Raw genomic sequence first — 53,279 nt, forward strand, 5'->3', positions numbered from 1 at the left:
GAGGTGCCGGTCACCGATGGCGTCAATCATACGAACGACACCGGCAAGCCAACGCGTCGCGCCGGCACGCTCCGTTTCATCCCGGCTGATCGGGAGTCGTAGCCCGGGCGAGCGAAGCGACCCCGGGGACTGCCCCCGCATATCGCTAACGCTCATGCGGGCTACGAAATAACGTTCGCATCAATCCGCAATGCTGATCTTTGCGTCCGTAATCACCTTGGTCCATCGATCGACATCGCCCGCAACAAGGTTCCTAAGATAGGCCCGCGACTGCTGCTCGGGCGCGGGCGCCACGGCGCCAAGCTTCTCGAGCCGGCTGATCGTGTCCGGGTCAGCCATCGCTTTCGCATAGGCAGCATGGATCTTCGTCATGATGTCGTCTGGCAATCCCTTCGGCGAGAACAACGCCGTCCATGCATCGGCCTGATAGGCTTTCAGGCCGCTTTCTTCTGACGTGGCGGTGTCCGGAAGCACCTTCGAGCGCTGCGGAGAGGCGACGACGAACGCCTTGATCGTGCCGGACGAGACTTGCGGGGCGACGGTAATCACCTGGTCGCACGAATAGTCGATGGCTCCGCCGAGCAGATCGTTCATGAGCGGGCCGTTGCCACGGTAGGGGATTTCGGTGGGCTTGGTTCCGACCAGCGCATTCAGCAGGGTGCAGGTGAGGTGAGCGTTGGATCCGATGCCGGAATGGCCGACCTTGAAATCAGGGCCCTTCTCCTTCATCAGCCCGATGAATTCCTGGAATGTCGTCGCCGGCAGATCCTTGCGGCCGAACACCACGATCGGCGCCGAGGCCATCAGGCCGACCGGCTCGAAATCGGTTCGGGGATCGTATTTCCGTTTCTCATACAGCGCGTAGGACGACGCATGGGTTCCCATGTGGCCGGTAAGCAGCGTGTAACCGTCGGGCGCGGCTCTCATGACGCGGATCGAGCCGATGGTGCCGCCGGCGCCGGCCACGTTTTCGATGATGATCGGCTTGCCCAGCTGCCTGGACATGCCTTCCGCGACAATCCTTCCGATAACGTCGGTAGCGCCGCCTGCCGCAAATGGCACGACCATGGTGATGGCCCGGTTCGGGTAGTCTGTCTGTGCTGATGCCAACGGGGCCGTCAACAGGCTGAATGCCGATGCAACCAGCGTCAGAGCCGTCACCCTTCTCATTCCAGTTCCTCCCTTTTATTGTTGGTCGATAGACACGACCGCTTGTTTGCAGGCGAATGCGCTTGGGGCCACCGGGTCATACTATGTTCGTGGCGATTTTGGCAGGCTTATTGTATCGAGATGGTTGAGATCGTCGGCGGCGATGAAACCATCTTTGTGCGAACACCGGCGGACCAGGAGAGATATCGTGAACCTCTACGCAAAACTCCTCGCGCGCGAAGCAGAGCGGCGCCCCATCAGAGTCGGATTGATCGGCGCTGGCAAGTTCGGCGCGATGTACCTGCATCAGGCGCCGCGCACACCTGGCGTGCACATCGTCGGCATCGCCGATCTGTCGCCATCGCGTGCGATCGAGAACTTGAAGCGCGTCGGGTGGACCGAGGAGCGGTATGGCGCGGCTTCCCTCGATGATGCGTTCAAGCATGGCACGACGCACCTCACCGGCGACTGGGAAGCGCTGGTCAAATTCCACGGCGTCGACGAGATTGCCGAGTGCACCGGCAATCCGGTGGCCGCGGTCGAACACTGTCTGGCGGCATTTTCGGCCGGTAAGCCGATCATCAACGTGACGGTGGAGGCTGATGCGTTCTGCGGACCAATCCTGGCCCACAAGGCGAGACAGGCGGGTGTCATTTACAGCCTTGCCTACGGCGATCAACCGGCCTTGGCCTGCGATCTCGTCGATTGGGCGAGGGCATGCGGCTTCCCGGTGGTGGCAGCCGGTCGCGGGCACAAATGGCTGCCGCAATACCGGGAATCGACGCCCGAAACGGTCTGGGATCACTGGGGGCTGACCGCCGAGCAGGCGGCGCGCGGCGGCATGAACCCAAAAATGTTCAATGCCTTCCTCGACGGATCGAAGCCGGCGATCGAGTCGGCTGCGATCGCCAATGCGACCGGGCTGCAGGCGCCCTCGCAGGGCCTTGCATTCCCACCGGGATCAGTGGACGACATTCCCGCGCTGATGCGTCCGCGCTCCGAAGGAGGCGTCCTCGAGGCCAAGGGGCAAGTCGAGGTCGTGTCCTGCCTCACGGCCGACGGCGTCCAGATTCCGAACGACATCAGAAAAGGCGTTTGGGTTTGTTTTGAAGGCGACAGCGAGTACATCCAAAATTGTTTCCAGGAGTACAATGTCGTGACCGATCCGAGTGGTCGTTACATGAGTTCCTACAAGAAATGGCACCTGATTGGTCTGGAGCTCGGCATTTCGGTCGCCGCCATTGCGCTTCGCGGTGAGCCGACGGGGGTCGCAACATGCTTCAATGCCGACGTTGCAGCGACCGCCAAAAGGAATCTGCGGGTGGGAGATACGCTCGATGGGGAGGGCGGGTACACCGTGTTCGGAAAGCTTGCGCCCGCCGGCACGTCACTGGCAAAGGGATATCTGCCATTGGGTCTCGCCCACGATGTGCGATTGGTCCGGCCGGTCGCCAAGGACGCCTGCATCACCTGGGCCGATGTGGCGATCGACGAGACGCTGCCTGCCGTTCGCGTTCGCAAGGAGCAGGAGGCGCTCTATTCGTCGGCGGCGATAGCGAAGCGCGCCTGACGGACTGAATGACCGCGGTCGCACGTTTATTCAACGCGAAAACGTCCGCACGCGCTAGTTTTCGTCCCCACTTGAGGGAGGAAAACCAATGACAGCCACAGCGCTTGCAAAACACGCAACGCCGCTTCGCGATGTGTTCGAACGCTATCATGTCGGCTGGGAGACCAGGAACCCGGACCTGATCGCCTCGCTCCATTCGGAGGACACGGTCTTCCATGTCCATGACGGGTCCGACGCCGTCCACGGGCGCGAGGCCTTGCGGCAGCGCTGCATTGATACCTTCGAAAAGTTCGACTTTTCGTTCGAGATGGGCCGCAGGCTCTACGGCGACGATCACTGGGTGTTCGAATGGACAATGGTTCTTGCGCTCAAGGAGCCGGGCGGTGCGCCGTTCACGGCCAAGGTCGAGATGCTCGATGTCGTGACGGTCAATTCCCGCGGCGAGGTGACGCGCAAGGACGTCTACATGAATGGTGGTGAAGCGCAGGCCGCGTTCGCCCGGGCCGGGATAAAGCGCTAGGATGCGCTGGATGCATCCGACGCCATATCGTGCGGCTTGAGGATTTGCGCCAAACCACGGAGTTGCCGATAGTAGGGAGCCATGCCGTTCGGGGAAACGCCTTTCACCAGCACGATATTGCCGATCGGGGTCCCGCGCCTCGCGGCGCATCCGAATGTTGTGATGGCCGTGCTGGCGGGGCGGGACGGACCGATCACGGTCGAGCATGCAGGCGGGAGCGTCACCGGTGACGTCCTGCTGGTCCGGCCGGGGATCGTTCACAGCGTTTGGCTCGGTCGAGGTGCCGATGTCGTCTACCTCAACGGGCTGACATTTCCGTTCGAGGCGCCGCTGGCCGTCGCGCTGAAAGGCATTTTCGAACAGCTGGCGCGCCGATCGATCGGCGGCGATTCCTGCGCGACAGAGGAATTGCGGGAAAGGCTCGCATTCGCAACCGACCCGCTTCCGGCGAAAGTGGCGGAGATCGTGCGGGCGATGCAGGCCGATCCCATGCGGCGGGTCTCGCAAGACGAACTGGTACGATGCCTCGACATGGAGCGGACGCGGGCGCTGCGCTGCTTCAAGGCAGCGACGGGGCTGACCTTTCGCCGGTTCAAGCTGTGGTCGGCGCTGCAGCATGCTGCGCTGAGAATGGCCGAGCGCGAGCTGGTGCGGACCGCAGCGATGGATGCCGGTTTCGCCGATACCGCCCATCTTTCGCGCGTATTCAGCAGCATGTTCGGACTGTCACCCAGCGTGGCGATTGCGGGGCTCGACGAAGGGGAACGGGAATGATGGTGACAGAAATGTAGCCCAGGTGAGCGCGGCGATACCCGGGACCGCTGTTCCCGCATGTCTGCGCTCATGCGGGCTACAAATCCGTCGCTGGCAGCGTGAATTATAAGTATTGACTTATATAAGTGAGAGACGATATTCATCCTGCCCGTAGAACAGGGAGGACAGGATGGAAATCGACTTCGCCAGGGTGTTGGGGCTGGTCACGCGCTCGGTGCGCAATTTCGAGAAAGACGGGAAAGCCGCGAGCGCCGTGACGCTGACACGGCTTTACGACACCAGCGTCGATGATCTCTGGGACGCGCTGACCAGCAAGGAGCGCATCCCGCGCTGGTTTCTGCCGGTCGAGGGAGATCTTCGATTGGGCGGAAAGTACCAGCTCAAGGGGAACGCGGGCGGGACGATCACGGAGTGCGCGCCTCCCACGCATTTTGCAGCCACGTGGGAATTTGGCGGTGCGGTGAGTTGGATCGACGTCGCTCTCGCGGCGGAGCGCAGCCAGGTGCGGTTGACACTGGAGCACACCGCGATCATCGAGGATCACTGGAATCAGTTCGGTCCCGGTGCGGTCGGCATCGGTTGGGACCTCGCCATCGCAGGCCTTGAGCGGTATCTTGCGACGGGAGCGTCGGTCGACCACGAGGCAGCCGAGGCATGGATGGTTTCTCCTGACGGTAAGGGCTTCATGAGCCAAAGCGGAGAATTTTGGCGCGCGGCGCATGTCGGGAGCGGGGTCGACCCGACTTCGGCAAAGGAACGCTCGGACCGTACCATCGCGTTCTATCGCGGCGAGCTGCCGCCCGATATCGCCCACCCGGGCACAGGAAGCTGATGCACGTCTTCGAAGTCCTTTCCGATCCGGTCCGCCGCCGCATCCTCGAACTGATCGGAGCGGGCGAAATGGCGTCCGGCGAGGTGGTGGAGGCGATCGGCTCGGAATTCGGGATCACGCAGGCAGCGGTGTCGCAGCACCTGAAGGTGCTGCGGGAGAGCGGCTTTGCAAGAGTCCGTGCGGACGCCCAACGACGACTCTATTCGGTGGATGCCGCAGGTCTTCGGGCGGTGGATGCATGGATTGGCCAGTTCAGAAGTTTTTGGGAGCCGAAGCTGGACGCGCTAGCGACGGAAATCGCGCGAGGCAAGCGCCAGCGGCGCAACGCGCCGCTATCCAAACGTACCGGGAAGAGAGCGTAGGGTCTGGACTCGATCTGCCTGCTCGCAATGTCGATGTGGAAGCAAATCACTTCGGATTTTCCGAAATCGTGTCAAGCCCGGGAATCAAAAATATTCCGCTTTCGTTCTCACCCAAATCAGTCGCACAACTTCGCCCGTCTCACGGCGGATGAGGGGCGCTCGCGAACGTCACGAACGCGCGGTGAGATGCGGTGGACGCTGAGGGCGCGATAGACGTACGCGCCGGAAGCGTACGGCGAAGTCGTGTGGTTCGGGCGCCGCGGTGCTGGCGCTAAGTCCGGGAGAGGCGAAGCTTCTCGCTGGCGACGGAGGCAAAAGAGCCGTTCTCCGGGGAGAGCACGAAGTAAGCCGTAAAGCCATTGCGCAGGGAAGGCCGGGATGCCCCCGCTGTACCTGTATGCTCGTGTGCATTCTTGCTAGCGCAAACCGCACACGGGACCTCGGGTGCAGCAAGCACCCGGTCTTCCTTGCGCCCTCTCAATCAGAAGAGGGCAAAAGAGATGCAAACCTCGGGCAGTTCATGCCGCGAGATCGCAACGTCATATTCAATCGTCGTCACCCGCGAAGGCGGGTGACCCAGTATTCCAGAGACAGCAGTGATTGGACGGATAAGCCGCGGCGTACTGGATCCCCGCCTTCGCGGGGATGACATGCGAGCTTCATGCGCAATGACATCAATCGGAGACATTGATTTGTCCGGCGTGACGGTTCAGCATCGCCTTAATACCCGACCACCATTCAGGATGAACCGATGTCACGCGTATCGATCAAGACCAAAGATGACCTGCCGGCCGCCCTGCAGCCGCTGTGGGACAAGATGACGACCTATGGCGCGTTCGAGAACCAGGCGGGCGTGATGGCGCACCGGCCGCCGATCTTCAAGCACACCTGGTCGCTGCTGGTCGATCTCGCCGACAACGGCACCTTGTCGAAGCGACATCTGGAGATCGCGCTGGTCGCGGTATCATTGCTCAACAAGTGCGACTATTGCGTCTCGCACCATGCACCGAAGCTGGCGATCCAGGGCGTATCGGAGGAAGGCGCGGACCGCCTGCTCGATTACGCGGATCATCCGGAACTCGACGCCGTCGACAAGCTTGTCGTCGAATATTCCATTGCCGTGAACAACAACTGGAGCAAGACGCGCGACGAAATCTTTGCGAGACTCCGCGAACATTTCTCCGAGGCCCAGATCGTCGAGCTGACGTGGCGCATCGCGCTCTGCGGCGCCTTCAATCGCTTCACCGACATCCTGCAATGCGAGGTCGAGCAGGGCGTCCCCGCGCGCGAAGCGGCCGAATAGCCGGTGCGATGACCGACGATTTGAACTGGCTGTCCGCCCGCGAGATGACGCGGCGCTTCGCGAGAGGCGAGTTGTCGCCGGTCGACGTGCTCGAGGCCACGCTGGCGCGGCTACACACGGTTAATCCGGCGCTCAACGCCATCTGCCTGCTGGATGACGCGCAGGGTAGGCGGCTCGCCGCGGAATCGGCGGAGCGGTGGCGGCGCGACGCGCCGCTCGGGCCACTCGACGGCGTTCCTGTCGCCATCAAAGATACGGCGCATGTCGCAGGCTGGCCGACGCGCATCGGCTCCCATTCGACGGCAACGGCACCAAGCACGGAAGATACGCCCGGCGTCGCCCGGCTGCGCGAGGCCGGCGCGGTGTTTTTCTGCAAGACGACGACGCCCGAATTCGGCTGGAAGGGCATCACGCACGGCCCGCTGACCGGCATCACGCGCAATCCCTGGGATACATCGCGCACATCAGGCGGCTCCAGCGGCGGCTCGGCTGCGCTGGTGGCGGCTGGCGTCGTGCCGCTGGCCACCGGCGGCGATGGCGGCGGCTCCATCCGGATCCCTGCGGCGTTCAGCGGCGTGTTCGGATTGAAGCCGAGCTACGGCGTGGTGCCGAATTTCCTGGGGCCCATGGGCACGCTGGCGGTCTATGGCGGCCTGTCGCGCGATGTTGCCGACAGCGCCTTGATGTTGAACGTGCTGACGCGGCCGGACGTGCGCGATTCCTTCGCCATTCCCTTTCGCGGCATCGACTATCTCGACGGCCTCGACGGCGGCGTAGCGGGCATGCGCATCGCATGGTCGCCCGATCTCGGCTTCCCGGTCGCTGATCCCGCCGTCGTGGCCGGCATGCAGCCGGCCATCGACGCGCTGGTGAAGGCCGGTGCTGACGTGCAAAATGTTTCGCTCGATCTTTCCGGTACGCAGCCGGCGCTGGAAGCAATCTGGGGCGCATCGCATGCCGCGCTGGTGCGTGATTTCGACGGCGCGCAACTGGCTGCGCTCGATCCGGGCCTGCTGCGGCTGGTCATATCAGCCCAAAATATTTCCGCGAGCGAATTGCAGGCGGCCTATGCCGAGATGCGCGCGCTGAGCCAGAAGATGCAGTTGTTTCATCAGGATTTTGATCTCCTGCTGACGCCGACCGTCCCCATCACCGCGTTCGCGGCCGGCGTCGACACGCCCGACGCTACGCGCTTCCCCCAATGGTTCGATTGGACGCCGTTGACATGGCCGTTCAACCTCACCCGTCAGCCTGCGGCCTCGGTGCCCTGCGGTTTTGTCGAAGGCCTGCCGATCGGGTTGCAGATCGTGGGGCCGATGTTCGCCGAGCCAAACATTTTTCGAGCGAGCCGCTGCGTCGAGCACGCCTGCGTCACCGGTACGCGGCCGGGCCTTGGAGCAAGCGGCCTTCCTCACACAGAAAGACAATGACTGTGATACACCGGCATCATCGCGTGGAAGTGGGGCATCAGCAGCCGCAATGAGCGACATCTACGACCCGAAATTCGTCAAGGCCGTGTTTGACCGCTGCTCGGATCGCTATATCACCTTCAGCCTGATCTGCTCGTTCGGTTTCACCGAGCGCTGGCGGCGGCAATGCGTGGCGGCGATGCCGGCGCCGCAGGCTGGCAGCGCGCGCGGCTACGATCTGATGGCGGGGACCGGCGAGGTCTGGCCGCATCTGCTGAAGCGCTTTGAAGATATCGGCGCGATCACGGCCGTCGATATCTCCTCCGGCATGCATCGCCGCGCCATCGAGCGGCTGCACGCCCACCGCGCCCACCGGATCGAATTCATCGAGGACGACGTGCTGGCAAGCGATCTGCCGCCGGAGAGCGCGGACTTCGTCATCTCCACGTTCGGCCTGAAGACATTCAATCCCGAGCAGCATGCGCGGCTGGCCGCATTGATCGCGCGCGTGCTGAAGCCGGGCGGCGTGTTCTCCATGATCGAGGCGTCGGATCCGAAGGGATGGTGGCTGCGGCCGCTATACCTGCTTCATCTCAAGGTGGTGCTGCCGATCGTCGAACGCATCCTGCTTCGCGGCGCGCAGGATTTTTCGATGATCGGCACCTACAGCACCAATTTCGGCAACGCCGCCCAACTCGCGGCCATGTTGCGCCATCACGGCCTGGAGGTGGAATTCTCGAAATATTTCTTTGGCTGCGCCACCGGTGTTGCGGGCCGCAAGATCGGGCCTAACTCGTAAGGTGGATTAGCTAAGCCGCCTACGAGCCGATCTCATGGCCACGCACGAACGACCGAAAACGATTACCGAAACTGCGGACACCGATGCACGTAGTCCCAGGGAATATCATACACGCAGGTGTAACGGAGATCGTCCGATGTCTTGGGTTGCGGAGCCACGACGACCGGTTCGTCGACCGCATACGGTTGATCATAGAACACGCCGCCGCCTGCAGGAAAGAAACCGCCTCGGGGATGGTGTTGATGCGATCGGGGGAATGACGGGAAAGCCGGACGCGCCGGAGCAACCGCCGCACCGCGCGCTGCGCCCGGATCGGCAGATGCTTCGCCCGCGGCAAGGACAAGCGCGATTGCACTGAGAGACGCGATAAACGTTGTTCTATAGGTCATGGCACTCACCCATTGGTAGGTTACCGAGCAGCATTCCCAAAACGCTAAGCCCTGCCTTTCGTGCCGGCAAAGCCATACTTAATTATTAGTTAAGACGTAATCTTAACGAGGGCGATCAACAACTTAAAGGTCGAGATCAATTCCGCGACATCTTGTCAAACCGCTTGATGAGCCGCTCCCGCTTGAGGCGGGACAGCCGCCTGATCCAGAATATGCCGTTCAACTGGTCGATCTCGTGCTGGTGGCAGACCGCGCGCAGGCCGTCCGATTCCTCGGTCTGCAGGCTGCCGCCGACGTCGTGATAGCTGATCCGGACCCGCGCATGGCGCGTTACCTCGTCGTTCACGCCGGGCATCGAGACGCTGCCTTCCCGATGCAGGATCATCTCGGGCGACGTCCAGATGATCTCCGGATTAACATAGGTCCGCGCGCCTTCGGGGGCGTCCAGGTCGAGCACCACGACCCGCTGCAAAATGCCGATATGCGGCGCGGTGATCCCGATCCCCGGCGCGGCGCGCATGGTCTCCAGCAGGTCGCTCGCCAGTTCGCGCAGCGCGTCGTCGAACGCGGTCACGGGCTGTGCCGGGACCGCCAGCCGGGGGTCGGGATAACGAATGATCGGGCGGATGGTCATGCTCGGCCTGGCATAGGTGAGTTCGATATGGCGCCATACCACCTAACAGATTGCGCCCCGAAAAAATATTCAGACAGAGCCCATCGACCTGTCGGCTCCGGCCCGTCCCGTTCGTCTTGCATCCAGAGAAATGTGTTGGAGATCGGGAATGACCAATTCTCACTATCGCTGGGTGATCGTCGCCGCCGGCGGCTTGCTGGGGTGCGTCGCGATCGGCGGCATGTTTTCGCTACCGGTGTTTTTGCAGCCGATTGCGCGGGATACCGGCTGGTCGGTCACGGGCATATCCAGCGCCATGACGATCGGCTTTCTCGCCATGGCGTTCACCAGCATGGTCTGGGGCACCTTGTCGGATCGGCTGGGACCGTTGCCGGTGGTGCTGACCGGATCGGTCGTGTTGTCGGCGAGCCTTGGGCTGGCCAGCCTTGCGACATCGCTGGTCGCCTTTCAGTTCATCTTCGGGCTGATGGTCGGCGGCTCGATCGCCGCGATCTTTGCACCGATGATGGCGACCGTCACCGGCTGGTTCGATACCCATCGCAGTCTCGCCGTGTCGCTGGTTTCGGCCGGCATGGGGATGGCGCCGATGACCATGGCGCCGCTCGCCGCCTGGCTTGTCTCACATCATGATTGGCGCACCTCGATGCAGATCGTGGCCTTGGTCGTCGGCGCGATCATGATCCCGGTCTCGCTGCTGGTGCGCCGCCCGCCGGCGCTTGATGGCGCGCCTTTCATGCCATCAGGCGTTCCGGCTCCGGCGGAGATGTCGCTGGCGCAGGCGTTGCGCTCGCCGCAATTCATCATCCTGGTCGCGACAAACTTCTTCTGCTGCGCCACGCATTCGGGGCCGATCATCCACACCGTGAGTTATGCCATCAGTTGCGGCATCCCGTTGATCGCCGCCGTCACCATCTACAGCGTGGAAGGTTTTGCCGGGCTGGGCGGCCGTATCGCCTTCGGCCTGCTCGGCGATCGCTTTGGCGCCAGGCGCGTGCTCGTGTTCGGTCTGCTGGCGCAGGCGTTCGGCGCGCTCGGCTATGTCTTCGTGCGCGAGCTCGCCGCGTTCTACGCGGTCGCGGCGCTGTTCGGCTTCATCTATGCCGGCACCATGCCGCTTTATGCCGTCCTGGTGCGCGAAAACTTTCCGCTGCGAATGATGGGTACCATGATCGGCGGCACCGCGATGGCCGGCAGCCTCGGCATGGCGACGGGTCCGCTGGCCGGCGGTCTGATCTACGACACGTTCGCCAGCTACGCTTGGCTCTATATCGGCTCGTGGATCATGGGGCTCGGCGCGTTCCTGATCATCATGACGTTCAGGCCGATGCCGGTGGTGCGGGCTGCTGCGCCAGTGCCGGCGTGAGCGCGAAGGTGTTGCGTGGCTCTATGCGCGCTGGATGCGCAGTTTAATGCTGCTCCTTCAACCGGTGTCGGTGAGCAGCCTGCTTGGCGCGATTGCCGCAGAGCGCCATGCTGCACCACCGTCGCGTCCGGCCACGCGTATGGTCGGCAAAGAGAAGCGTGCAGGCCGGTCCTTCGCAGGCCTTCACGTCTGAGAAGTCTTCCGTACAAACAAGCTGGGCCAGCGCTTCGCCGATCGGGGAGAGCAGGGCTTCCGGCGTGCGCCATCGGCGGATCGCTCGAAGCTGAAGCGGATTCTTCTCGCCCTTTGGCCCGGGAACGACCCGCTTGAAGGAATCGTCGCGCTCCAGCAAGCGATTCAGCGGCTCAAGCTCGGCAAGACTCTTCGCCGTCAGCGGACGCCCCTTGTGCTTGCGCACAAAGCCTCTGAACCACTCGCGCAGGCTCCGTGCCTGATCGGAGACCTTATCCAGCTCGCCGGGGAGGGCCTCTGCCCGAATTCGCTTGAGCGCGTCCGCAGGCGCGAGCTGCGCCTGTTCCAGCCAGTTCAGCAAGCCGTCGCCGTCATCGATCCAGTCGATCGGCGTGTCGACCGGCGTCGCGACTGAATTGAGGAAATCCAGTCCGAGCGCGTCGCCGACAAAAATCGCTGGAGGGCGCTGGTCCATCTCATCTCCTGTTCCGGGCGAGGGCCGCCGATCCCATCACCCATCCGTGATCTTGTTCCAAAGCTAACCGCCCTAACGGTCATTGACAAGTTATGCCTGGCGATAGTAACCGTCATTTATCGAATATGAAGGTTACTATTTCGGGTCCTCGAAGGAGAGCTGCGATGTCATCGAGCGATGTGACTGTTGTTCTTGCCCATGGCGCATGGGCCGATGGATCGAGCTGGGCAAAGGTCATTGGTTCCCTGGCAGCTGAAAGCATCAAGGTGGTGGCGGCGCCGCTGCCGCTGACATCGTTCAACGACGACGTCGCGGCGCTCGAACGAGCGCTCGCGCGCGTGACGGGACCAGTCGTTCTCGCTGGCCACGCCTATGCCGGGGCCGTGATCGGGGCCACACGGAACGCGAACGTGGGGGCGCTTGTTTACGTGGCCGCTCTCGCTCCGGACCAGGGCGAAACGGTTGCGGACGTTTTCTATCGCACTGAGCCGCATCCGCAGGCGCCCAAGCTCGCGCCCGACGATCACGGGCTGATCTACCTGCCTGAGGCGGCTTTCGCTGCCGCCTTCGCGCAGCATGCCACTGCCGCAGAGCAGACTCTGCTGGCGGCGGTTCAGCGGCCGATTTCGACGGCTTGCATCACCGTCGCCGTCGACCGGCCGCTGTGGAAGGACCGGCCCTCCTGGTTTCTCGTCGCGGAGGAGGACCGCATGATCGTTCCTGAAACACAGCGCTTCATGGCGACGCGAATGAAGGCGCGTGCGCGATCGCACCAGGTCGATCACGCCCCCATTGTCACGGCTTCCGGCGTCGTCGTGGAGATCATTCGTGATGCCATGCACGACCTGGCCACGTAGCAAATGCTCCGGCCGTGAAAATGGCCATGAGTCCGTAACCTCTTCAAGGTCAATTAAAAAGTTACGAAACGAAGGAGAAATCCCATGGTCGCCATCAACTATCGCACCGCCGACGTCGACGGCTGGAAGATTTTCTATCGCGAAGCAGGGCCCAAGGACGCGCCGACGCTGCTGCTGCTACATGGCTTCCCAAGCGCGGGCCACATGTTTCGTGACCTCATCCCGCATCTTGCCGATCGCTTTCACATCGTAGCTCCCGATCTGCCCGGCTTCGGACAGTCCGACCTGGTGGCGCGCGGTATGTTCGCCTACACCTTCGATCACATCGCCGAGGTCATCGACCGCTTCACCGAGGTGATCGGCCTCAAGCGCTTTGCGATCTATGTCTTCGACTACGGCGCGCCCACGGGCTTTCGGATTGCAGCAAAACGTCCAGAACGCATCACGGCGATTATCTCGCAGAACGGCAACGCCTACGAGGAGGGGCTGAGCGACGGGTGGAATCCGATCCGGGCTTATTGGGAGGACGCATCGGAGAAGAACCGCGAGGCGTTGCGCGCCCTTCTCAAGCCGGAGACGACGGTCTGGCAATACACCCACGGCGTACCCGATGCGACCAAGGTTTCGCCGGACGGCTATTCGCTCGACAACTTCTATCTGTCGCGACCCGGCGCCGATGAGGTGCAACTCGATCTGTTCGGCGACTACAAGAGCAACATCGCGCTCTATCCGGCCTTCCAGAACTATTTCCGTACCCACAAGCCGCCGTTCCTGGCGGTGTGGGGCAAGAATGATCCGTTCTTCCTGCCGCCCGGCGCCGAAGCGTTCAAGCGCGATATTCCAAACGCCACGGTGCGCTTCTTCGACACCGGCCATTTCGCGCTGGAAACCCACGCCGCCGAAATCGCGGCTGCCATCCGCGATTTCCTGCCGCGCTGACATCACAAATCGCGAAAGACGCAGCCTCCGGTCGGCTCGACCTCAAGCCGGTTCGCTGACACTTGCGCTTTGGCATCAAGGAGAATGGATATGTCGAACTCAGTAGCGATCGTCACAGGCGCCAGCCAGGGCATCGGCCGGGCCACGGCCGTCCGCCTCGCATGCGATTTTTCCGCGCTGGTCCTGGTGGCGCGGGACCGCGCTCATCTGGACGAGACGGCCGTGGCGGTGAAGGCCGCCGGCGCGGAAGCGCTGGTCGTCGACGCCGACCTGAGCCAGCCTTCGGCGGCGCAGACGGTCGTCGATCGGACGCTGGCCTCATTTGGCCGCATCGATGCGCTGCTCAATATTGCCGGCGCCGTACCGCAGATCGACCTGTTCGAGATGACCGACGAACAGTGGGAGGGGGGTCTCTCCCTGAAGCTGCACGGCGCGCGCCGGCTCACGATCGCCGCGTGGCCGGCGCTGCGGGCGACAAAAGGTTCGGTGGTGCTGATGTCGGGCAACTCGGCGCTCTTTCCGAAAGCGCCTTACGCGGCGGTGGGAACGATCAATGCCGCCATCGTCGCACTGGCGAAAGCGTTTTCCGATCGAGGTATCGCCGATGGCGTGCAGGTGAACAGCGTCCTGCCTGGTCCTGTCATGACGGGCCGCCGCCGTTCCTACCTCCAGCACTGGGCGCCGCTGCATAACATGACGGTGGAGGAGGCGACGGCCAACTTCCCGAAAGAAGCCGGCATTGCCCGCTATGGCGAGCCGGAAGAAATCGCGGAGTTGATGGCGTTCCTGGTTTCGCCCGGCGCGCGCTGGATGACCGGTTCAACGCTTCGCATGGATGGCGGAGAGGTGAAGTCGATCTGACGAAAGCGCGACGGCAGCCATTATGAATTGCGTCGCGCGCGCTTGCTCAGCCGAACGTAAAGCTGTAGGCGCTCAGGCCGGCCTTGGGCGCTTTCAGCCGCAACACGTGCTCGCCACTGGCGCCGCTGTAGAGGGAATAAAGCCGGCTTCCATCGACAGAGACCGGCGGCTGCGGCGTTCCGTCGACGATCACGGACAATGTTTGCGGCGACAGGCTGCCGGCGACCAGATTGACCTTGGGCGCATTGAAACGGAGCAGGATTTCGTCTCCGTCGGCCAACGAGGTGGCGCGATCGTCCGTCACGTTCCAGGCTCCGGAGAGGGCGAACCGGTTGGGCGGTACGTCGTCCGGCAACGCGTAGGTCCGTTCGCCGCGCGCAGCATCTTGCGTCTCGACGATGGCGCCATCGTTCTTCTCGGAGCCTAGATACATCTCGGGCGTTGCGACGGCGCTCAAGTCCGGGTCGCGCGTCGGCGCGATAGGTGCGCGATCGCCAACCAGGCGCGCGATAGCGCTTTCCATCTGTTGGTAGCCGCCTTCACCAAACTGCGTCGCGACGATCGTGCCGGACCTGTCGATCAGATACGCGGCCGGCCAGTACTGATTGCCGAAGGCGCGCCAGGTGCGGTACTGATTGTCCTGTGCCACCGGATAATGGATGCCGAGGCGCTTGATGGCGGTCTCGACATTCGCACGCTCCTTCTCGAAAGCGAATTCGGGCGTGTGCACGCCGACCACGACAAGACCTTTGTCCTTGTACTGTTCGTACCATTTGGTGACGTAAGGCACCGTGCGCAGGCAGTTGATGCACGAATAAGTCCAGAACTGAACCAGCACCACCTTGCCGCGGAGGCCTTCCGTCGTCAGCGGCGGCGAATTCAACCAGGCGGAAATTCCGGAGAACTCCGGCGCGGGTCGGGAATCCTGCCGCGTCGTTTCTTCGCCGAGCAGTGCGGATGGGCCAAACTGCGCGATGGCAAGAACGGCAACGATAGCGAGGACGATCAGGCCGAGAAGCTTGCGCATTGTCATAATCCCAGTTGCAGGTTCGGATAAAACGCTGAAAACCAGACAGCCACGATGCTGTCGTATTGCGTGTAGAAGGCCAGCGCGACGAGGAGCACCGCTAAACCGAATGTTCGCTGCAAGGCGGGGGTGTAGGGCGCAAGCTTCCGCACGTGCGTGGTCGCGTATTGTCCGCCATAGGCGATCAGCAGAATTGGGATGCCGGCGCCGGCCGCGTATGTGACAAGCAGCAGCGCGGCGCGCGCCAGGTTTTCCGAAGTTGCGATCAGCGTGAGAATGGAGCCGAGCACCGGCCCGGCGCACGGTGTCCAGAGCACGCCGAGCGCCAGCCCAACAACGAGTCCGCCTGCATTGCCTGATCCGGCGCGCGAGACGACGCCATCGGCGAAAGAGAGCAGGCCGCTCAACCTCGCCATCAGCCACTCGTATGGCCGCGGCCACAGTAGCAAAACGCCGAAGCTGCCGAGCAGGATCACGGAGACCTTCCGCAAGGTGTCGTGCGACAGGCCAAGCACGGTCGAGAACGAGCCGAACAGGATCGCAAACCCGGAAAACGTCAGGATGAAACCGGCCACGAGGAACAGCGGCCGCCGCCGGTCTTGCTGGCCAATGGAGGCGCCCAGCAGGACCGGTAGCAGCGGCAGAATGCAGGGCGCTGCCGCCGTCAGCAGGCCGGCCGCAAATGCCAACGCAATCTCGATCATGTCGAACTCTCCTCGTGGGCGGCCGCCGTCACTTCACCAGCGTGAGGAGCGGCTTGCCCTTCTCGACGATGTAGGTGGCAAGCTCACTGCCGGTGACGCTGCCGAGGTTCTTCGCCGAATGGACCGTTCCGGCAGGAATGAAGAGCACGTCGCCGGCCTTCAGCGTCACAGGCGGCTTGTCCTCGAGCTGATATTCGAGCGTGCCTTCGAGGACATAAATGATTTCCTCGCCGGGATGGGTGTGCTTGCCAAAGGCCACGCCGGGGGCGAGGTCGACGCGGACCTGGATGGCCTCGCGTCCGGGCGCGCTGAGGTCGTGCCGCTGCAGGTCGGTTCGCGTGACCCCGTTCTGCTGCGCCTGTGCGCCAAACGGCGCGAGAACGGCTCCGGCGACAAGCGCCACCATTGCTGCGATTTGTAAGTTCTTTATCGTGCTCACGTTGAGCTCCCTGGTTTGAGATCCGTCACCGGCGACCCTCGCCGCCGATGACGGTGATTGCTTCGACTGCTCATGCGGCCTGCTGTTGGCCATGCTGTTCGTTGACGATGTAGTCGGCGTACCAGTCCGGCCAATTTTCATCGTGCTTGCCGCCGTTCCGCTTCTCGTATTCGCCATGAGCCGCGGCCGCCCGGCGGAACGCGGCGGCGAGATCGGCCGATGAGGTGAACGAGGTACCGTTGCCGTCGATGCGGCCGGGCAATCGCGCGGTGACTTCCTGCAACAGCCAGCCATTGCCGTCGGGATCGCTGAACGAAGCATACGAACGGTAGCTGCCGCGTGCCGGATCCGCGCCGCTCTGCCGGACCCGTCCAAACAGATACGGCTCGTCCGGGCCAACGTGCACGTCACCGCCGGCGTGAAACGCTTCGCTGATCGCAACGCCGCGGCCGAGCAACGCACTGCGGGCAGCCTCGATGTCGGAGACCACCAGGTACAAGCCCTGCGCCGAACCCGGCGCGGCGGAGGTGACGTTCTTGCCGAAGATCACCGAGGCGTTGGAGCCGGGTGGGGTAAACTGGATCACGCGGTAGTCGTCCGGGCCGGCGAAATCGGCGTCGAGCCGCCAGCCGAGCTTTGCGTAAAACTGCTTGGCGCGTTCGACGTCAGAGACCGGGATGACGACGATTTCGAGCTTCAGGTCGACCGCCGGCGCGGCCTTGGCTTCGGCGGAGGAGGTGGTGCTTTCCTTGAGGTCTGACATGGTTCTCTCCTTGGTGTTGTGGTGGCCGGGATGTTTCCCTCACCGTGGTTGTTGACAGCGGTAGATTGCTTCGATCGCCGCGCGAATACCCTCTGTTCGGCAGACACTCTTCCGCGGCGCGAATGAATGCCTGAAATCGTCCGATCTCTTCACCAAGCGGTGTTATATCGTATACGATGTAATCGAATGCGAGCTATAAAGCGCCGGCGCACCTTGAAGTCAAGCCTTCCGATTTAATCGGATGCGATATATATCGATGTGAGACTTCACATGTTCGTGTCGGAAAGGACGCCCGCAATGAGATCGATTGAAGGTTCCCAATCCGGTTCAAGTACCGGTTCCAGGGACAATTCCAGCGACAGTTCGAGAGCCAATCAGAAACCGAAGCCGCCTGCAGGAGAGCGGCGCCTTGGCGATTTCCTGTGCTTTGCGATCTACTCGGCCAACCTTGCCTTCGGCCGGGCCTACCGGAAAGGCCTTGAGGATCTCGGCCTGACCTATCCGCAGTGGATCGCGATCGTGGCCTTGTGGGAACAGGACGGCCAGACGGTGAGCGAGCTGGGTGAAAAGATGTTCCTGGAATCCAACACGCTGACGCCGGTCCTGAAAAAGCTCGAGACCATGGGTTACCTGCGCCGCCAGCGCGACCCTGCGGACGAGCGGCAGGTGCGCATCAGCCTCACCGAGGCCGGCCGGCTTCTGCGCGAGAAGGGAATGCACATGAACCTCGTGGCCGCGACCGGATTGAAGCCGGACGAGTTCGCGCGGCTGCAGGAGACCGTCGTCACGGTGCGCGACAATCTGATCAAGGCGACGGCGGAGGAAGTGTGAAGGTCGAAGAGACGGCGTAGCTCGTTTTCAAGGTGGCGGGCATTGGCGACTGCCGCTAGCGTTGTCGTGCAATCGAAATGGGAATGAAAGCAGTCTGATGTCTGTCCACGACGCAAGCCATCCCCTCGATTATCCGATCTGGACCGCGCTGACGACCACGCAGCACGCACTTGCCGAAGGCGACGCCCGCGCGTGGCGCTATCCGACAGAGATCACGCCGTTCGCCGCGACGGCGGACATGTCGTCCGAAAGCTTTGCAGCGCTTCGCGCGTTGATGTCGCCAACGGACATCGCCGTGCTGTTCACGCCGGAAGCCGTTGAGCCGCCCGCCGGATTCAAGGTCGTGCTGGCGGACACCGGAGAGCAGTTGATAGGGACACCGGTTGAAACGCCGGCCAACGGCGTCGATATCGTCACCCTCGGTGTCGACGACGTTCCAGCGATGATCGAACTGACAACGCTCACCAAGCCGGGGCCGTTCAGCGCACGGACTCATGAACTCGGCACTTTCCTCGGCATTCGCGTCGACGGTCAGCTTGTCGCGATGGCCGGCGAGCGGATGAAGCCCGCGCAATACACCGAGATCACCGCCGTCTGCGTGCATCCATCCCATCGCGGCCGCGGCTACGGGCAGATGCTGCTCGGTGCTGTTTCACGCCAGATTGTATCGCGCGGCGAAATTCCCTTTCTGCATGTCTTCACCAGCAATCACTCGGCGATTGCGCTCTACCGGCGGCAGGGGATGGAAATCCGCCGCCGTCTCCATGTGACGGTGTTGAAGAAAGAGGATTGATCGTCCAGCGATGCGCGCCCTGACCGATATCGCCCTCACGTGTTGCGGGTGCCGCTCGGTCCCCGATCGGGCCCGGGATCCTGGCCGGCGGCCGCCTTGGTCAGCCTGTCGATATAATGGATCCAACCCTTGGCATGGCTCGCCTGCTGAGCGGCGCTGGGAAGCCCGCTATGGGTCATGCGCAACAGCGTGCCGCCATCGTGCTCGATCAGGTCGATCTCGATCAGGCCTGACCCCGGCGGCACCTCATCATTGCCTTCCCAACCAAAACTGTAGGCGAGGCGATGCACCGGCACCACCTCGCGGAATGTGCCGCGCGCCGTCGCACTGCCAACGCCCTTCAGGAGGTACAGCCCGCCGGGATGCATCTCCGTCACGGCCTCGCTGCCCATCCATTGCACGATCTTCTCAGGGTCCGTCAGGAAGGCGAACACGCTGGCGCGCGGTGCGGCGATCTGGGTCTCGCGCTGGACCACAAACGATTCAGGCATCAAAAAGCCTAGCTGCTCATCGGCATAAGGGGGCTGCAACCGTGCCAACATATGCCGGCGCGGGAATTTACCAAGTGCCGATGGTGATAATGAATTGCCCCCGCCATAAGGTCGGACCATGCAACTGAGTTCGACGCTGACATGGCTGGTTGATGCGGCCAGCGCTTCGCCAAGCGCCGAGCGGCTCCTCGCCGAACTCGGCACGCGCTTGATCGCGGACGACATGCCGCTTGCCGGCGGCGCGCTGACACTTGCTGTGCCGCACCCGCTCATCGCCCGCCGCACCTGGCTGTGGCGGGCCGGGAACGGTGAGGTGATCGAGGCGGTGGGATTTGCGCCGGCGGGGTTTGGAGGCGCGGCGAGTTCGGCCGGCGATGCGGGCCGGGTGTGGCTGGCCGGGCTTTCGAGTGGTGCTGTGCATGAAGACACCGTTGGTGCGGGAGAAGGCGGGCCGGTGCTCGGCTGGATCGGGCCGCGCCGGTTCACCGAAGCGGAAGCCGATCGATTGCGTGAGGCCGCTCGCTTCGCCGCAGCGCCGCTCGCCGCGCTCTCGGCGCGCGCGACATTGTCGGCGGCGCTGGAAGCCTATCTCGGCCGGCGCAGCGCCGCGCGCGTGCTGGCGGGGCCGCTGCGGCGCGAAGTCGGCGAGACCATTCGGGCGGTGTTGCTTTATGCCGATCTGCGCAGCTTTACCGCGCTGTCGGAGTCCGAGCCTCCCGCTGCCGTCATCGCCGCACTCGGCGGCTGGTTCGACTGCATCGGCGGCGCGGTCCACGCCTTTGGCGGCGAGGTGTTGAAATTTATCGGCGACGGCGTGCTCGCGATCTTTCCGGTCGGCGACAAGCCGCGCGAGGCCTGCGACGCGGCGCTGCGCGCGGTGGCTTCTGCGAAAGCCGGCATGGCGCATCTCGATGCGAGCCGGCGACAGCAGGGGCTGCCGCCACTGTCATTTGGCGTAGCGTTGCATCTCGGCGAAATTCTGTGGGGCAATGTCGGCGCCGCCGACCGGCTGGATTTCACTGCGATCGGTCCTGCGGTGAATCTGGTCAGCCGGCTCGAAGGGCTCTGCCGGCCGCTCGGCCGAACGGTGCTGATCTCGGGCGCAGTCGCCGCTGAGACAAGCGCGGCACTGATCCCGCTGGGAACGCATGCGCTGCGCGGTATCGCATCCGCCTGCGCCGTCTACACGGACGACTAGCGCGATCCGGAAGCCATCACGAAAACGTTAAACCGATCGGTTGACTATTCGCGCCACGCACCTATACTAAACCACATGGTTGAGTATTCGACGCATCTCGACGCTGTTTTTCACGCCCTGGCGGATCCGACACGCCGGGCAATGCTTGGTCATTTGGCGACGCGCGAACTCACGATCGGGGAACTGGCGACGCCGTTCCGTATGAGTTTTGCGGGCGCATCGAAACATGTGCGGGTGCTGGAGAATGCCGGCCTGGTGAAGCGCACGATCCGCGGCCGCACCCATCTGTGCCGCCTCGAAGCGGCGCGGCTGGCGGAAGCAAATGCGTGGCTCAGGCGCTACGAGCGTTTCTGGAATGCAAAGCTTGATGCGTTGGAAGCCCTGCTGCTTGAAGAAGACAAGGCGAAGGCAAAAGGTGAAGGAGTAGAACGATGAATTCGACGACAAGGCCCGATGCCTATGGCGAGTTGATCGAGCCGACAACGCTTCGGATACAGCGGCTGTTGCCCGGTCCGATCGAGCGCATCTGGGCCTATCTCACCGACAGCGACCTGCGCAGCAAGTGGCTGGCGGCGGGGGTGATGGAGATGAAGGTCGGCGCGCCGGTCGAACTCGTCTGGCGCAACGAGGAGCTCAACAATCCGCCGAGCAAGCGGCCGGCAGGTTTTCCCGAGGAGCAAAGGATGCAGAGCCGGATCACCGAGCTCGATCCGCTGCGCAAGCTTTCGATCGCCTGGAACAACAGCGGCGACGTGACGTTCGAACTGGAGCCGAGGGGGGCGGGCGTGCTGCTCACCGTGACCCATCGGCGTCTGCCTGATCGTTCGACCATGCTCAAGGTCAGCGCCGGCTGGCACATGCATCTCGACATCCTGGTCGCCCGCGCCAGCGACAAGGAGCCGGCGCCGTTCTGGGATGGCTGGGCTCGCCTGCAGCAGGAATACGACCGCCGGCTGCCGGCCTGAATGGTCGACGCACGCACAACAACCGTCCCAACAAACAGGAGATCAGCAATGCAAATTCATGCCGTTTCAGCTCAGGAGTGGGAAGCCGCGCGCCAGCAAATGCTCGTGAAGGAGAAGGACGTGACCCGCGCCCGTGACGCCCTGGCCGCCGAGCGCCGGCGGATGCCATGGCTGGCCGTCGAGAAGGAGTACAAGTTCGAGGGGCTCAAGGGCAAAGCAAGCTTGCGCGATCTGTTCGAAGGCCGCCATCAGCTGATCGTCTACCGCGCCTTCTACGAGCCCGGCGTGTTGGGCTGGCCCGACCATGCCTGCCGCGGTTGCTCGATGGTGGCCGATCAGGTTGCTCATCTCGCCCATCTCAATGCCCGTGACACCACGCTCGTGTTCGTCTCGCGCGCGCCGCAGGCGAACATCGCGCGCCTGAAAGCGCGCATGGAATGGGAGATAATACCCTGGTACACCGTCACGGACAGCTTCGACGCCGATTTCGGCGTTGGCGAATGGCACGGCACCAACGTGTTCTTCCGCGACGGTGACAGGATTTTCCGCACCTACTTCATCAACAGCCGCGGCGATGAACAGATGGGCGGCACCTGGAACTATCTCGACATCACGCCGCTCGGGCGCCAGGAGGAGTGGGAGGATTCTCCCGCGGGCTATCCGCAAACCCAAACCTACAAGTGGTGGAACTGGCACGACAGTTACGTCGAAGGCGCAGCACCCGACAAGCGGTGGGTCGAGGTGTCGGACGCCGGCGAGGCCGCGTTCCGTAACAAGCAGGCGGGCGCGAAGCCGTGAACCACGCCCGCTCGCGCGCAGGCGTACCGCCGGCGCGCGAGCGGCCCTCGGGCATGCGACTGCATCCGATCGCGGGAGATACGACATGAGCGAGGCTCGTACCGGCAGCGCGATCCGTTGTGAAAGCGGCGGCACTGCAGCCACAGGCGCGGCCGATTGGCTTTATCTCGCGGCGGCGCCGACATTTGCGATCATGGCGTTGCTGACGGCTGTGCTTGGTGGCGGATCGCCGCTGTGTTCGATCGCAGGCGCGTCACAACTGACCGGAATGGTCCCGATGTATTTGCTGATGAGCGCCTTTCATCTGCCGCCCTGGATGAAGCTGATCTCCGGCCGGCGAGGTCGAGGCCGTCAGTCCTGACAAGGCGGCGCCGAAATTTCGACTAGATCCCGCCAAGGTGCGGCGCGGGAGTCCGGCCTCCCCAAATTTGCCTTTCAATGAGATTACACAAAGCTCTGGTTTAAGCAGGACGATGCGGGATCAAACGGCATCGCTCGCAGTCCGCCTCGCATTGGCGGTATGGCTGCCTGGCGTAGCGTGACGCACTTCATCCAGTTTGCGGCCATTTTTTCCGGGTAGGCTGAGCGATACGTCGTTCAGTATTGCTATTTGCAGTTGTTGGTGTCATCCGATCCATCAAAGGCAATATTCCAGGAGAGTTCGGTGCAAAAGGTGATTTCCGCCGTCTTCGCGTTGTTTGTCGTGCTTTCCTCGCTGCCGGCATTTGCTCAGGCGTCTCCGCCGAGCGAAGCCTCGCGAAAGGCGGAATTGGCCGCCGCCTGGCAGGCGGCCAGCGCGGCGGGCGCGGCCGGACCCAAGGATGTTTCCCTGATCGATCAGGCCGCGTTGAAGCTCCCGGCCGGTTATTTCTTCGTGCCGCAGGCCGAAGGCGCCCGCGTCCTGCGGGCGCTCGGCAATGTCGTCAACGATACGAGCATCGTCGGCCTTGTCGTCGGCACGGGGCCGAATGACGGGTGGATCGTGGTGATCCGCTACATCAAGGAAGGCTACATCAAGGATGATGATGCCAAGAACTGGAATGCCGACGACCTCCTGAAGAATCTGAAGGATGGGGCGGAGGAGAGCAACAAGGACCGCGTCGCGCGTGGATTTCCCGAGATGCAGGTGATCGGATGGGTACAGCCGCCGAATTACGATACCGCGACCCATCGCCTGGTCTGGTCGCTGCTCGCCAAGGACAAGGACGAGGCGGACAATGCGGCGAAAAGCATCAATTACAACACCTACGCGCTGGGGCGGGACGGCTATTTCAGCCTCAATCTGCTGTCGAATTCGGAACGTATCGCCGGCGACAAATCGGTGGCCCATGAACTGCTCGGCGATCTCGCCTACAATACCGGCAAGCGCTACGAGGACTTCAGCGCCTCTACCGATCGCATCGCGGAATATGGCCTGATGGCGCTGGTCGGCGGCGTTGCGGCCAAGAAGCTCGGTCTGTTCGCGCTCGCGGCTGCGTTCGTGCTCAAATTCGCCAAGATCATCCTTATCGGCCTGGGGGTGTTCGGCGCGGGGGTGCTCAATTTCTTCCGTCGCAAGCCGCGCAGCAATGGGGCCGACGGCGCGGCATGAAGGCGCTTTTTCTGCTGCTCTTTTCCGGCCTCAAATGGGGCAAGCTCGCCACCAGCGGCGGAAGCATGCTGCTGTCGCTGGTGGTCTACGCCACGATATGGGGCTGGCGTTATGCGGCGGGCTTCATCGCACTGCTGTTCGCCCACGAGATGGGACACTACGTCGCCGCGCGGCAGCGCGGCCTCGATGTGGGGGCGCCTGCCTTCATTCCGTTTGTGGGCGCGTGGATCGCGCTGAAGGACCAGCCGGTCGATGTCGAGACCGAAGCCTATGTGGCGATCGCAGGACCGGTGGTCGGAACGATCGCCGCGCTCGCGGTGTATTTGTGGGCGAGGGCGGAGGATAGCGGCCTGCTGCTGGCGATTGCCTATTCCGGCCTGTTCCTCAATTTGTTCAATCTGCTGCCGATCTCCCCGCTTGACGGCGGCCGGGTGACAGCTGCGCTGAGCCCGCGGATCTGGTTCCTTGGCGTACCCATCCTGCTGGCGTTGATGTTGTATCGTCCGGGCCCGATGCTCATCATCGTCGCGATCCTCGCTGTCCCGCAGCTCATGAAGGCGTGGCGGTACGATCCCCAGGCGCCTGAGAACGTCGCCTATTATGGTGTTCCGCTGCAGACCAAGCTCGAATATGGCGCCGCCTATCTGGCGCTGGCGGCGCTGCTTGCGGTCATGACCTACGATGTCCACGAGATGCTGGGCCGGTTCGCGCGGCCCGTCTAGCGAACGCCGTCAAAGCTTCGAGATTCCTTGCCGGCGCGTCGAGATGCATTCGCATGTCTGCCGTGACTTGACGCGGCCGCCGCAAGCGACGATTGAGAATGCAGGCCCTCGCCGAACAATATTCAACGCATCAGCAACAAGAGGAAACCCGATGGCACGCGTGCGCTGTATTACCGAAATGGGCATGGGCGTCGACGTTCACGGGCGCGATGCCACCAAGGCGGCCAAGCGCGCCGTCTCCGACGCCATCCGCCATTCCAGCCTCGGCTTCTTCCGGATGCTGGGCAAGACCGCCAACGACATGTTCGTCGACGTCATGATTGCCGTGCCGAATCCGGACGCGGTGGATACCGCGGCGGTGGCCAAGGAGCTGCCGTACGGCACCGTCAAGGTGACGGCGGTCGCTGGCGGGCTGGAAATTCCGTCCGAGAGCGGTAACGATCCCATCCTGATTGCGAATGCCGCCGTAATCGTCAGCTTCGACGACGGCAAGACGGCGTAGGCCTCGTTCAGTGCCAATCAGGCCGGACACGGCATTCCATCAGAAGACCTGCCTTCAGAAGACCTGGAGCACCTCATGACGACACAAGACAGCAGCACCTATTGGAAGCGGGGGCGGGTCGAACTGCGCGCCGCCGGTTTCGATCCGGACCGCGCCGCGCAGACCAATGCGGTGGTGACGATCGCCAGCGCCTACACCAATGCCCATCGCTGCAACAACCGCGTGCGCACTATCACCGATCTGCTGGTCGATATCCTGGCGGAGCGCGGCGGGCAGGGGCTGATCGTCGGCGCGCCGGCGGTGTCGGATGCGCTGACGCAGGGGACGCCGACGGCGGGCTACAGCCTCGCCTCGCGCGATACCGTCGCCGACTGTTTCGAGATCGGTCACTACGCGCATCACGGCGACGCCATGATCGTGATTTCCGGCTGCGACAAGACCGGTGCCGCCGCGCTGATGCCGCTGGCGCGCACCAATGCGTTTGGCCTCGTGCTCTATCCCGGCACCAGCACGCCGGGCCGCGTCTCGTTCGGGGCATGGGCCAGCAAGGGCAACAACATCACGATCCTTGATTATGCCGAGGCCCGCGCCGCCAATGAGTCCGGCCGGCTCTCGGGCGAGGAGTTGCTGGAAGTCGAGCGCAACGTGATGCCGGGCAGCGGCACCTGTGGCGCGATGTTCACGGCCAACACCATGAGCACGATTGCGGAATCGATCGGCATGATGCTGCCGCGCGGCGCTTCGCATCCCGCCGACTACGACGCAGGCAGCGACATCCATGCCGACGTCCGCGCGCAGGCGCGGGCCTCGGTCGATGCCCTGTACCGACTGATGGAGGCCGGTATCCGGCCGCGCGACATCATGACCGAGCGCGCGTTCGAGAACGCGATCACCACCGTCTACGCGATGGGCGGCTCGACCAACATGTATCTGCATCTGCTTGCGGTGGCGCGCGAGGCGCAGATGCCGATCACGATCGAACGCATCCAGCAGGTTGGCGAGCGCGTGCCGCTGCTGGCCAATCTGCAGCCGCATGGCCCGTTCGCGATGGGCAGCCTGCATGCGATCGGCGGCGTACCGGTCGTGATGAAGGAACTGCTGCGCGCGGGCCTCCTGCATGGCGACGTCATGACGGTGACCGGCAGGACGCTGGCGGAAAATCTCGCCGATGTTCCGACGCTGGAGCAGATGCCGCCGCAGGAGATCGTTTTCCCGGTGTCAAAACCGATCGCGCCGGCGAACAACCACATCAGCGTCCTTAAGGGCAACCTGGCGCCGGAGAGCTGCCTGCTCAAGCTGTCCGGCAAGGCGCTCGAGAAGGGCCAGTTTCGGGGCACCGCCCGCGTCTTCGAGTCCGAAGCCGATACGATGGCTGCGATCCGTGCCGGCGAGATCGTTTCGGGCAACGTGATCGTGGTACGCAATGTCGGCCCGGTCGGCGGACCCGGCATGCCCGAAATGGTGATGCTGACGATCCAGTTGCAGGGGCGGGGCCTTGGCGAGGATGTCGCGCTGATCACTGACGGCCGCTTTTCCGGCGTCTCGCACGGCATCCTGATCGGCCACGTCTCGCCGGAAGCCGCGCGCGGCGGCCCGATCGCCGCGGTGCGCGACGGCGACACCATCGTCATCGATCCCGGCGCCCGCACGGTGAACCTCGAAGTGCCGGCGGAAGAGATCGCTCGCCGCATGGCCGACTGGCGCGCGCCGGCGTCCATTGCCGCCGTACGGCCCGGATCGGTGCACGACAAGTACATCCGGCTGGTGTCGTCGGCGCATTATGGGTGTGTGCTGTGAGGTTGCGAGAATTCACGAAGACGGTTGCATTCTAGCCTTGCTACAACGTTATGTTCATGATCTGTTCTAGTCAATCATGGACGAGTTTGCAAGCTGTAGTGGTGCCCGATTATTCCTCGCGGCCGTTCCCGATGCGGGCACGGCAGAGCGAATTCACCAGTTGGCTGGCGTGCTCAAGCGCGCGCATCAATTTGACGGCAGGCTTATTGCACGCGATCGGTTGCACATCTCCCTGTTCGCTCTCAGCGGATTGCCTGAGAGCCATCTTTGCGCTGCGTGGGAGGCGGCCATGGATGTGCGAACCGAGCCGTTCGAGGTCGCGTTCGATCGCACGGCAAGCTTTCGGGGGCGGCCGGGCAATTGCCCATTCGTCCTGATCGGAGAACAAGGATTGCGCCGGCTGCAGTCGTTTCGGCAAACGCTTGGCGCCGCTATGGCGCGAAGAGGGTTGCGGCGGCTGGCCAACACGAATTTCACGCCACATGTCACCTTGTTGTACGACGCGCGTAGCGTAGACGAATATCCAATCGAGCCGATTGGCTGGATGGTTAGGGAGTTCGTGCTCGTCCGCAGCTTGAACGGCCACGCACACCTCGTGCGGTGGCCTCTGTGGGTATGACAGGCAAATATCGGAGTTATTCAGCGGAAATTCCGCGAAGGACTATTTCGTCATGGTGAGCCGCTGCATCATCTCCTCGATCGAATTGAACAGATGCGTCGGTCCCGCCGCCTTCAGCGCGCTCGGGAGTGCGTAGCCCCAGGCCACCGCGCCGGAATCCATGCCGGCGGCATTCGCGGCCTCGATGTCGCGGATCTCGTCGCCAATGCAGATCGTATCCGAAGGTTTTGCGCCGAGCTTGCGCGCGACTCTCCGGAATTTCCAGTGCTTGCCGAACATCGCAGCACCGCAGTCGAAGCGGGTGATCAGGCTGGTGACGGGTCCGAGCACCTGCCTTACGGAGGCTTCGCTGTCTGAACTGACGATGGCGGTCCTGATGCCCTGGCGTTGCAGGTCGGCCAGCATGGCCGGGATGCCCGCGAACAGCGATATCTCGCCTGCTGCGGCGAGCTTGCGTTTTCGCATGTCGCTGACGATAGCCGGCAGTTGCCACATGGATACGTTGAGCCGCGCCATGATTTCGCGGGCCGACATGCCGCGCAGCCCTTCCACCTCGTCGTCGCGGACGGGCGCAAGGTCGAACCGCGTGATCATGTCCTGGAAGGAGGCACGAAACCACGGAAGGGAATCGGCCAGCGTGCCGTCGAAGTCGAAAATGGCGAGGCGATAACGCGTCATGACTACTCGGCACGTCACTTATCGTCGCCGCCGAAATAGGCGGGTTTCCCTGTCGTCCAGGTCTCGCCCCAGAGCTGGCTGCCGCCGTCGACTGTCAGCGTCTCGCCGGTCACGAATTTCGCCGACGGTCCGGCGAGAAAGACGCAGGCCTCTGCGACGTCCCAGGGCGAGCCTGTGCGCATCATCGGATTCGAGCGCGGGTAGGTGGCGCGGGCTTCCGGCGTATAGACGTTCCAGCCCTCGGTTTCGATCGCGCCGGGCGCCACGCAGTTCACCCGGATGTTCAAGGGTGCCCATTCGACGGCGACGGCGCGCGAGAGCCCGATCACGCCGCTCCGCGCGGCAATGCTGTGGGCGATGCCGTACAGGCCGTGCGTGGTCACGACCACGATGTTGACGATGCTGCCGGGATGCTTGTGGTCGCGCCAGCGTTGCGCGGCTGCTTGCATCATGTACCAGGTGCCGTTCAGGTTGGTATTGATAACCGCGTTCCAGCCCTTCACGGAAAAATCGATCGCGGCTTGCGGAAACTGCCCGCCGGCGCTGTTGATGAGGCTGTCGACGCGGCCATGCGCGGCCCAGACCGTGTCGAACAGGGCGTTGACCGCATCGGGCTCCCTGATGTCGGCTATATGCGCGGAGGCATTGAGATCACGGCCGGCCAATTGAGCGACGAGCGCATCGAGCTTGCCTCCGTCACGCCCGACCACAGCGACGTGCGCGCCCAGCCGCGCGAACAGCCAGGCGATCGCCCGCCCGATGCCGCCGGCGCCGCCCGTTACGATGACGACCTGATCCTTCAGCGCATTGGCCGCGAACAGGGTCGGGTGAGCCGCGAGCTCCTCATCGGTGAGGCCGAGCTTCGCCAGAGATGGTTGATCGGTCATGGACGGCGCGGGCCCTTGTTATATGCGGCATCAGCCGTACATTAGCCGCGCAACAACAACCATGCAAAACGAGTTCTGATGCCCGATCTTTCCGCCTTTCCGATCACCAAGCGCTGGCCCGCCAAACATCCCGACCGCCTTCAGCTTTATTCGCTGCCGACGCCGAACGGCGTCAAGGTCTCGATCATGCTGGAAGAGATCGGATTGCCCTACGAAGTTCATCTGGTCGACTTCAACAAGGACGACCAGAAGACGCCGGAATTCCTGTCGCTGAATCCGAACGGCAAGATCCCGGCCATCCTCGATCCCGATGGCCCCGGCGGCAAGCCTCTGCCGCTGTTCGAGTCGGGGGCGATTCTGCAATATCTGGCGGAAAAAACTGGCAAGCTTCTGCCAGCCGATCCGGCGCGGCGATACCAGACCATCCAGTGGCTGCACTTCCAGATGGGCGGGATCGGACCAATGTTTGGACAGGTCGGCTTCTTCCACAAATTTGCCGGCAAGGATTTTGCCGACAAGCGGCCGCTCGAGCGCTACGTCGCCGAGGCGAAGCGCCTGCTGGAGGTGGTGGAGACGCGGCTTGCCGGGCGGCAATGGATCATGGATGACGAGTACACCATCGCCGATATTTCCATGCTCGGCTGGGTGCGCAACCTGATCGGTTTCTACGGGGCGCGCGATCTCGTCGCGTTCGATACGCTGAAGCAGGTGCCAGCATGGCTGGAACGCGGGCTCGCCCGGCCGGCGGTGCAGCGCGGGCTCGAGATACCGAAGCGACCTTAGAATTTCTGTTCTGACTGAGTCAGAACAGAAGTTCTAGATTCTTGTTTTGACGCGTTTTCTTCACGCGAACCGCTACCCACTTCGCTCGAAAACGCTATGAGCCGCGCTTAAGCAGCTCGTACATCACGGGGTTGTCGGCGCAAGCGCCGAAGCCGCATTCGAGCAGCGTCGTCATCACGTTGGCGGCCGTGAGCGCAATCACGAGCCACACGGCGATTTGCGCGAAGGCGCCGCCGGTGGTCGGCAGGACGGCCTTGTCCTCTTCGAACTGGCGGTCGAACAACAGGATCACCGCAATCAGGACGATGGCTGTGATGAAGCCGAGCAGCGCCCACATATAATAGTGATAGCCGAGCAGCGCCGAACCATAGCCGGCGTCGCCGGGCATGATGTGCAGCAGCACCTGCCGGGTCGACGCCACCGCGCCGGCCACCGCCGCCAGCAGCGACATCGCATAGTGGCTGGGGCGGGGCCCGAAGCGGATATTGAGGATCGGCCCGACGGCCAGTGCCGCGAACAGGATGCGCTGCAGCAAGCAAAGCGGGCAGGGCAGTTCTTGAAGGATGAACTGCGTCGCGAAGGCCGCCGCCAGTATCAGCGCCACCCCGTAAAGGCTGAGGGCGTTCAGCGTGATGGCGCGCGCCTGGGTCATGTGTGGCTCAGAACGACAGTTTCAGCGTATCGGTCGCATGATGCAGATAGGTGGCAACGCACGCGATCAGGACGGCCCCGAACAGGCCGAGCGCCAGCGGGCGCTGACCGCGCCAGGCGATCAGCATCACGATGGCGGTAGCCAGAAACAGAATGGTGAATTCCATCGGTCGTTCCCGAAGCGAGTGACGCGCCAGTCTATGATAGATTCGCTGGCAGGCTCTGCAAAAAATCGGTCTGCTCCCGGCGAAATCGACGACGCATAAAGGCCGATGGCATCTGCCACATGAATGTGATTATCCTGCCATCGCGCTCTATCCCATGCTGATCCTCCCGCCCGGAGCAATCCCATGGCTACCGAAGCCGCCCGTCCCGCCGCGCGTCATCAGCCCTGGTACAAAATCCTCTATGTTCAGGTTCTGATCGCGATCGCGCTTGGCATCCTGGTCGGTCGCTTCTTTCCCGATTTCGGCAAGGATCTGAAGCCGCTCGGCGACGGCTTCATCGCGCTGATCAAGATGATGATCGCGCCGGTGATCTTCTGCACGGTGGTGCACGGCATTTCGTCGATGGGTGATCTGAAGCGCGTCGGCCGGGTCGGGCTGAAGGCGCTGATCTATTTCGAAGTCGTTTCGACGGTGGCGCTGGCGGTCGGCCTCATCGTCGGCGAAGTGCTTCAGCCCGGTCGTGGCTTCAACATCGACCCGGCGACGATCGATCCAAATTCCGTTGCCACTTACGTCACCAAGGCGAAGGAACAGGGCATCGTCGCGCATCTGCTTGCGATCATTCCCGACAGCTATTTCGACGCGCTCGCCCGCGGTGACCTGCTGCAGGTCCTGCTGGTGTCGATCCTGTCAGGCTTTGCCATCGCATTTCTGGGTAAAGCCGGCGAGCCGATCTCTTATGCGGTGGATCAGGCCGCAAAGATGTTCTTTCGCATCATCCAAATGATTGTGCGCCTCGCCCCGCTCGGTGCCTTCGGCGCGATGGCGTTCACCGTCGGCGCCTACGGCCTCGGCTCGCTGTGGAATCTGATCGCGCTGATCGCGACCTTCTATCTGACCAGCATTCTGTTCGTACTGATCGTTCTTGGTTCGATCGCACGGATCTCGGGATTCTCGATCATTCGCTTCATTCTCTACATCAAGGACGAGCTGCTGATCGTACTCGGAACCTCATCGTCGGAAACCGTTCTGCCGCAGATGATGCAAAAGATGGAGCATCTCGGCGCGTCGCGCCCGGTGGTCGGTCTGGTCATTCCGACGGGTTACAGCTTCAATCTCGACGGCACCAATATCTACATGACGCTGGCGACGCTGTTCCTGGCGCAGGCGACCAACACCCACCTGACGATCTGGCAGGAACTGGGCATTCTCGGTGTCGCCATCATCACCTCGAAGGGCGCCTCCGGCGTCACGGGAGCGGGCTTCATCACGCTCGCGGCGACACTTTCGATCGTGCCCGACATTCCGATCCAGTCGATCGCCATTCTTGTCGGCATCGACAAGTTCATGAGCGAATGCCGGGCGCTGACCAATACCATCGGTAACGGCATTGCCTGCATCGTCATCAGCCGCTCGGAAGGCGAACTTGACAAGGACAAGCTGCACGAGACGATGGCGAATCCGATCGAGCTGGGTGAAGCGCTCGAGCCGGGTGCGGCGTAAACAATAACGGAATCAATTTGGCGGACGGAATGACAAAACCTATCACCATCTACGGCATCAAGAATTGCGACACCATGAAGAAGGCGCGCGGCTGGCTCGACGATCACGGCGTCGCTTATGACTTCCACGACTACAAGCTTGCCGGCATCGCCAGGGACAAGCTCAAGCAATGGTCCGACGAAATCGGCTGGGAGACGCTGCTCAACCGCGCGGGCACGACATTCAAGAAGCTGCCCGACAGCGACAAGGAAGGCATGAACGAACGCAAGGCGCTGGCATTGATGCTGGCGCAGCCCTCGATGATCAAGCGCCCGGTGCTCGATCTCGGCGGCAAGCTGCTGGTCGGGTTCAAGCCGGACGTCTACGCGAGCGAGGTCGCATCGAAGCCGCGCGGACGCAAGGCCTAGTCGAGCTCGATAATTTCGCCGGGGGAGTGCGAGGCTGCTTGAGCCGGCACGAAAGCGCGATCGATGATCGCCCTGACCAGAATCACGGGTTCGGCTTTCGGCCTCAGACCCATGAGGTTGCTGATCTTGAAGCCGCCTTCAATGCTGATGCTCTTGAAGGAGCCGATAATCTGCTGGACCGCTTGGCCTTCGCCGAACGGCATCAGCAGCCGTTCGTAGGACACCTCCTTGCCGTCGGCATCATCCACCGTCGAGATTGAATAGACCGGCCGCTTGTGCCGAAGGCAGGTGCGATAAATATCGACGACGTAGCCATAGCGCTCGGGCCCGATGGCCTCGTCGAGAAAGCGTCGCCGTGCAGCGGGATCGACGCGCTCGTTGCCATAGGTGGTGGCCAGCCTGGCGCCCTGGTGCGTGATCAGGAAACGTGCGCCGTCGGCCTCGCCGACAACGTCATACCCCATCATATCGACCGTCTCTTCGTCGACACGGTCGAGTTGAAAATCGCGCTGCAGAGGCATCGGCGGCCGCTTGCCGGCCAGGCGCAGCCATTCGTTCAGCAGATAGCGCTGCCTGATCGACTTGATTACCGAGGGATCGGCGCTCGCGAATTCCATCGGCTTAACCGAATTCCAGCGCATCGCCGGACGGAATGCGGCCGGGTGCGCGATGGAAGAGATCGCAGTCGATGATGGTGCGCAGCGTCGGCACCGGCAGCTTGTCGTTTCCGCGTATGAGGTTCCTGATCTCGAAGCCGCCGTCCTCGCTGATGGTCTTCAGCGAAGCGATGATGTGGGTGACGCTGCCGTCGTCGGAGAACGGCAGCAACAGCCGCTCATAGGCGACGATTCGCCCGTAGATGTCGTCCATATTGGCGATGGTAAAGGCGGGCAGGCGGCGCGCGATGCATTCGTAGTAGACCGGCATCACCATTGGAGCGAGCCTCGCGCCCAGATACTCATCGAGACGGCGGCCCTTGCCCGTATTTCCATAAGCGCTCGACATACGTGTGCCGTCGCTCTGGATGGTCAGGCGCGGCGGCTGCGAACTGGTATCGACGGTGTAGAACACCAGGTCGGGGAGTTCGTCCTCGATCCGCTCCGGCTGGTATTCCGACATGCGCGGTATCGACTGCTCGCGGGCGTATAGCCGCAGCCAGGTATTCAGCAGGTCCCGCTGTTTGATGGATTTGACGACCGACGGTCCGGCGCTTTGAAATTCCAAGGCGGCAATTCCTGACTATCTAAATCGCGTGATGATGCGCTGGAGGGAGAAATATTGTGTGAAAGCGTTTGATTGCAGCAAAACACCGTTAACGACGGCTTGCCGGCGCGAAGATCGCGGTTGAGCGCGGACGGCGAGCCGGCAGAGCCGGGCAGTCGGCGCAATTCGACTTATGGTGAATCCGGAACCGGCACGCGCGCTTTCCCTGTGGCAGCTTTCCACCTTGCCTAACCCATACCGTTGACGGCATATTCCGGCCTGGAGGCGGCGGGCTCGGGACGGTTTCCAAGACGTCCCGCGGAGCTTGCCCTAACAGGGAAAAATTGGCCGCGCGCGGGGCGAACCCGCGGAGACGGCTGATGGGGGAAATTTGTTTGGCAGATGAGTTCATTCTCGAAACCCACGGATTAACCAAGGAATTTGCGGGTTTCTTCGCCGTTCGTGATGTCGCCCTCAAGGTGCGCCGCGGCAGTATTCATGCGCTGATCGGACCTAACGGCGCTGGCAAGACGACGTGCTTCAACCTGCTCACCAAGTTCTTGAGGCCGTCGGCGGGCCGGATCCTGTACAAGGGGCAGGACATCACCGCGATGGCGCCGGCCGATGTGGCCCGCCTCGGGCTGGTGCGTTCGTTCCAGATTTCCGCGGTGTTTCCGCACCTGACGGCGCTGGAGAACGTCCGCGTCGCGCTCCAGCGGCAGCATGGGTCATCATTCGATTTCTGGCGCTCCAAGAGCGTGCTCGACCACTTCAACGGCCGGGCGCATGAGCTTCTCAATGATGTGGGCTTAAGCGAATTCGCCAATACACCGGCGGTCGAGATGCCCTATGGCCGCAAGCGCGCACTTGAAATTGCAACGACGCTGGCGCTCGACCCTGAGATGATGCTGCTCGACGAGCCGATGGCCGGCATGGGTCATGAAGACATCGACAAGATCGCAGCGCTCATCAAGCGCATTTCGGCGAAGTACACCATTCTCATGGTCGAACATAATCTCTCCGTGGTGGCCAACCTGTCCGACATCATCACGGTGCTGACGCGCGGCCAGGTGCTGGCAGAAGGCAATTATGCCGAACTGTCGAAGGACGAGCGCGTCAAGGAAGCCTATCTGGGGGCCGGTCATGGTTGAGTTGAAAATGGCCGAAGCCGCCGTCAAAACGGCGGGCGCGGAAATTCTTTCCGTCTCCGACCTGCAGGCCTGGTACGGCGAATCCCACATCCTTCACGGCATCAACTTCAATGTGAAGGCCGGTGAGGTGGTCACGCTGCTCGGCCGCAACGGCGCCGGCAAGACCACGACGCTGAAGTCGGTGATGGGAATTATCGGCAAGCGCACCGGCTCGATCCGCTTCAACAATGAAGACATCATCCGCGCCTCATCCGACAAGATCGCACGCAAGGGCATCGCGTTCTGTCCCGAAGAGCGGGGCATTTTCGCAAGCCTCGACGTGCGCGAAAACCTGCTGCTGCCGCCGATCGTGCGCAGTGGCGGGCTGTCGCTCGATCAGATCTTCGAACTGTTTCCGAACCTGAAGGAGCGGCTCAACAGCCAGGGCACCAAGCTTTCGGGCGGCGAGCAGCAGATGCTCGCGATTGCAAGAATCCTGCGCACCGGCGCGCGCTTCCTGATGCTGGACGAGCCGACCGAAGGGCTGGCGCCCGTCATCATCCAGCAGATCGGCCACACTATTGCGCGGCTGAAGTCGGAAGGCTTCACCATCCTGCTGGTCGAACAGAATTTCCGCTTCGCCTCGACGGTGGCCGACCGCTACTACATTGTCGAACACGGCAAGGTCATCGACGGGTTTGCGAATTCGGAGCTGTCGGCCAACATGGACAAGCTCCACACCTATCTCGGCGTTTAATCGTTACTATGGCTGCACTCTCGATTTATGGAGTTACTATGAAACATCGGATTTCAGCTCTGTTCCTCGGCACCGCGCTCGCGCTTGCCGCAGGCGGCGGCGCCATGGCGCAGGACAAGAATATCAAGATCGGGGTTCTCACCGACAATTCCGGACTTTACTCTGACCTCGGCGGCGTCGGCTCCACGCTTGCTGCTCAGATGGCGATCGAGGATTCCGGGCTGGCGGCCAAGGGCTGGAAGATCGACCTCATCTCCGCCGACCACCAGAACAAGCCCGACATCGCCACGACCATCGCGCGACAGTGGATCGACGTCGAGAAGGTCGACATCTTCATGGACGTGCTGAACTCCGGCGTTGGGCTGGCGGTCAACAATGTGGTGAAGGAAAAGAACTCCATCATGATCAATACCGGCGCGGCGACGTCGGATCTCACCAATGCGCAGTGCTCGCCCAATACGGTCCATTGGGTTTACGACACCTACATGCTCGCCAACAGCACCGGGCAGGCGCTGGTGAAAGCCGGCGGTGACACCTGGTACTTCCTGACTGCGGACTACGCATTCGGCCACGCGCTTGAGCGCGATACCACGGCGGTCGTGGTGAAGTCGGGCGGCAAGGTCATCGGCACCGTCAAGCATCCGCTGAATTCGTCGGACTTCTCCTCGTTCCTGCTGCAGGCGCAGGCTTCCAAGGCCAAGATCATCGGCATGGCAAACGCCGGCGGCGACACCACCAACACCATCAAGCAGGCGTCCGAGTTCGGCATCGTCGCCGGCGGCCAGAAGCTCGCCGGTCTCCTGCTGTTCATCACCGACGTGCACTCGCTCGGCCTGAAGGTGGCGCAGGGCCTCAGCTTCACCGAAACCTTCTATTGGGACCTGAACGATGGCACCCGTGCGTTTTCCAAGCGCTTCTCCGAGCGCATGAAGAACAAGGCGAAGCCATCGATGGTGCAGGCCGGCGTGTATTCGGGCCTGATCCACTATTTCAAGACGCTCGAGGCGATGAGCGGCAATCCGCATGACGGCGCCAAGGTTGTCGCCAAGATGAAGGAACTGCCGACCGACGATGCATTGTTCGGCAAGGGCTCGATCCGCGCCGATGGCCGCAAGATTCATCCGGCCTATCTGTTCGAGGTCAAGAAGCCCGAGGAATCCAAGGGGCCGTGGGACTATTACAAGCTGATCGGAACCACCCCGGCCGACCAGGCCTTCCGGCCGCTTTCGGAAAGCGTCTGTCCGCTGGTAAAGAAGTAACAATGATGGCCCGCCGGCGCCGTGCCGGCGGGCTTCCTCTCGCGTCCCCGCGATTTCCACGTCTTAAACGAGATTGAGTGCGAAACCGATGCAAGCTCTATACGCCCAGCTTTTGGTGGGACTGATCAACGGATCGTTCTACGCGCTGCTCAGCCTCGGGCTCGCCGTGATCTTCGGCATGCTCAACATCATCAATTTCGCCCATGGCGCGCTCTACATGATGGGCGCGTTCTGCGCGTACTTCCTGCTGAGCCTCACCGGCATCGGATATTGGTGGGCGCTGCTGATAGCACCGATCGTGGTCGGCATCTTCGGCATGATCCTGGAGCGGACCATGCTGCAATGGCTGGCCGGCCTCGACCACCTCTATGGCCTGCTGCTGACCTTCGGTATCGCGCTGATCGTGCAGGGCGTGTTCCAGAATTATTTCGGCTCGTCCGGGCTGCCCTATGCGATTCCCGATTACCCACAGATCGGCGAATGGCGCGGGCTGCAGGGCGGCATGAATCTCGGCTTCATGTTCCTGCCGGTCTATCGCGGCTGGGTGGTCATCTTCTCGCTCGTGGTCTGCATTGCCACCTGGTATCTGATCGAAAAGACTCGGCTTGGCGCCAATCTGCGCGCCGCGACCGAAAACCCGACCCTGGTCCGCGCGTTCGGCATCAACGTGCCCAGGATGATCACGCTGACCTACGGCCTTGGCGTAGGCCTGGCCGCGCTGGCCGGCGTGCTGTCCGCGCCGATCAACCAGGTGCGGCCGCTGATGGGCGCCGACCTGATCATCGTCGTGTTCGCGGTGGTGGTGATCGGCGGCATGGGGTCGATCATGGGATCGATCATCACCGGTTTTGCCCTCGGCGTGATCGAAGGGCTTACCAAGTATTTTTATCCCGAGGCTTCCAACACCGTGGTGTTTGTCCTGATGGTGCTGGTGTTGCTGATAAAGCCCACGGGACTGACTGGACGGGCGGCCTGACATGAGCGCATTGACTGACGACACACTGCCGGTAACGCCGCGCGCGATGCGCGACGAGATGATCGTGTTTGCGGCAATGGCGGTGCTGCTGGGGCTTGTGCCGATGACCGGCATCTACCCGTTCTTCGTGATGCAGGCTTTGTGCTTCGCGCTGCTCGCCTGCGCCTTCAATCTGCTGATCGGCTATGGCGGCCTGCTGTCATTCGGTCACGCGATGTTCCTGGGGACGGCGGGCTATTGCACGGCGCATGCGCTCAAGGTGTGGGGCGTGTCGCCCGAACTCGGAATTCTGGTCGGCATCGCCGGCGCTGCCGCGCTTTCGGTCGTCACCGGCTTCATCTCGATCCGGCGGCAGGGCATCTACTTCTCGATGATCACGCTGGCGCTGTCGCAGTTGCTCTACTTCATCTACCTGCAGGCGCCGTTCACCCATGGCGAAGACGGCATTCAGGGCATTCCGCAGGGCTATCTGTTCGGAATCTTCAATCTCGCCAAGCCGACGGTGCTGTACTACGTCGTGCTGGCCGGGTTCCTCGCCGGCTTCCTCTTGATCTATCGCACCATCAACTCGCCGTTCGGCGAGGTCTTGAAGGCAATCCGCGAGAACGAGCCGCGGGCGATCTCGCTGGGCTACAAGACCGACCAGTACAAGCTGCTTGCCTTCATCCTGTCCGGCACGCTCGCGGGCTTTGCCGGTTCGCTAAAGGTGTTCGTGGCGCAGAACGCCTCGCTCACCGACGTGCACTGGTCGATGTCCGGCGAAATCGTGCTGATGACGCTGGTCGGTGGCCTCGGCACCATCTTTGGCCCGGTCGTCGGCGCCTTCGTCATCATCGCCATGCAGCAATATCTGGCCGGGTTCGGGCAGTGGGTGACGGTGATCCAGGGCGTCATCTTCGTCGCCTGCGTGCTGACCTTCCGCCGCGGCGTAATCGGCGAGATCGCGCATTATTTCCGCCGATCCCTGTAAAACGGCCGGTTTTGGCGCAGTTTTCGGTGTCACAAAGCGGTGGATGACCCGGTTCCCGGGTCACCCTGTGGCGCGCTTTGCCTGCGAATGGTCTATGACAACCCTGTGACGGGCTGCCCGACGGCCTCCAGAACGATGGATTTTGACCAATGCTGATGCGCTGGTTTCGTGCCTTTTTGCCGAAAGAGGAGCGATTTTTTGATCTTTTTGATCGGCATGCCCAGACGGTGGTGCAGGGGGCGCTGGCGCTTCAGGATATGCTGCGTGGCGGCGACGAAACGCCGGTGTTCTGCCAGCGTGTCAACCAGTTCGAAAATGATGCCGACGGCATCACGCGCGAGGTACTGACGGCGGTCCGGCGCACTTTCATTACCCCGTTCGACCGCGGCGACATCAAGAACCTGATCACGGCGATGGACGATGCGATCGATCAGATGCAGCAGACCGCCAAGGCGGTGGTGCTGTTCGAGGTCCGCACGTTCGAGCCGCCGATGCGCGAGATCGGGACGCTTTTGGTCGAATGCGCCAATCTGGTCGGCCGCGCGCTGCCGCTGATGCAGGCGATCGGAAACAACGTTGCGATGCTGACCGCCATTACCGAGGAGATCGGCAAGCTGGAAGGCCGTATCGATGACCTCCACGATATCGGTTTGAAGGAGCTGTATCTCAAGCATCGCGGCGGCAGCTCGATGGAATTCATTGTGGGCGCCGAGATCTACAAGCATCTCGAGAAAGTGTCCGATCGCTTCGACGACGTTGCCAACGAGATCAACTCCATCGTGATCGAACAGGTCTGAGCATGATCCGGAAAAGTGGATACCGGTTTTCCGAGAAGATCATGCTCAAGCAAGTGATATAGGGCAGGGCCAATCCAGTGGACGCCTCGCTCGGACTTCCGATTCTGATCTTTCTGATCGCGGTCGCGCTGCTGTTCGACTTCCTCAATGGATTGCACGACGCTGCCAATTCGATCGCTACGATCGTGTCGACCCGCGTGCTGCGCCCACAATATGCGGTGCTGTGGGCCGCCTTCTTCAATTTCATTGCCTTCGCGGTGTTCGGACTCCACGTCGCCAATACGATCGGCACCGGCATCATTGAGCCGAGCGTCGTCGATGCCACCGTGATCTTCGCGGCACTTGTGGGCGCCATCGTCTGGAACCTGATCACGTGGGCGCTCGGAATTCCCTCGTCCAGTTCGCACGCGTTGATCGGCGGGCTGGTCGGCGCGGGCATGGCAAAGGCCGGATTTTCGGCGGCGGTCTGGAGTGGCCTGTCCAAGGCGCTGCTGGCAATCGTGCTATCGCCGCTGGTAGGCTTCCTGCTGGCGCTGGTACTGGTTGCGATCGTGTCCTGGGCCTCGGTGCGCTCGACGCCTTTCGCGGTCGACCGCGCCTTTCGCATCCTGCAATTCGTATCGGCGTCGCTTTATTCGCTCGGCCATGGCGGCAACGACGCGCAAAAGACCATGGGCATCATCGCGGTGCTGCTCTATTCGCAGGGCCATCTCGGCACCGAATTCTCCATCCCCTTCTGGGTGGTGCTGTCCTGCCAGGCCGCGATGGCGCTGGGCACGCTGATGGGCGGCTGGCGGATCGTTCGCACCATGGGATTGCGGATCACCAAGCTGACGCCGATGCAGGGCTTCTGCGCCGAAACTGGCGGGGCGGCGACCCTCTTTATGGCGACCTATCTCGGGGTTCCCGTCTCCACCACCCACACCATTACCGGCGCCATCGTCGGCGTCGGCGCCGCGCGGCGGGTCTCGGCGGTGCGCTGGAACGTGGCGAGTTCGATCGTCTACGCCTGGGTGATCACCATTCCGGCTTCCGCCTTCGTTGCAGCGCTGACCTACTGGGCGGCGTTGTTGCTACGCTGATCCGGTGACGAGCTTTAGCCCGATAATGCCGGCCACGATCAGCCCGATGCAGGCCAGGCGCGCGGCGGTGGCAGGCTCGCCGAACAGCGCGATGCCCAGGATGGCCGTTCCGACCGCGCCGATGCCGGTCCATACCGCGTAGGCGGTTCCGATCGGTAGCGTTTTCAGGGCAAGACCGAGCAGGAGGATGCTGCCCGCCATGCAGGCGAGCGTCAGGACGGATGGAGCGAGCCGCGTGAAACCTTCGGTATCTTTGAGGCCGATGGCCCAGCCAATTTCCATGAGGCCGGCGACGAACAATACGATCCAGGCCATCACGACCCTCCTGATCAGGCAGGGTCGTCCCCGCGAATGCGCTGTGAATTGGAAGGCCGTCCTTCCGCTGCCGATATGGGACTGGCGAGTTGCCGCCGCAACCACCAAATGAGGCTTGATTAGGCCGGTTTTCCCTGCCAAACGCTCGAGCCTCATGTCCGATATTGCCGTTTCAGCCGAATCGCCGCCCCGCTCGCCGCTTGCAGATGAAGTGGCGCGGCGGCGCACGTTTGCGATCATCTCCCACCCGGACGCCGGCAAGACCACGCTGACCGAAAAGCTGCTGCTGTTCGGCGGCGCCATCAATCTGGCGGGGCAGGTCAAGGCCAAGGGCGAGCGCCGCAACACCCGCTCCGACTGGATGAAGATCGAGCGCGAGCGCGGCATCTCGGTCGTGACCTCGGTGATGACGTTCGAATTCGAGGGCCTCGTCTTCAACCTGCTGGATACGCCGGGCCACGAGGACTTTTCCGAGGACACCTATCGCACGCTGACGGCGGTCGATTCCGCTGTGATGGTGATCGACGCTGCCAAGGGAATCGAGGCGCGGACCCGGAAGCTGTTCGAGGTTTGCCGGCTGCGCGACATTCCGATCATCACCTTCATCAACAAGATGGACCGCGAGAGCCGCGATACGTTCGAACTCCTGGACGAGATCGAAAAGACGCTAGCGCTCGACACCACGCCGATGACCTGGCCGGTCGGCCGTGGTCGCGATTTCCTCGGCACCTACGATGTCATCGATGGCGGCGTGCGTTTGCTGGAAGGTGGGGCCGCCAAGACTGGCGCGGCACAGCAGATCGACATCGCCGATCTCGCCGGCCGTAACCCCAATCTCGACGTCACCGAGATCAAGGATGAACTCGCGCTGGTCTCGGAAGCCTGCAAGCCGTTCGAGCTGGAGGCGTTTCGCGAAGGCCACCTGACACCAGTCTATTTCGGCAGCGCGCTGCGCAATTTCGGCGTTGGCGACTTGCTGGAAGGTCTCGGCAAGTTTGCGCCTGCGCCGCGCGCGCAGGACAGCAATTTGCGCAAGGTCGAGGCCGCCGAGCCGCGCATGAGCGCCTTCGTGTTCAAGATCCAGGCCAACATGGATCCGAACCACCGCGACCGCATCGCCTTTGCGCGGCTGTGCTCGGGCAAGCTCAGCCGCGGCATGAAGGCAAAGCTGGTGCGGACCGGCAAGAACATGAGCCTGTCGAGCCCGCAATTCTTCTTTGCCCAGGACCGCTCGGTGGCGGACGAGGCGTTTGCCGGCGACGTCGTCGGCATTCCCAACCACGGTACCTTAAGGATCGGCGACACGCTGACCGAAGGCGAGGACATCACCTTCGTCGGCGTTCCCAGTTTTGCGCCGGAAATCGTCCGCCGCGTGCGGCTGACGGATGCGATGAAGGCCAAGAAGCTGAAGGAAGCGCTGCAGCAGATGTCGGAAGAGGGCGTCGTGCAGGTGTTCCGGCCGCGTGACGGCGCGCCGGCGCTGGTCGGCGTCGTCGGTCCGCTGCAACTCGACGTGCTGAAGGCGCGGCTCGATGCAGAATATTCGCTGCCGGTGGAATTCGAGGTCTCGGAATTCCAGCTGGCACGCTGGGTCTCGTCCGACGACCGCAAGAAGCTGGAGGCCTTCATCGCCGCCAACGGCTCCGGCATCGCCGATGACGTCGATGGCGACCCGGTGTTCATGGCCAAGAACGAGTTCTACCTCGGCTACACCCGCGAGCGGGCCGAGGGGATCACCTTCTCCAGCGTCAAGGACGTGAAGAAGAAGGCGTAGGGGGCGCGGCTTCCCGAGCCTCACTCCGCCGTCGTCCTCCGCGAAAGCGGGGGACCCAGTACGCCGCGGCCTCACGGTGAATCACTACTGTCTCTGGAATACTGGGTCACCCGCAGGAGCCTGTCATCGGGCGCGCATGTGCGCGACCTGTTGGCGGGTGACGACGAGGGAGACTTTGGCAGTAGTTAAGCCCTTTCCGCCATGAACGCGGGGAAGTGAACGCAGCTTGCCTTGATCCCGGCCAACCCGGGCATCAAATTGGTTAGACCGTACCCTGAAGGGACCAGCGCATGTCCCGGCGCTTTATTGTCTGCCTGATCGTCATGATGGCCGGGTTGGGCTCCGCGACTGCCCAGCACCGGCGCCAGATCGACGCCACGCCGTTTGCGCATGCGCCCTGCAGCGTGTTCGACCGCGAGCCGTGCACGCCGACGTTTTGCAGCGTGTTCAACCACGGCCCCTGCATTCCCGAAATCTTCTACCCCTACGGCCAGAACCTGCAGCTCACGATCCAAACCGTGCCGCCGCAGGACCAAGCGGAAAAATACCGCAAGCCGGATCACGACCTCGATACCATCGGCGACCTGTTTGCGGCGCTGCGGTCCTGCTGGGCGCCGCCGCCGGCCGACATCGCGCACGAGGGCATGCAGATGTCGGTGCGATTCAGCTTCAAGAAAACCGGCGAGATCATCGCTACGCCGCAAGTGACGTATGCCACGGCGGGCGTCCCGGCCGACACCCGCGCCACCTACCTCAAGGCGATCAATGAATCGCTCGCCGCCTGCATGCCCCTCAAATTAACGGCCGGATTGGGCGGCGCGCTCGCGGGGCGGCCGATTGCGATCCGCTATGTCGACAATCGCGATCTCGGCAGGCAGGCTGGCAAGCCGTGAGACGGCCGTGGGGCGCATTGCGCACCAAGCCCCTAAAATGATACGCGGATAAGCGAGGAAATCGGCCACGCAACGGGAGGGACATCGTGGGACTGCTGGTGATGATCCTGGGCCTGATCCTGTTTTTCGGCGTCCACACGCTCACCATCCAGCGCAAGCTGCGCGCGCAGGTGATCGCCGCGACCGGCGAGGGCGGCTACAAGATCGGCTATGCGCTGGCCTCGTTCGCCGGGCTTGTGCTGATCATCTGGGGCTTTGCCAAATACCGCGCGACCGGCTGGATCGACGTCTGGACCCCGCCTGTGGCGTTCAAGCACATCACGGTCGCCCTGATGCTGCCCGCCGTCATCATGGTGGTCGCGTCCTACATCCGCGGCCGGATCTACACGACGCTGAAGCATCCGATGCTGACGGGGATCAAGCTCTGGGCGGCCGCGCATCTGCTCGCCAACGGCGATCTCGGCTCGATCATCCTGTTCGGCTCGTTCCTCGCATGGGCGGTCTATGACCGCGTTTCGCTGAAATCCCGTTCCGACGCCGGCGCGCCGCCGATCCCCGTCGGTGGTCCCGGCAACGACCTGATCGCGATAGCGGTCGGCCTCGTCGTCTATCTGGCGCTTGCCTTCGCGTTCCATCCGGTCGTGATCGGCGTGCCCGTGGTTGGAGCCTAGCATGTCGGTTCAGTCGGCCATCAAGCGCAAAACTGCGCCGGATATTCGCGCGCGCAAGAACGGCGAGCCGATCGTGATGCTGACGTCCTACCATGCGCATACCGCCGCCCTGGTGGATCGCCACTGCGACGTCATTCTGGTCGGCGACTCCCTCGGCAACGTCATGCACGGTTTCGAGACCACCGTGCCGGTGACGCTCGAGATGATGATCCTGCAGGGACACGCGGTGATGCGCGGTTCGAAGCACGCGCTGGTCGTCGTGGATATGCCGTTCGGCTCCTATGAGGCCTCGAAGGAGCAGGCGTTTCATTCCGCGGTGCGGATATTGAAAGAAACCCATTGCGGCGCGGTGAAGCTCGAAGGCGGCGCGCGGATGGCGGAAACGATTGCGTTCCTCGTCGAACGCGGCGTGCCTGTGATGGGCCACATCGGATTGACGCCGCAATCGATCAACACGCTCGGCTCATTTCGCGCGCAGGGCCGCGACGAAGGCAGTTGGGACCCGATCCTGAGGGATGCCCAGGCGATCTCGGACGCCGGGGCCTTCTCGGTCGTGATCGAGGCGGTTGCCGAGCCGCTGGCGCGCAAGATCACGCAGACCATCGCCATTCCGACCATCGGCATTGGCGCCAGCGCGGCCTGCGACGGGCAGGTGCTGGTGCTGGAGGACATGCTGGGCCTGTCGCCGCGGACGCCGAAATTCGTTCGCCGTTACGGCGATCTCGGCCCCGCGATTGAAGCGGCAATCCAGGGCTATGCCAGCGACGTGCGTTCGCGTGCATTTCCCGGGCCCGAGCACGTCTACGAGATGAAGAAAAGCTAAAGGACCGCCATGGACTGGTCGCAGCACTCCATTCCGGCGATGCGGCTCGAGCCGCGCTTCGGCGATCGTATCATTCCGGCTTTTTGCGAACGGCCCAAGAGCATTCCGGCGATGGTGGCCGAAGCCGTGGCGCGAAACGGCGATGGCGAGGCGCTGGTCTGCGGCGCCACGCGAATGACCTGGAGCGAAGTCGCACGGCAAACGGCGCAGATCGCGGCGGGATTCCAAAAGCTCGGCCTCAAGCGCGGCGACCGCGTCGCGGTTTTGCTCGGCAACAGAACCGAATCCGTGCTGACGATGCTGGGCGCGGCCCATGCCGGGCTGGTGACGGTGCTGCTTTCGACCCGTCAGCAAAAGCCCGAGATCGCCTATGTGCTGACCGATTGCGGCGCTCGGCTCCTGATCCACGAGGCGGCGCTGACCGACCGTGTGCCCGATGCGGGCGACATTCCCGATGTGGTGCACCGGATCGCGGTCGATGATGATCCGCGGCTGTCGCGCTTTTCCGACCTCGCTGACAACGCCCCGCTGGCAGCGCCAGTCGAGGTCGGCGAAGAAGACATCGCGATGATCCTGTATACGTCAGGCACCACGGGCAAGCCGAAGGGTGCGATGCTCGCCCATTGCAACATCATTCATTCGGCCATGGCGTTCGTGTCATGCCTGAAGCTGACGGCCGCGGATCGTTCGATCGCCGCGGTGCCGCTCGGCCACGTCACCGGCGTCGTCGCCAACATCATGACCATGGTCCGCTGCGCCGGCGCGCTGATCATCATGACGGAGTTCAAGGCCGCGGAATATCTGAAGATGGCGGCACGGGAGCGCGTCACCTACACCGTGATGGTGCCGGCGATGTACAATCTCTGTCTGTTGCAGCCGGATTTCGACAGCTACGATTTGTCGAGCTGGCGGATCGGTGGCTTCGGCGGGGCGCCGATGCCGGTCGCCACCATTGAAAAGCTCGACGCCAAGATTCCGGGACTGAAACTGGCGAATTGTTACGGCGCGACCGAGACCACGTCGCCGTCGACCATGATGCCCGGCGAACTGACCGCCAGCCATATCGATAGTGTCGGACTGCCCTGTCCGGGCGCGCAGATCGTCGTCATGGATGCCAATGGCCGTGAGCTGCCGCGCGGCGAGATCGGCGAAATCTGGATTCATGGCGGCTCGGTCATCAAGGGTTACTGGAATAACCCGAAGGCCACGGCCGAGAGTTTTACCGCCGGCTTCTGGCATTCCGGCGATCTGGGCTCGGTCGATGCCGAGAATTTCGTCCGCGTATTCGACCGCCAGAAGGACATGATCAACCGCGGCGGCTTGAAGATCTATTCCGCCGAGGTCGAGTCGGTGCTGGCGGGCCATCCTGACGTGATCGAGAGCGCGATCATCGCCAAGCCGTGTCCGGTGCTGGGTGAGCGCGTGCATGCCGTCGTGGTGACCCGCAACGCGGTTGGGGCCGAGGTACTGCGCGCCTGGTGCGCGGAGCGGCTGTCCGACTACAAGGTGCCGGAAACCATGGATGTGCGGATGGACCCGCTGCCGCGCAACGCCAATGGCAAGGTGATGAAGCGGCAACTCCGCGATGCCTTCATGGCGGCGATGTCGGCTGCAGAGCGAGCGTAAGCTGGAGGCCGCGGCCTGAGCTATCGAGGCCGTTTCGGATAATGCCGATCGACGACGACCGCGTCGGGATGCGACACGATGGTCATGAACCAGACCAGGCTCACGGCCAACGACCAAAACGTATTCCAGTAAATCCAGTTCATTTTCCTGCCCGCCTAACTAATTTTTTCAGCCGCTGGATCAGGCAGAGGTTCTGCCCAGGAATTCGTCCAGGTAGACGGGCACATCATACCCGTCGATGTCGCAACGACAGCGGATTTCTCTCGCAATGTCCTTGGACAAATCGTCGCTCCAGTGCTCCAGCGTGTTGAAGGCAACCACCTCGATCGGGTCGCTGAATTGTCCCGACAGAAGATCGGCAATTACCGTCTCGATGTCGGCGCGCTCGGTTTTCCGGGCGGCGCCATGCGGCCCTGAACCTTCCACGACCAAGTAGACTGTCTGATCGGCGCCATACGGCACGCCCTGAGGAAATTCGTGCATTGCTCGATCTCCGTGTAACGGAGATTCAATTACGCCACAGGGGAAAGGTTCCCGTGACGCGCCGACGTTTCAGGAGCGCCTGGCAGCGGCCAGTCGCCGCAAGACTACCGCACGTTGGCGCGCGCCAGGGCTAGAGTTTTGGAGCGCTGCCCCTGGGCGCCGGGCCTTCGCTCGACCCGGCGCCAAGCGCCGCACTGTCGATCGCGGCGGCGCTAACGAGCTGCTTGACGTCAAGCAGGGTGAATTGCGCGATTCCGACACGGTCGGCCGGCGTGCCTGGAATGAGCTGCACGCTCAGCACGCCATCGCAATTCGCGCCCTTGGCCTCGGTCAGCATGGCGCTCGGCTCCTTGGCCTTGGTCTGCGCGCGCTTGACCACCGCCACGCAACTGCCGCGGACGGTGTCGCCGTTGAGCTTGACGGCGGCCCTCGGGTCGAGCGGCTTGTCGATCGCGTCCAGCGCGGTCGCCTCCTTGTACTTGCCGCCGACGGACATGATCGAGCCCTTGCGGTAGATGTAATACAGATGCTGATCGCCGACGATGGTGGGCACGCCGTATTTACCCATGACTTCCTTGATCATGTCCGCCTTGGACGGCTGCTGGTCCTGGGCGAACGTCAGATTGCGCGCCACGAAATAGGCGCGGTTGGCGCTCGCGGGCGAAGAGAAGCTGGTCGAGAGCATCTCGCCGTTCTGTTTCGAGCCGGCGGGGAGGCTGAAATTCAGCGCAACGACATAGCTGGCGCCGCCGAATTTCTGTTGCTGGATGTCGGTCTTGGTGTCGGTGTGGCCCTTGAACAGGGAATCAAAGGTGGCGCGCGCGGAGTCGGCGTTCGATTCGGTCGAGATGCCCAAAATGTCGGGGCGGAGTTTGCCCGAGAACGCCGTCTCGGGCGCCTTCGGCTTGATGTCGTCGGCACGTAACGCCGCGGGCAGGGATGCCAGTCCCAATACCAAGCTCATGGCAAGCGTCGAAACCAGCGCATGGCGAGGCATGAAACACCCAAGAAATCGGGGACAAAATCGACAATGGAAGCGGGCGGGATTACGCCAAACTTTGAACCGCGATGTCAACGTTGTCTGGCGATTTCGAGGGCCGGCGGGGGCGTTGTTAACGCTTTGATCCACCTCACTTTGCCTTGCCACCGCCATATCGATAGGCTACGTCGCGGCGATGCGGGGACCGAGTGCAGGATGCTGCCGCCTTGGCTGCGGTTCCTCGGGGATGGGATACCTTTAAGTGTCTGAATTATTTGACGAAGTAGACGAGGAGGTCCGTCGCGATCAGCTCAAAAAGCTGTGGGACCAATACTCACTTTATATCATTGCCGGCATGATTTTGATCATCGCCGCCGTGGGCGGCTGGCGCGGCTACCAGTATCTGGAGGCCGAGAAGGCGGCAGAGGCGGGGGCTGCGTTCGACAAGGCGGTGGAGCTTTCGGAAGCCAACAAGCACACCGACGCCGAAGCTGCCTTCGCCGATCTCGTCGCGAAGGCGCCGTTCGGCTATCGCGTGTTGGCGCGGTTGCGCATGGCGACGGAAGTCGCCAACCGCGATACGCAGGCCGCGGCAAAGATGTTCGATGAGATCGCCGCCGATCGCAGCGTTGGAGTCGCCGAGCAGGATCTGGCGCGGATTCGCGCCGCCCAGCTGCTGCTGGAAAGCACGAGCTATCCCAACATGAAAGAGCGCCTTGAGGCCGCTGCGGCGCCAGGCGCTACCTTTCGCCATACCGCGCGCGAATTGCTGGCCCTGTCGGCCTGGCGCGCCAACGATGCCGCGGCAACGCGGCAATGGCTGGATTTGATCGCCAATGACGGCGAAACGCCGCCGAGCCTGCGCTCGCGTGCCGAAGCGCTGCAGGCCTTGCTGCCGCCAGTCGCCAAAAGCTGACGCGTAGAAACCGGATTGAGTGGGAAACCCAGTATGCGCCGCCCGCAACGTTTGATCGCAACCGCCGTCCTCATCGCGCTTTCGGGCGCGCTGGCGGGCTGTGGCAGCACGGCCGGTTTCGACCCCTCTGACCTGCTCGACTTCCTCGACACCAAGAAGAAGCTGCCCGGTGACCGTAAGGCGGTATTCCCCGAAGGCGTGCCGGGCCTTGAACAGGGCGTGCCGAAGGACCTCTACAGGGGCGCCCGTCAGCAGGACGACCCGAACGCGCAAGCTGCCGCTGCAGCACCTCCGCCGGCGGAAGAACCGAAATCGAAGCGTGGCGCGAAATCCAAGGGCAAGCAGGCCGCCGCACCGGCCGCTGCGGCTGCGGACCCCGACGCCGCCGCCCCCGAGGAAGAGGGCGGCACCGCCGCCGCGCCGCCGGCGCCCAAGCCGGCCAAGATCGTGCGCAAGCGGACCACCGCGCCGCCACCCGATCAATCGGGCGCGTCGGCGCAATCCCCGCAACAGTCCGCGTTCCCGGCGCCGATGCCGAGCGGTACGTTCACGCGCTGATTTTCTTCTTTTCGTTCGATTGACACGCCCTTCGAAAAAGGGCGTTTGGATCATTTATGTCCTTTACGATCGCCATTATCGGCCGGCCCAATGTCGGCAAGTCGACGCTGTTCAACCGGCTGGTTGGGCAGAAGCTGGCGCTTGTCGACGACGAGCCGGGCGTCACCCGCGACCGCCGCGAGGGCAATGGGCGTCTCGGCGATCTCGAATTCACTGTGATCGACACCGCTGGCCTCGACGAGGGCGCCAAGGGTTCGCTCACTGCGCGGATGCAGGAGCAGACCGAGACCGCGATCGGCCTTGCCGATGCGTTGATGTTCGTGATCGACGCGCGCGCCGGGCTAACGCCGAACGATCGCGCCTTTGCCGATTTCGCGCGCCGCGCCAATAAACCGGTGGTGCTGGTCGCCAACAAGAGCGAAGGCAAGCATGGCGAAGTCGGCGCGATGGAATCCTATGCGCTGGGGCTCGGCGACCCCGTCCAGATTTCCGCCGAACACGGCGAAGGCCTGAGTGACCTCTACGACGCGCTCCGCGTGTTGATGCCGGAACCGGTCGAGGAGGGTGAAGAGTTCGACGACGATGATGTCATCGTGTCAGATGAGGAACTCGCGCAACGTCCGATCCGCGTCGCCATCGTCGGCCGCCCCAATGCCGGAAAATCCACGCTGATCAATCATCTGCTCGGCGAGGAGCGACTGTTGACCAGCGCCGAAGCCGGCACCACGCGCGATTCCATCTCGGTGGAGATCACCTGGCAGGGCCGCGAGTTCCGTGTGTTCGACACCGCCGGCTTAAGGCGGCGCTCGCGGATCGAAGAGAAGCTGGAAAAACTGTCGGTAGCGGATGCGCTGCGCGCGGTGCGCTTTGCCGAAGTCGTCGTGATGATGATGGACTCGCAGAACCGGTTCGAGGAACAGGACCTGCGCATCGCCGATCTGATCGAGCGCGAGGGACGCGCGATCGTGCTTGCGGTCAACAAATGGGATCTGATGGAGCGCAAGACCCATTTGATTTCGGCGCTGCGCAGCGATGCCGATCATTGGCTGCCGCAGGTCAAGGGCGTTCCCATCGTCGCGGTGTCCGGTCTGATGGGCGAGGGCATCGATCGCCTGATGACCGCGATCGAGGACGCCTACGCGGTGTGGAACAAGCGCGTTCCGACGGCCACGCTCAATCGCTGGTTCGAGCAGGCGGTCGACGCCAACCCGCCGCCCGCGGTCTCGGGCCGTCGGCTGAAGCTGAACTACATTACCCAGGCCAAGGCGCGGCCGCCGAGCTTTATTCTGTTCTGCTCGCGCGCCGACGCCGTGCCACAATCCTATCTGCGCTATCTCACCAACTCGATGCGCGAGGCCTTCGATTGGCCGGGCACGCCGATCCGGATCACGCTGCGCGAAAAGGCCAATCCGTTCGCCCACAAGCGCAAGCGCCCGTCATGAGCGAACAGGTATCCGCGCCCGCCGCCGACACGCCGCCGGTGCGCAGCGGCGCGGCAGCCTTCATCTTCGTCACCATCCTGCTCGACATGCTTGCGCTCGGCCTGATCCTGCCGATCCTGCCTAAACTCGTGGAAAGTTTTGTCGATAACGACACGGCGACGGCGGCGCGGATCTTCGGCCTGTTCGGCACTGCCTGGGCACTGATGCAGTTCCTGTTCTCGCCAATCCTTGGCGCGCTCTCGGACCGCTTCGGCCGGCGGCCGGTGGTGTTGCTGTCGAATTTCGGATTGGCGCTGGATTATGTGCTGATGGCGCTGGCGCCGTCGCTGACCTGGCTGTTCATCGGCCGGGTGATCTCCGGCATCACGTCGGCGAGCATCTCGACCGCCTTTGCCTACATCGCCGACGTGACGCCGCCGGAACGGCGCGCCGCGGTGTTCGGCAAGATCGGGGCGGCCTTCGGCGCCGGATTCATTCTCGGTCCCGCCATCGGCGGCCTGCTTGGCGGCATGGATCCACGCCTGCCGTTCTGGATCGCGGCAGGCTTGAGCTTTGCGAATACGCTCTACGGCTGGCTGATCCTGCCTGAGTCGCTGCCGCTGGAACGCCGCGCACCGTTCCGCTGGAAAAGCGCCAACCCGCTCGGCGCGCTGCATCTGCTGCGTTCCAACCGGATTCTCGCCGGCCTGTCGCTGGCGAATTTCTTCGGCCAGGTCGCGCATGTGGTGCTGCCGTCCACCTTCGTGCTCTACGCGACCTATCGGTACGGCTGGGACACGACGACCGTCGGCCTGACACTGGCCTTGGTCGGTGTCTGCGCCATGGTGGTGCAGGGCGCGGGCGTCGGGCCGATCGTCAAGCGCCTCGGCGAGCGCCGGGCGCTGTTGCTGGGACTCGCCTCTGGTGCGTTGGGATTCTTCATCTATGGCGCGGCTCCGACCGGACCGCTGTTCTGGCTCGGCATTCCCGTGATGGCGCTGTGGGGCGTGGCAGGCGCGGCGATCCAGGCGCTGACGACACAGCTCGTAGCACCCGATCAGCAGGGCCAGTTGCAGGGGGCGACCAACAGCGTCAACAGCATCGCCCAGATGTTGGGACCGTTTCTGTTTACGCTGACGTTTGCTTACTTCATCAGCGATGGGGCGCCGTTCAAAATGCCGGGCGCACCGTTCCTGTTGGCGGCGGCGTTATTGGGGCTGGGCCTCTTGATCGCGTGGCGCACGCTGGCGCCTAAGCGCTAAATCGTAGGGTGGGCAAAGCGAAGCGTGCCCACCACATCAACGACGGTGCAAGAAATGGTGGGCACGGCGCAAGTGCGCCTTTGCCCACCCTACTTTTCTTACTTCTTCACCAGCGGGCACTCGCTGGCCTCTAACGGCTTGGCGGCGTCTTCCGCCGAGATCGTGGCGATCTGCTTGTAGTAGTCCCACGGTCCCTTCGACTCGTCCGGCTTCTTCACCTCGAACAGATAGGCCGGGATCAGACGGCGGCCGTCGGCACGCAGCGGGCCCTTGCCGAACAGCGTATCGTCGGTCGGCAGCTCTTTCATCTTGGCGACGACCTTGGCGCCGTCATTCGGATTGCCGCCGAGCGCTTCCATGGCCTTCAGATAATGCAGCACCATGGCGTAGTTGCCGGCCTGCGTCATCGAGGGCATCTGGCCCTTGGTGGCCAGCGCGGAGAACCGCTTCGACCAGGCGCGCGTCGCGTCGTTCATGTCCCAGTAGAAAGATTCCGTGAACGTCAGCCCCTGTGCTGTCTTTAGGCCCAGCGCGTGCACGTCGTTGATGAACAGCAGCAGCGCGGCGAGCTTCTGGCCGCCCGCGACGATGCCAAATTCCGCCGCCTGCTTGATCGAGTTGGTGGTGTCGCCGCCGGCGT

The 53,279-nt window shown here is 62.9% G+C and carries 63 protein-coding genes (2 of these 63 running past the window's edge); 44 read left to right on the plus strand and 19 right to left on the minus strand.

Annotated features, from left to right (window positions below; genetic code table 11):
• Window positions 1–102, plus strand: the 3' end of a protein-coding gene (locus ACPPVP_RS20135) for a GFA family protein (RefSeq protein WP_426537368.1). It extends 333 nt beyond the left edge of the window; the window shows 102 of its 435 coding nt (coding positions 334–435); its start codon lies beyond the left edge, outside the window; it ends in the stop codon at window positions 100–102.
• 78 nt (window positions 103–180) lie between these two features.
• Here the strand turns inward: ACPPVP_RS20135 and ACPPVP_RS20140 are convergent, their stop codons facing one another.
• Window positions 181–1,170, minus strand: coding sequence for a tripartite tricarboxylate transporter substrate-binding protein (locus tag ACPPVP_RS20140; RefSeq protein ID WP_426537370.1), 990 nt, complete (start codon window positions 1,168–1,170; stop codon window positions 181–183).
• Between the two features lie 187 nt (window positions 1,171–1,357).
• Here ACPPVP_RS20140 and ACPPVP_RS20145 point away from each other — a divergent pair, with 187 nt between their 5' ends.
• From ACPPVP_RS20145 to ACPPVP_RS20180, 8 genes are all read left to right on the plus strand, one after another.
• Window positions 1,358–2,719 carry an NAD(P)H-dependent oxidoreductase gene (locus ACPPVP_RS20145; protein ID WP_426537372.1) on the plus strand — a complete coding sequence of 454 codons (1,362 nt, stop codon included), beginning with the start codon at window positions 1,358–1,360 and terminating at the stop codon, window positions 2,717–2,719.
• Window positions 2,720–2,807: 88 nt separating this feature from the next.
• Entirely contained in the window at window positions 2,808–3,239 is a 432-nt protein-coding gene (locus ACPPVP_RS20150) for a nuclear transport factor 2 family protein (RefSeq protein WP_426537374.1), read from the plus strand.
• Between the two features lie 81 nt (window positions 3,240–3,320).
• Complete coding sequence (locus tag ACPPVP_RS20155) at window positions 3,321–4,013, plus strand: helix-turn-helix domain-containing protein (RefSeq protein ID WP_426537376.1); 693 nt, start codon at window positions 3,321–3,323, stop codon at window positions 4,011–4,013.
• 169 nt (window positions 4,014–4,182) lie between these two features.
• Entirely contained in the window at window positions 4,183–4,845 is a 663-nt protein-coding gene (locus ACPPVP_RS20160) for an SRPBCC family protein (RefSeq protein ID WP_426537378.1), read from the plus strand.
• Window positions 4,845–5,207, plus strand: coding sequence for an ArsR/SmtB family transcription factor (locus ACPPVP_RS20165; protein WP_426537380.1), 363 nt, complete (start codon window positions 4,845–4,847; stop codon window positions 5,205–5,207). Before ACPPVP_RS20160 ends, ACPPVP_RS20165 begins: the two co-directional genes overlap by 1 nt.
• Before the next feature lie 751 nt (window positions 5,208–5,958).
• Window positions 5,959–6,510, plus strand: coding sequence for a carboxymuconolactone decarboxylase family protein (locus ACPPVP_RS20170; protein ID WP_426537382.1), 552 nt, complete (start codon window positions 5,959–5,961; stop codon window positions 6,508–6,510).
• A gap of 8 nt (window positions 6,511–6,518) precedes the next feature.
• Window positions 6,519–7,940: an amidase gene (locus ACPPVP_RS20175; RefSeq protein WP_426537384.1), complete on the plus strand. Its 1,422-nt coding sequence runs from the start codon at window positions 6,519–6,521 to the stop codon at window positions 7,938–7,940.
• A 49-nt stretch (window positions 7,941–7,989) separates the two neighbouring features.
• Window positions 7,990–8,718, plus strand: a complete 729-nt coding sequence (locus ACPPVP_RS20180) for a class I SAM-dependent methyltransferase (protein WP_426537386.1) — start codon at window positions 7,990–7,992, stop codon at window positions 8,716–8,718.
• A 525-nt stretch (window positions 8,719–9,243) separates the two neighbouring features.
• On the opposite strand, the gene ACPPVP_RS20185 is transcribed toward ACPPVP_RS20180, so the two are convergent.
• The gene (locus ACPPVP_RS20185; protein WP_426537388.1) at window positions 9,244–9,741 is read right to left on the minus strand and encodes a peptide deformylase; all 498 of its coding nucleotides are present in this window, start codon (window positions 9,739–9,741) and stop codon (window positions 9,244–9,246) included.
• 148 nt (window positions 9,742–9,889) lie between these two features.
• On the opposite strand from ACPPVP_RS20185, the gene ACPPVP_RS20190 reads away from it, so the two are divergent.
• Window positions 9,890–11,104, plus strand: coding sequence for an MFS transporter (locus ACPPVP_RS20190; protein WP_426537390.1), 1,215 nt, complete (start codon window positions 9,890–9,892; stop codon window positions 11,102–11,104).
• Between the two features lie 43 nt (window positions 11,105–11,147).
• Here the strand turns inward: ACPPVP_RS20190 and ACPPVP_RS20195 are convergent, their stop codons facing one another.
• Window positions 11,148–11,771 (minus strand): CGNR zinc finger domain-containing protein, encoded by a 624-nt coding sequence (locus ACPPVP_RS20195; RefSeq protein WP_426537392.1) that lies wholly within the window; start codon window positions 11,769–11,771, stop codon window positions 11,148–11,150.
• Window positions 11,772–11,935: 164 nt separating this feature from the next.
• Here ACPPVP_RS20195 and ACPPVP_RS20200 point away from each other — a divergent pair, with 164 nt between their 5' ends.
• The 3 genes from ACPPVP_RS20200 to ACPPVP_RS20210 all read left to right on the plus strand — a co-directional run bounded on the left by ACPPVP_RS20200 (window position 11,936) and on the right by ACPPVP_RS20210 (window position 14,428).
• Window positions 11,936–12,628: an alpha/beta fold hydrolase gene (locus tag ACPPVP_RS20200; RefSeq protein WP_426537394.1), complete on the plus strand. Its 693-nt coding sequence runs from the start codon at window positions 11,936–11,938 to the stop codon at window positions 12,626–12,628.
• 84 nt (window positions 12,629–12,712) lie between these two features.
• The gene (locus ACPPVP_RS20205; RefSeq protein WP_426537396.1) at window positions 12,713–13,567 is read left to right on the plus strand and encodes an alpha/beta fold hydrolase; all 855 of its coding nucleotides are present in this window, start codon (window positions 12,713–12,715) and stop codon (window positions 13,565–13,567) included.
• Between the two features lie 90 nt (window positions 13,568–13,657).
• The gene (locus ACPPVP_RS20210) at window positions 13,658–14,428 is read left to right on the plus strand and encodes an SDR family oxidoreductase (RefSeq protein WP_426537398.1); all 771 of its coding nucleotides are present in this window, start codon (window positions 13,658–13,660) and stop codon (window positions 14,426–14,428) included.
• A gap of 46 nt (window positions 14,429–14,474) precedes the next feature.
• On the opposite strand, the gene ACPPVP_RS20215 is transcribed toward ACPPVP_RS20210, so the two are convergent.
• From ACPPVP_RS20215 to ACPPVP_RS20230, 4 genes are all read right to left on the minus strand, one after another.
• A complete protein-coding gene (locus ACPPVP_RS20215; RefSeq protein ID WP_426537400.1) occupies window positions 14,475–15,455 on the minus strand; it encodes a thioredoxin family protein in 981 nt (326 codons plus the stop codon).
• Between the two features lie 2 nt (window positions 15,456–15,457).
• Window positions 15,458–16,159: a cytochrome c biogenesis CcdA family protein gene (locus tag ACPPVP_RS20220; protein ID WP_426537402.1), complete on the minus strand. Its 702-nt coding sequence runs from the start codon at window positions 16,157–16,159 to the stop codon at window positions 15,458–15,460.
• 28 nt (window positions 16,160–16,187) lie between these two features.
• The gene (locus tag ACPPVP_RS20225) at window positions 16,188–16,589 is read right to left on the minus strand and encodes a cupin domain-containing protein (protein WP_426537961.1); all 402 of its coding nucleotides are present in this window, start codon (window positions 16,587–16,589) and stop codon (window positions 16,188–16,190) included.
• 79 nt (window positions 16,590–16,668) lie between these two features.
• The gene (locus tag ACPPVP_RS20230) at window positions 16,669–17,361 is read right to left on the minus strand and encodes a VOC family protein (RefSeq protein ID WP_426537404.1); all 693 of its coding nucleotides are present in this window, start codon (window positions 17,359–17,361) and stop codon (window positions 16,669–16,671) included.
• A 297-nt stretch (window positions 17,362–17,658) separates the two neighbouring features.
• Between ACPPVP_RS20230 and ACPPVP_RS20235 the strand changes: the two genes are divergently transcribed.
• Together ACPPVP_RS20235 and ACPPVP_RS20240 are read left to right on the plus strand one after the other, a co-directional pair.
• Window positions 17,659–18,192 carry a MarR family winged helix-turn-helix transcriptional regulator gene (locus tag ACPPVP_RS20235; RefSeq protein ID WP_426537406.1) on the plus strand — a complete coding sequence of 178 codons (534 nt, stop codon included), beginning with the start codon at window positions 17,659–17,661 and terminating at the stop codon, window positions 18,190–18,192.
• 97 nt (window positions 18,193–18,289) lie between these two features.
• On the plus strand, window positions 18,290–18,985 hold the full coding sequence (locus ACPPVP_RS20240; protein ID WP_426537408.1) for a GNAT family N-acetyltransferase: 696 nt from the start codon (window positions 18,290–18,292) through the stop codon (window positions 18,983–18,985).
• Between the two features lie 35 nt (window positions 18,986–19,020).
• Here ACPPVP_RS20240 and ACPPVP_RS20245 read toward each other — a convergent pair whose 3' ends face one another.
• Window positions 19,021–19,476 (minus strand): SRPBCC family protein, encoded by a 456-nt coding sequence (locus tag ACPPVP_RS20245; RefSeq protein ID WP_426537410.1) that lies wholly within the window; start codon window positions 19,474–19,476, stop codon window positions 19,021–19,023.
• Between the two features lie 118 nt (window positions 19,477–19,594).
• Between ACPPVP_RS20245 and ACPPVP_RS20250 the strand changes: the two genes are divergently transcribed.
• From ACPPVP_RS20250 to ACPPVP_RS20295, 10 genes are all read left to right on the plus strand, one after another.
• On the plus strand, window positions 19,595–20,674 hold the full coding sequence (locus tag ACPPVP_RS20250; protein ID WP_426537412.1) for an adenylate/guanylate cyclase domain-containing protein: 1,080 nt from the start codon (window positions 19,595–19,597) through the stop codon (window positions 20,672–20,674).
• Between the two features lie 75 nt (window positions 20,675–20,749).
• A complete protein-coding gene (locus tag ACPPVP_RS20255) occupies window positions 20,750–21,109 on the plus strand; it encodes an ArsR/SmtB family transcription factor (protein WP_426537414.1) in 360 nt (119 codons plus the stop codon).
• Window positions 21,106–21,639 (plus strand): SRPBCC family protein, encoded by a 534-nt coding sequence (locus tag ACPPVP_RS20260; RefSeq protein WP_426537416.1) that lies wholly within the window; start codon window positions 21,106–21,108, stop codon window positions 21,637–21,639. The genes ACPPVP_RS20255 and ACPPVP_RS20260 overlap by 4 nt, the downstream gene beginning before the upstream one ends.
• A 48-nt stretch (window positions 21,640–21,687) precedes the next feature.
• Complete coding sequence (locus ACPPVP_RS20265; protein ID WP_426537418.1) at window positions 21,688–22,437, plus strand: DUF899 domain-containing protein; 750 nt, start codon at window positions 21,688–21,690, stop codon at window positions 22,435–22,437.
• 85 nt (window positions 22,438–22,522) lie between these two features.
• Window positions 22,523–22,798, plus strand: coding sequence for a hypothetical protein (locus ACPPVP_RS20270; RefSeq protein ID WP_426537420.1), 276 nt, complete (start codon window positions 22,523–22,525; stop codon window positions 22,796–22,798).
• A 303-nt stretch (window positions 22,799–23,101) separates the two neighbouring features.
• Complete coding sequence (locus tag ACPPVP_RS20275; RefSeq protein WP_426537422.1) at window positions 23,102–24,028, plus strand: DUF2167 domain-containing protein; 927 nt, start codon at window positions 23,102–23,104, stop codon at window positions 24,026–24,028.
• The gene (locus ACPPVP_RS20280) at window positions 24,025–24,750 is read left to right on the plus strand and encodes a site-2 protease family protein (protein ID WP_426537423.1); all 726 of its coding nucleotides are present in this window, start codon (window positions 24,025–24,027) and stop codon (window positions 24,748–24,750) included. Before ACPPVP_RS20275 ends, ACPPVP_RS20280 begins: the two co-directional genes overlap by 4 nt.
• Window positions 24,751–24,901: 151 nt before the next feature.
• Window positions 24,902–25,252 (plus strand): Lin0512 family protein, encoded by a 351-nt coding sequence (locus tag ACPPVP_RS20285; RefSeq protein WP_426537425.1) that lies wholly within the window; start codon window positions 24,902–24,904, stop codon window positions 25,250–25,252.
• A 75-nt stretch (window positions 25,253–25,327) separates the two neighbouring features.
• Window positions 25,328–27,049, plus strand: a complete 1,722-nt coding sequence (locus tag ACPPVP_RS20290) for a dihydroxy-acid dehydratase (RefSeq protein ID WP_426537427.1) — start codon at window positions 25,328–25,330, stop codon at window positions 27,047–27,049.
• 76 nt (window positions 27,050–27,125) lie between these two features.
• Complete coding sequence (locus tag ACPPVP_RS20295; RefSeq protein ID WP_426537429.1) at window positions 27,126–27,668, plus strand: 2'-5' RNA ligase family protein; 543 nt, start codon at window positions 27,126–27,128, stop codon at window positions 27,666–27,668.
• A gap of 42 nt (window positions 27,669–27,710) precedes the next feature.
• On the opposite strand, the gene ACPPVP_RS20300 is transcribed toward ACPPVP_RS20295, so the two are convergent.
• Window positions 27,711–28,346 (minus strand): HAD hydrolase-like protein, encoded by a 636-nt coding sequence (locus ACPPVP_RS20300; protein ID WP_426537431.1) that lies wholly within the window; start codon window positions 28,344–28,346, stop codon window positions 27,711–27,713.
• Between the two features lie 14 nt (window positions 28,347–28,360).
• Entirely contained in the window at window positions 28,361–29,233 is an 873-nt protein-coding gene (locus ACPPVP_RS20305; RefSeq protein WP_426537433.1) for an SDR family oxidoreductase, read from the minus strand.
• A gap of 78 nt (window positions 29,234–29,311) precedes the next feature.
• Between ACPPVP_RS20305 and ACPPVP_RS20310 the strand changes: the two genes are divergently transcribed.
• The gene (locus ACPPVP_RS20310; RefSeq protein ID WP_426537435.1) at window positions 29,312–30,016 is read left to right on the plus strand and encodes a glutathione S-transferase family protein; all 705 of its coding nucleotides are present in this window, start codon (window positions 29,312–29,314) and stop codon (window positions 30,014–30,016) included.
• 94 nt (window positions 30,017–30,110) lie between these two features.
• Here the strand turns inward: ACPPVP_RS20310 and ACPPVP_RS20315 are convergent, their stop codons facing one another.
• Window positions 30,111–30,668: a disulfide bond formation protein B gene (locus ACPPVP_RS20315; RefSeq protein ID WP_426537437.1), complete on the minus strand. Its 558-nt coding sequence runs from the start codon at window positions 30,666–30,668 to the stop codon at window positions 30,111–30,113.
• 7 nt (window positions 30,669–30,675) lie between these two features.
• A complete protein-coding gene (locus tag ACPPVP_RS20320; RefSeq protein WP_426537439.1) occupies window positions 30,676–30,834 on the minus strand; it encodes a DUF5993 family protein in 159 nt (52 codons plus the stop codon).
• A 183-nt stretch (window positions 30,835–31,017) separates the two neighbouring features.
• Here ACPPVP_RS20320 and ACPPVP_RS20325 point away from each other — a divergent pair, with 183 nt between their 5' ends.
• Both ACPPVP_RS20325 and ACPPVP_RS20330 read left to right on the plus strand, forming a co-directional pair.
• On the plus strand, window positions 31,018–32,337 hold the full coding sequence (locus ACPPVP_RS20325; RefSeq protein ID WP_426537441.1) for a dicarboxylate/amino acid:cation symporter: 1,320 nt from the start codon (window positions 31,018–31,020) through the stop codon (window positions 32,335–32,337).
• Window positions 32,338–32,366: 29 nt separating this feature from the next.
• Window positions 32,367–32,744 carry an ArsC family reductase gene (locus tag ACPPVP_RS20330; RefSeq protein ID WP_426537443.1) on the plus strand — a complete coding sequence of 126 codons (378 nt, stop codon included), beginning with the start codon at window positions 32,367–32,369 and terminating at the stop codon, window positions 32,742–32,744.
• On the opposite strand, the gene ACPPVP_RS20335 is transcribed toward ACPPVP_RS20330, so the two are convergent.
• A complete protein-coding gene (locus tag ACPPVP_RS20335; protein ID WP_426537445.1) occupies window positions 32,741–33,361 on the minus strand; it encodes a hypothetical protein in 621 nt (206 codons plus the stop codon). The genes ACPPVP_RS20330 and ACPPVP_RS20335 overlap by 4 nt on opposite strands.
• A gap of 4 nt (window positions 33,362–33,365) precedes the next feature.
• Window positions 33,366–33,968 carry a PAS domain-containing protein gene (locus ACPPVP_RS20340; RefSeq protein ID WP_426537447.1) on the minus strand — a complete coding sequence of 201 codons (603 nt, stop codon included), beginning with the start codon at window positions 33,966–33,968 and terminating at the stop codon, window positions 33,366–33,368.
• A 374-nt stretch (window positions 33,969–34,342) separates the two neighbouring features.
• Between ACPPVP_RS20340 and ACPPVP_RS20345 the strand changes: the two genes are divergently transcribed.
• From ACPPVP_RS20345 to ACPPVP_RS20375, 7 genes are all read left to right on the plus strand, one after another.
• Window positions 34,343–35,098, plus strand: a complete 756-nt coding sequence (locus tag ACPPVP_RS20345) for an ABC transporter ATP-binding protein (RefSeq protein ID WP_426537449.1) — start codon at window positions 34,343–34,345, stop codon at window positions 35,096–35,098.
• A complete protein-coding gene (locus ACPPVP_RS20350) occupies window positions 35,091–35,834 on the plus strand; it encodes an ABC transporter ATP-binding protein (RefSeq protein WP_426537451.1) in 744 nt (247 codons plus the stop codon). Before ACPPVP_RS20345 ends, ACPPVP_RS20350 begins: the two co-directional genes overlap by 8 nt.
• A 38-nt stretch (window positions 35,835–35,872) precedes the next feature.
• Complete coding sequence (locus ACPPVP_RS20355; protein WP_426537453.1) at window positions 35,873–37,093, plus strand: ABC transporter substrate-binding protein; 1,221 nt, start codon at window positions 35,873–35,875, stop codon at window positions 37,091–37,093.
• 88 nt (window positions 37,094–37,181) lie between these two features.
• On the plus strand, window positions 37,182–38,069 hold the full coding sequence (locus ACPPVP_RS20360) for a branched-chain amino acid ABC transporter permease (RefSeq protein WP_426537455.1): 888 nt from the start codon (window positions 37,182–37,184) through the stop codon (window positions 38,067–38,069).
• A 1-nt stretch (window position 38,070) separates the two neighbouring features.
• Window positions 38,071–39,039, plus strand: coding sequence for a branched-chain amino acid ABC transporter permease (locus ACPPVP_RS20365; protein ID WP_426537457.1), 969 nt, complete (start codon window positions 38,071–38,073; stop codon window positions 39,037–39,039).
• 152 nt (window positions 39,040–39,191) lie between these two features.
• Complete coding sequence (locus tag ACPPVP_RS20370) at window positions 39,192–39,836, plus strand: DUF47 domain-containing protein (RefSeq protein ID WP_426537963.1); 645 nt, start codon at window positions 39,192–39,194, stop codon at window positions 39,834–39,836.
• A 77-nt stretch (window positions 39,837–39,913) separates the two neighbouring features.
• Complete coding sequence (locus ACPPVP_RS20375) at window positions 39,914–40,918, plus strand: anion permease (RefSeq protein ID WP_426537459.1); 1,005 nt, start codon at window positions 39,914–39,916, stop codon at window positions 40,916–40,918.
• On the opposite strand, the gene sugE is transcribed toward ACPPVP_RS20375, so the two are convergent.
• Complete coding sequence (gene sugE, locus ACPPVP_RS20380) at window positions 40,910–41,233, minus strand: quaternary ammonium compound efflux SMR transporter SugE (RefSeq protein WP_426537461.1); 324 nt, start codon at window positions 41,231–41,233, stop codon at window positions 40,910–40,912. The genes ACPPVP_RS20375 and sugE overlap by 9 nt on opposite strands.
• Before the next feature lie 154 nt (window positions 41,234–41,387).
• Here sugE and ACPPVP_RS20385 point away from each other — a divergent pair, with 154 nt between their 5' ends.
• The 5 genes from ACPPVP_RS20385 (at window position 41,388) to ACPPVP_RS20405 (ending at window position 47,020) form a co-directional block, all read left to right on the plus strand.
• Window positions 41,388–43,007 carry a peptide chain release factor 3 gene (locus ACPPVP_RS20385; RefSeq protein ID WP_426537463.1) on the plus strand — a complete coding sequence of 540 codons (1,620 nt, stop codon included), beginning with the start codon at window positions 41,388–41,390 and terminating at the stop codon, window positions 43,005–43,007.
• 290 nt (window positions 43,008–43,297) lie between these two features.
• On the plus strand, window positions 43,298–43,900 hold the full coding sequence (locus tag ACPPVP_RS20390; protein WP_426537465.1) for a hypothetical protein: 603 nt from the start codon (window positions 43,298–43,300) through the stop codon (window positions 43,898–43,900).
• A gap of 86 nt (window positions 43,901–43,986) precedes the next feature.
• Entirely contained in the window at window positions 43,987–44,571 is a 585-nt protein-coding gene (locus tag ACPPVP_RS20395; protein ID WP_426537467.1) for an NnrU family protein, read from the plus strand.
• A 1-nt stretch (window position 44,572) separates the two neighbouring features.
• Window positions 44,573–45,394: a 3-methyl-2-oxobutanoate hydroxymethyltransferase gene (panB, locus tag ACPPVP_RS20400; protein WP_426537469.1), complete on the plus strand. Its 822-nt coding sequence runs from the start codon at window positions 44,573–44,575 to the stop codon at window positions 45,392–45,394.
• Between the two features lie 9 nt (window positions 45,395–45,403).
• Entirely contained in the window at window positions 45,404–47,020 is a 1,617-nt protein-coding gene (locus ACPPVP_RS20405) for a class I adenylate-forming enzyme family protein (RefSeq protein WP_426537471.1), read from the plus strand.
• Window positions 47,021–47,040: 20 nt separating this feature from the next.
• On the opposite strand, the gene ACPPVP_RS20410 is transcribed toward ACPPVP_RS20405, so the two are convergent.
• From ACPPVP_RS20410 to ACPPVP_RS20420, 3 genes are all read right to left on the minus strand, one after another.
• Entirely contained in the window at window positions 47,041–47,163 is a 123-nt protein-coding gene (locus tag ACPPVP_RS20410) for a hypothetical protein (RefSeq protein WP_426537473.1), read from the minus strand.
• Window positions 47,164–47,200: 37 nt separating this feature from the next.
• Window positions 47,201–47,503: a hypothetical protein gene (locus tag ACPPVP_RS20415; RefSeq protein ID WP_426537475.1), complete on the minus strand. Its 303-nt coding sequence runs from the start codon at window positions 47,501–47,503 to the stop codon at window positions 47,201–47,203.
• Between the two features lie 130 nt (window positions 47,504–47,633).
• Window positions 47,634–48,467, minus strand: a complete 834-nt coding sequence (locus ACPPVP_RS20420) for a hypothetical protein (protein ID WP_426537477.1) — start codon at window positions 48,465–48,467, stop codon at window positions 47,634–47,636.
• Between the two features lie 277 nt (window positions 48,468–48,744).
• On the opposite strand from ACPPVP_RS20420, the gene ACPPVP_RS20425 reads away from it, so the two are divergent.
• From ACPPVP_RS20425 to ACPPVP_RS20440, 4 genes are read left to right on the plus strand one after another with little or no spacing between them, the layout of a single operon-like run.
• Entirely contained in the window at window positions 48,745–49,398 is a 654-nt protein-coding gene (locus ACPPVP_RS20425; protein ID WP_426537479.1) for a tetratricopeptide repeat protein, read from the plus strand.
• Between the two features lie 33 nt (window positions 49,399–49,431).
• A complete protein-coding gene (locus ACPPVP_RS20430; RefSeq protein ID WP_426537481.1) occupies window positions 49,432–49,956 on the plus strand; it encodes a hypothetical protein in 525 nt (174 codons plus the stop codon).
• A gap of 56 nt (window positions 49,957–50,012) precedes the next feature.
• On the plus strand, window positions 50,013–51,398 hold the full coding sequence (gene der / locus ACPPVP_RS20435) for a ribosome biogenesis GTPase Der (protein WP_426537483.1): 1,386 nt from the start codon (window positions 50,013–50,015) through the stop codon (window positions 51,396–51,398).
• Window positions 51,395–52,639 (plus strand): TCR/Tet family MFS transporter, encoded by a 1,245-nt coding sequence (locus tag ACPPVP_RS20440; protein ID WP_426537485.1) that lies wholly within the window; start codon window positions 51,395–51,397, stop codon window positions 52,637–52,639. Before der ends, ACPPVP_RS20440 begins: the two co-directional genes overlap by 4 nt.
• Window positions 52,640–52,737: 98 nt before the next feature.
• Here the strand turns inward: ACPPVP_RS20440 and ACPPVP_RS20445 are convergent, their stop codons facing one another.
• Window positions 52,738–53,279 carry the 3' end of an ABC transporter substrate-binding protein gene (locus ACPPVP_RS20445; RefSeq protein WP_426537487.1) on the minus strand. The gene runs 685 nt beyond the window's last position, so 542 of the gene's 1,227 nt are visible here — the last part of the coding sequence; the start codon falls outside the window, past its right edge; the stop codon is at window positions 52,738–52,740.

The sequence above is a fragment of the Bradyrhizobium sp. McL0615 genome (genome assembly GCF_049993905.1).
In the GTDB taxonomy this organism is placed as follows: Bacteria; Pseudomonadota; Alphaproteobacteria; order Rhizobiales; family Xanthobacteraceae; genus Bradyrhizobium.

Excerpts from the sequence above, each read along its gene's own strand:
- ACPPVP_RS20440 (WP_426537485.1), top strand. The coding sequence starts at position 51,395 with ATGAGCGAACAGGTATCCGCGCCCGCCGCCGACACGCCGCCGGTGCGC.
- ACPPVP_RS20305 (WP_426537433.1), bottom strand. The coding sequence starts at position 29,233 with ATGACCGATCAACCATCTCTGGCGAAGCTCGGCCTCACCGATGAGGAG.
- ACPPVP_RS20190 (WP_426537390.1), top strand. The coding sequence starts at position 9,890 with ATGACCAATTCTCACTATCGCTGGGTGATCGTCGCCGCCGGCGGCTTG.
- ACPPVP_RS20140 (WP_426537370.1), bottom strand. The coding sequence starts at position 1,170 with ATGAGAAGGGTGACGGCTCTGACGCTGGTTGCATCGGCATTCAGCCTG.
- ACPPVP_RS20420 (WP_426537477.1), bottom strand. The coding sequence starts at position 48,467 with ATGAGCTTGGTATTGGGACTGGCATCCCTGCCCGCGGCGTTACGTGCC.
- ACPPVP_RS20315 (WP_426537437.1), bottom strand. The coding sequence starts at position 30,668 with ATGACCCAGGCGCGCGCCATCACGCTGAACGCCCTCAGCCTTTACGGG.
- ACPPVP_RS20210 (WP_426537398.1), top strand. The coding sequence starts at position 13,658 with ATGTCGAACTCAGTAGCGATCGTCACAGGCGCCAGCCAGGGCATCGGC.
- ACPPVP_RS20240 (WP_426537408.1), top strand. The coding sequence starts at position 18,290 with ATGTCTGTCCACGACGCAAGCCATCCCCTCGATTATCCGATCTGGACC.
- ACPPVP_RS20330 (WP_426537443.1), top strand. The coding sequence starts at position 32,367 with ATGACAAAACCTATCACCATCTACGGCATCAAGAATTGCGACACCATG.
- ACPPVP_RS20185 (WP_426537388.1), bottom strand. The coding sequence starts at position 9,741 with ATGACCATCCGCCCGATCATTCGTTATCCCGACCCCCGGCTGGCGGTC.
- ACPPVP_RS20250 (WP_426537412.1), top strand. The coding sequence starts at position 19,595 with ATGCAACTGAGTTCGACGCTGACATGGCTGGTTGATGCGGCCAGCGCT.
- ACPPVP_RS20205 (WP_426537396.1), top strand. The coding sequence starts at position 12,713 with ATGGTCGCCATCAACTATCGCACCGCCGACGTCGACGGCTGGAAGATT.
- ACPPVP_RS20385 (WP_426537463.1), top strand. The coding sequence starts at position 41,388 with ATGTCCGATATTGCCGTTTCAGCCGAATCGCCGCCCCGCTCGCCGCTT.
- ACPPVP_RS20335 (WP_426537445.1), bottom strand. The coding sequence starts at position 33,361 with ATGGAATTCGCGAGCGCCGATCCCTCGGTAATCAAGTCGATCAGGCAG.
- ACPPVP_RS20215 (WP_426537400.1), bottom strand. The coding sequence starts at position 15,455 with ATGCGCAAGCTTCTCGGCCTGATCGTCCTCGCTATCGTTGCCGTTCTT.
- ACPPVP_RS20180 (WP_426537386.1), top strand. The coding sequence starts at position 7,990 with ATGAGCGACATCTACGACCCGAAATTCGTCAAGGCCGTGTTTGACCGC.
- ACPPVP_RS20255 (WP_426537414.1), top strand. The coding sequence starts at position 20,750 with ATGGTTGAGTATTCGACGCATCTCGACGCTGTTTTTCACGCCCTGGCG.
- ACPPVP_RS20260 (WP_426537416.1), top strand. The coding sequence starts at position 21,106 with ATGAATTCGACGACAAGGCCCGATGCCTATGGCGAGTTGATCGAGCCG.
- ACPPVP_RS20160 (WP_426537378.1), top strand. The coding sequence starts at position 4,183 with ATGGAAATCGACTTCGCCAGGGTGTTGGGGCTGGTCACGCGCTCGGTG.
- ACPPVP_RS20325 (WP_426537441.1), top strand. The coding sequence starts at position 31,018 with ATGGCTACCGAAGCCGCCCGTCCCGCCGCGCGTCATCAGCCCTGGTAC.
- ACPPVP_RS20405 (WP_426537471.1), top strand. The coding sequence starts at position 45,404 with ATGGACTGGTCGCAGCACTCCATTCCGGCGATGCGGCTCGAGCCGCGC.
- panB (WP_426537469.1), top strand. The coding sequence starts at position 44,573 with ATGTCGGTTCAGTCGGCCATCAAGCGCAAAACTGCGCCGGATATTCGC.
- ACPPVP_RS20390 (WP_426537465.1), top strand. The coding sequence starts at position 43,298 with ATGTCCCGGCGCTTTATTGTCTGCCTGATCGTCATGATGGCCGGGTTG.
- ACPPVP_RS20165 (WP_426537380.1), top strand. The coding sequence starts at position 4,845 with ATGCACGTCTTCGAAGTCCTTTCCGATCCGGTCCGCCGCCGCATCCTC.
- ACPPVP_RS20365 (WP_426537457.1), top strand. The coding sequence starts at position 38,071 with ATGAGCGCATTGACTGACGACACACTGCCGGTAACGCCGCGCGCGATG.
- sugE (WP_426537461.1), bottom strand. The coding sequence starts at position 41,233 with ATGGCCTGGATCGTATTGTTCGTCGCCGGCCTCATGGAAATTGGCTGG.
- ACPPVP_RS20410 (WP_426537473.1), bottom strand. The coding sequence starts at position 47,163 with ATGAACTGGATTTACTGGAATACGTTTTGGTCGTTGGCCGTGAGCCTG.
- ACPPVP_RS20280 (WP_426537423.1), top strand. The coding sequence starts at position 24,025 with ATGAAGGCGCTTTTTCTGCTGCTCTTTTCCGGCCTCAAATGGGGCAAG.
- ACPPVP_RS20245 (WP_426537410.1), bottom strand. The coding sequence starts at position 19,476 with ATGCCTGAATCGTTTGTGGTCCAGCGCGAGACCCAGATCGCCGCACCG.
- ACPPVP_RS20320 (WP_426537439.1), bottom strand. The coding sequence starts at position 30,834 with ATGGAATTCACCATTCTGTTTCTGGCTACCGCCATCGTGATGCTGATC.
- ACPPVP_RS20200 (WP_426537394.1), top strand. The coding sequence starts at position 11,936 with ATGTCATCGAGCGATGTGACTGTTGTTCTTGCCCATGGCGCATGGGCC.
- ACPPVP_RS20170 (WP_426537382.1), top strand. The coding sequence starts at position 5,959 with ATGTCACGCGTATCGATCAAGACCAAAGATGACCTGCCGGCCGCCCTG.
- ACPPVP_RS20350 (WP_426537451.1), top strand. The coding sequence starts at position 35,091 with ATGGTTGAGTTGAAAATGGCCGAAGCCGCCGTCAAAACGGCGGGCGCG.
- ACPPVP_RS20290 (WP_426537427.1), top strand. The coding sequence starts at position 25,328 with ATGACGACACAAGACAGCAGCACCTATTGGAAGCGGGGGCGGGTCGAA.
- ACPPVP_RS20150 (WP_426537374.1), top strand. The coding sequence starts at position 2,808 with ATGACAGCCACAGCGCTTGCAAAACACGCAACGCCGCTTCGCGATGTG.
- ACPPVP_RS20230 (WP_426537404.1), bottom strand. The coding sequence starts at position 17,361 with ATGTCAGACCTCAAGGAAAGCACCACCTCCTCCGCCGAAGCCAAGGCC.
- ACPPVP_RS20285 (WP_426537425.1), top strand. The coding sequence starts at position 24,902 with ATGGCACGCGTGCGCTGTATTACCGAAATGGGCATGGGCGTCGACGTT.
- ACPPVP_RS20265 (WP_426537418.1), top strand. The coding sequence starts at position 21,688 with ATGCAAATTCATGCCGTTTCAGCTCAGGAGTGGGAAGCCGCGCGCCAG.
- ACPPVP_RS20360 (WP_426537455.1), top strand. The coding sequence starts at position 37,182 with ATGCAAGCTCTATACGCCCAGCTTTTGGTGGGACTGATCAACGGATCG.
- der (WP_426537483.1), top strand. The coding sequence starts at position 50,013 with ATGTCCTTTACGATCGCCATTATCGGCCGGCCCAATGTCGGCAAGTCG.
- ACPPVP_RS20300 (WP_426537431.1), bottom strand. The coding sequence starts at position 28,346 with ATGACGCGTTATCGCCTCGCCATTTTCGACTTCGACGGCACGCTGGCC.
- ACPPVP_RS20430 (WP_426537481.1), top strand. The coding sequence starts at position 49,432 with ATGCGCCGCCCGCAACGTTTGATCGCAACCGCCGTCCTCATCGCGCTT.
- ACPPVP_RS20155 (WP_426537376.1), top strand. The coding sequence starts at position 3,321 with ATGCCGTTCGGGGAAACGCCTTTCACCAGCACGATATTGCCGATCGGG.
- ACPPVP_RS20175 (WP_426537384.1), top strand. The coding sequence starts at position 6,519 with ATGACCGACGATTTGAACTGGCTGTCCGCCCGCGAGATGACGCGGCGC.
- ACPPVP_RS20295 (WP_426537429.1), top strand. The coding sequence starts at position 27,126 with ATGGACGAGTTTGCAAGCTGTAGTGGTGCCCGATTATTCCTCGCGGCC.
- ACPPVP_RS20310 (WP_426537435.1), top strand. The coding sequence starts at position 29,312 with ATGCCCGATCTTTCCGCCTTTCCGATCACCAAGCGCTGGCCCGCCAAA.
- ACPPVP_RS20220 (WP_426537402.1), bottom strand. The coding sequence starts at position 16,159 with ATGATCGAGATTGCGTTGGCATTTGCGGCCGGCCTGCTGACGGCGGCA.
- ACPPVP_RS20195 (WP_426537392.1), bottom strand. The coding sequence starts at position 11,771 with ATGGACCAGCGCCCTCCAGCGATTTTTGTCGGCGACGCGCTCGGACTG.
- ACPPVP_RS20270 (WP_426537420.1), top strand. The coding sequence starts at position 22,523 with ATGAGCGAGGCTCGTACCGGCAGCGCGATCCGTTGTGAAAGCGGCGGC.
- ACPPVP_RS20355 (WP_426537453.1), top strand. The coding sequence starts at position 35,873 with ATGAAACATCGGATTTCAGCTCTGTTCCTCGGCACCGCGCTCGCGCTT.
- ACPPVP_RS20235 (WP_426537406.1), top strand. The coding sequence starts at position 17,659 with ATGAGATCGATTGAAGGTTCCCAATCCGGTTCAAGTACCGGTTCCAGG.
- ACPPVP_RS20415 (WP_426537475.1), bottom strand. The coding sequence starts at position 47,503 with ATGCACGAATTTCCTCAGGGCGTGCCGTATGGCGCCGATCAGACAGTC.